The following is a 57,671-nucleotide window of genomic DNA, read 5'->3' on the forward strand; positions in this document are numbered from 1 at the left end:
TACTAAATACTCATGTACTGTGTTTTGGTCCATGATCCAATCCTTGAAGTCATACTCGGTAGAGATACCATAGCAGTTTTTTTCGCTTTTGATTATAGGTATTTAGTTTTAAATTAAAAATTTGCAAGTCTATATCAAATGCAGCCCCAAATTAACGTATTTTTAGTTGAACAATACCCAGTTCGTGGTATGTTTCTGGCAATCAAAAAAATAATAGGAAAACCCCCATGCCAAAGGCGAGTGAAGTTAAAAAAGGAACCGCGATTGAGTTTAATAATCGCGTGTTGGTAGTTAAAGATATTGTACGTTCAGTACCGCAAGGTCGTGCAGGCGGTAGTTTGTACCGTATGCGTTTATACGATGTAGTAACAGGTGCGAAAGTAGACGAAACCTTCAAAGACAGCGACATGCTAACCCTAGCAGATTTAACTCGCCGCGAAGCAATGCTTTCGTACATTGATGGCGATGAATACGTGTTTATGGATAATGAAGACTACACGCCGTATAACTTAAATAAAGAGGCGATAGCAGAAGAAATTCAGTTCGTTAACGAAGAAACGCAAGGCGTACACGTTATTGTAATTGATGGCTCGCCTGTAGGTTTAGATTTGCCATCAAGCGTAGAGCTGGTTGTTGAAGAAACAGACCCTTCAATCAAAGGCGCTTCTGCCAGTGCACGCTCTAAGCCTGCACGCCTGAGCACGGGTTTAACCATTTCGGTGCCTGAGCATATATCTACGGGCGACCGTATCCGTATTAATACGGTTGAGCACAAATTTATGGGTCGCGCTGAAAAGTAACCCAAGCTATACAAAAAAGCTGGCGCTATGCCGGCTTTTTTTATGGCTAAATTTTTAAACTAGGTAATAGTAATCTGCATCAATACTTAATTTATATGCACTGATAGCTAAATGGCGACTCATTGGCTTATTAAGCCTGCTGCTTTAAAAGTGTGTTATTTGCCGTTAAAATGCGCGGCTTTGCTTTTGAGCTCAGTTGGGGTGATGTTTGCTTTTCGTTTTTATTAATGCTCTATGTGCTTTGGCCATTTATGTTCAAGCGCTTAAAAAAGGTATGCCAATTAAACGGTGGATTTTATTAGGGGCGCTAATCGGACCTGGCGCATGGTGCTTATTTGGTTTGCATTACAGGCGTGCTTTTATACGCAACGTAGGAGCTGGTGCGTGTATATGGCGCCCGTAACATTACCTTATTTGCGCTAAATGGTTATTAGCACTAATAAGGCTTGGCGTAGAGTTGCTTTGTTGCTGTTTCAAAAAGGCCGTAAACTCATCTTTTGAAAGCGGTTTTGAATAGAAGTAGCCTTGTACGGTTTCACAATTTAGCGTTTTAAGTATGTCAATTTGGCTTGCTTGCTCCACACCTTCAGCAACCACATGTAAATCGAGGTTTTGCGCAATCGTCACGATAGAGTCAACCATGTTGCGGCCACGTTCGGTTTTCATGTCATCAATAAATGCTTTGTCTACTTTTAAGGTATTCAGCGGAAATTGTTTTAAGTACGCTAAAGATGAATAGCCTGTACCAAAATCGTCCATGGCTAAATGAATACCACGGGCACTTAGCGAGCGCATAATTGCAATGGCTTCTTGTGGGTCGTCCATTACCGTGCCTTCGGTAATTTCCAGCTCTAAAAAGTAAGAAGGTAGCTCGTTTTTTTGCAATATCACGTCAATACGGGTCGTTAAATCTGGCAAGCTAAACTGCTTAGCCGATAAGTTAACTGCAACGCGGCCGCTAAATAGTCCATCGTCTAGCCATTGTTTTACATCGCGACATGCTTTGTTTAAAACCACTTCACCAATTTCTATTATTTGCCCGGTTTCCTCTGCAATAGGAATAAATACACCGGGGCTAATAACGCCTTTTTTAGGGGTTATAAAGCGCACTAATGCTTCCATTCCGGTAAGTTTACCAGTGCGAATATTCATTTTTGGTTGGTAATACACTTCAAAATGGTTTTCTTTTAGACCAAAGCGCATTAGGTTTTCTATTTGTAAGCGTTTAACCGCTTGGCGGTTCATGGTGTCGTTAAAAAACAGGTAACTATTGCCTTTCTTTTTAGCATGATACATGGCGGTATCTGCGTTTTTTAACAGCAGCTCTGGCGTACTGCCATCTTCGGGGAATAACACTATGCCTACGCTTGAGGTAATAGCGAGCTCGTGGCCTGCCATTTTAAATGGGGTCGCAATTGCAGCTAAAAACTGCTTAGCCATGCGAGTAATAACATGAATATCATTAGTATCTGCCATAACTAAGGCAAATTCATCACCCCCTAGGCGGTAAAAAACATCATTCTCTCGGGTTAATTTATTTAATCGCATAGCCAGTTTTGCTAACAGGCTGTCGCCTAGCTGGTGGCCTAATGAATCATTAATCTTTTTAAAATTATCTAAATCAAATACCAAAAGGGCATGGTGGGTATTTTGTTTTACTAGCTTTTGTAGGTCGGTAAAAAATAAATTTCTGTTAGGTAAACTGGTCGTACGGTCTCTATTTGATAAATTATGCAGTTGCGATTGTGCATTTTTACGTTCGGTTAAATCTGAATAAACCACTACATAGTTTGTTATTTGGTGTTGATCGTTTTTTATCTCATCAATAGAAATCTCTATTGGCAGTAACACTCGCTCACTATTGCGCAGTTTTACCTCTTGTTGAATTCGCTCACGCTCTCGTACTATATTTTTAATGTTTTCTGTGTAGCTTTTATCGTAACCAGGTAAGTTGAAAGGCTTTTTGAGATATTGCTCTCTAACGCCACCAAAAAGCGTTAAAAAGCTGGGGTTAATATCAACTAAGTTAAAGTTTTTATCATATATAGCAAGTGCATCAGTGAGTGATTCTACACACTTAGCAAATAAATTGAGACGCTCTTGTGTTGATTTTAACACTGAAATATCGCGCACTGTGCCGGTCATTCTCAGTGGCGCTAAGTTGGCATCTTTTTCTATTATTTTTCCGCGGTCTAATACCCAGTGCCAGTGGCCAAAGGTGTCTTTAATGCGGTAAGTGGCTTCAAAAAAAGCAGACTTTTGAGCAAAGTGTTTTTTTAATAAATGCTCTACTGAGGCAATATCGTGTGGGTGGATCAAGCTTTTATTTGGCGGAAAACCCATTAACGTTGTTGAATCCATCATGTATTTATCGTTAATACGAATAACTTCGCCAGTTTTTATATTCCAATCCCAAAGCGTATCGCCACTGCCTTCAACCGTGCTTTTTAAGCGCTTTTCCGAGAGGCTGTGCTGTAACCGAGAGCGCTTTAATTTATAAATTACAAATAATAGGTATGGCAAAGCCAGCGCAAGTAGGGCACTGGCAATAATTAAAACGGTGTTGGTATTTATATTAAAGGCGTGTTCAAAGGCAACCGCTGCGGGTGCTAGGCTTAGCAGCAACCAGTAAAAACCACATTTTATTGTTGTTATTTTTATCATTTGTTTTATTACTACTAATTAACAAATGATAATTTAAATCATGCCACTTGCAGAGTCAAAGAGATTGCGAGCAAAGCGGCATTTTTTGCGATTTATTTACTTTTGCGCTACTTAATAACTCATACCTTGGCCTATCTTTAGAAAAAGTAGCTATGGCATAGCTTTTCATTTCTTCTAGGCTGAGGGCGTGCAGTGCCTCTAGCAGGCGTTTTTGCATATGAAAGTCATGATCTTTATTGCCTATTGCAAGCCAAAAGCGCTGTGAACGTAACCGTAAGTTTTTATCTTTTTCAGCAATATGAGTTGTCAAACCTTGTTTATGCTGCTGCCATGTTGTTTCATCCAGGGAGTCTAGGTTAGCAATAAACTGGCTTACAAAATGATTATGCCTGTGCAGTAGAGTCTGAGCTTCAAATTTTGGTGATTGAATATAAAAAGCAATACCGGCGCGGGTGTTAAATGGTGCATAGCCAGAGCCAACTAAGTAACCTAGCTGTTGTGTGGTTCTCAGCTCGTTAAAATAGTCTTGGTTAATTATATGGTTAAGTGCCATTAATTTAACTTTTTCATCCACTTCTGCACTTTGTGCTTGGTAGTAAATGACCATGGCGTTATCACTGCATGGCAGTTCAAGTTCGCAGCGAGTCACTTGGTCTATCTCGTGCAGCGGGCGTGTTAAATCCTCAATAGCCGTGGCATTTTTTAAATGCTCAGCCACTTTTTTATGAAATACCTTCGCGTCTGTTTGTTGCCAATTACCGTGTAAAAACGACTCAACATGTAGGGCTTTAAAAAAATCGGCTCTAAATTCGTTAAATTGCTGAAAACATGTATTTTTAAGTGCCGTGGCTAACTCGTCGGGTTGTGGGTTCCATGGCATTATTTTGGCACCTAACACGCTAAATAATTCACTCACGGGTTTATTTTGGTTGCTGTTACGCCAGTGCCTTACCAGTTGCTTTTTGTATTCGGCAAAGCGGCGTGCGCAAATATCAACATTAAACAGCGCATCAAGTAATTGCTCCACCAATTCTAGCTGACTAGTCGATAGCCCAGCTGTGTGCAACGTAAGCCCGCCTTGGTGAGAGGTTAAATGATAACTTAAACCTGCCAATTCTGCGGGGTAAAACTGCTCGCCAACACTGTCCATAAATAAGTCACTAAAAAGGCGCGTTAATGCCATGTGCTTTACATCTTTTACTGCAAAGTGCGAGTCCATTGCTAAATAAAAATGACCTTTGGCCACTCTAAAGGTGTTGTCTTGTTTAAACCAAAAGTCAAACCCTGGCTCTTTAACTAACAGTAAAGGCTTGGTTTGAGGTTTTTCGACTTCGTATAACACCACTTCTTTTGTTAAATAGGGGTTTGCTGTGGGCAGCAGCATAGTGCTCAGCGGTTTATTTATATGCGCAAGCGACTCCAGCCAATGCGGCGAAATTGGCTCAACTTTGTAAGGGGTGTTGTACCACGCGGTGGTGTGCTCTGCCTCTACGCCTGGATGAATAAGTACTAAGCGCATATTATGCGGGGTAAGCCATTGCATCGCCATTTCGTGAGTGGCTTTATTAAAGCCCTCCATTAAGTAATCGCCTTGCACATAGTTAGCTTCGTCGTAGTGCTGCATATTAATGCTTAGGTTACTTACCCAATCTATTAAGCGTGATTTTTCTTGGTTATCAAACGCAATTTGTAACAGGTTTTTTTTATCTTGATATAGGCGCGGTAGTTTGTCGGTGTTATCGTTGATTAGACAAATATATTCAAACACAATTTCTATTATGTCTTCAAAGTATTCAATGCCTTCATCGGTAAGCGCCATGCTAATGTTAAAATCTTTAAAGTTACTGCCATTTATACCGCCGCCGGCAGAAAGTGCGTTAATCCACCCTTGTTCTTTTAAAATAGAGTACAACGAGCCTGCGCCTTCGTAGCCTAGTAAGTGGGCTATAAAGCTGACGGTTTTGTGGCGATAAAAGTCATCGATATTTGGCATAGCAAAACTAATAATGAGTTTTTGCATGTGCTTGTGTGGTTCAATGTGCAGTACTTTGCCAATATCTTGCGCGCGATATAATGGCTCCTCAATAGGGGCTTTAAGCGCACCTTTATGGCCATTAATGCCACTAAAATAGCGATGTGTCCACTGCGCGAGTGTATCAAGCGGTTCGTTGGCACAAATTACCAGTGTCATCCACTGCGCTTGATAGTGCTTATTAAAAAAATCTCTTAACTCCTCACTTATGCAGCGCTCTCTATCGGCGAGGGTATGTAAATTACCCACCGAAAATTTAGCAAAGGGGTGGGCTGGGTTTACGGTTTCTTTATGAGCCTGATAAATACGACGCCCATCATCTTTTATTTTTAATTTAAACTCAGCCTCTATGGCATTACGTTCTTTTTCGGTTTCAGCTGGGTTTAATAATGGGGCAATAAAAAAACGGCTAAATTGCGCAAGTGCTTTTTCAATGGCTTGGTTATTAATATCAAAGTAATAGCACGTGTGCTCAGTGCCGGTCCAGGCGTTGGTGTTCCCGCCCGATTGAGACACAAAATTATTAAAGCTTCCAGAGTCAGGGTATTGGTCGGTACCTAAAAAAAGCATATGCTCTAAAAAGTGTGCAAGGCCTTGCCTGTCAAGGGGGTCATCAAAATGGCCAGCGTTAACCGCCATAGAAGCAGCGGCTTTAGTTGAATCTTTATCTTGCACTAATAATACTTTTAGCCCATTGTCGAGTGTAATGGCGCGGTATGCTCTGTTATCATTGCGGCTGATATTCAAATGATGCTCCTGAAACTAGACGTTTACTTGTTAACAACAGATGATAGCTTCAGGACAGCGAAAAAATAGCGAAAAGATTTACCTGAATATCATGAGAGAATTATTCTTTGGAATAATAGTTAATATAGCGGACAAATGGGCAAACTGGCTACTGTTTTATATTCATTAATCGGTTGATTTTTTATGAAAACAATCTTAATTATGCGCCACGGCGAAGCGACACCGATGCAAGCTAACGACGCAGCAAGAAACCTAACACCGAAAGGCCATGCAGAAGCAGAAAAAATGGGCTTATGGCTACACAAACACTTTTCTGTTGATGCGTTATTGGTAAGTCCTTACTCGCGCGCGCAGCAAACGGCTAAAGAAGTTGAAAAAAACAATGTATTTAAATTTAGTGAAACCTGTAGCGACATAATCCCCGAGGGAAAGCCACAAATAGCAGCTGATTATTTAGAAACACTTATTGCCATGCATCCTCAGTGTAATACCTGGTTAGTGGTCGCCCATATGCCTATTGTGAGCTATATAGTTGATCAGCTCAGCCCGGGTAATATGCCTATTTTTAACACCGCAGCAGTTGCTGTAATTCAGTATGACGAAACATCACAGCGCAGTGAATATGTAAATATTAACGCGCCTGCCAACATATAGAGAAAAGAGATAACAATGAGTATAGAACGCCTTGAAACGGGTGCGCGCATGAGCCGTATAGTTAAACATAATGGAACCGTTTATTTATGCGGACAAGTATGCAGCGATGCAGAGCAAAACATTACAGAGCAAACGCAAACTATGCTCGACAAAGTAGAGGCCTTACTTGAGCAGGCGGGGAGTTCTAAAAAGCATATGCTAAGCGCAACTATTTACGTTAAGAGCATGGAATATTTTGCCGATATGAATGCTGTATGGGATGCGTGGGTGCCAGAAGGTTATGCACCAGCACGCGCCTGTGTTGAAGCTAAAATGGCGCGCGATGCGCTATTGGTCGAAATTTCGGTAGTGGCCGCACTTAAATAAGCGATTTTATAAAAGCACTGCAAGCCAAAACGAAAAGCTTACAACACTAAGCACCGTTGAAAGCACCACTGCACCGGCGAGCGTAACTTGATGCGTATTTAATTGGCTTGCAATTAAATACGCATTAACGCCAACAGGCGAGGCGCTTAGCAATACCAGTACGTTACGAATTTGCGTATCTAGTACAAACACCCACGTAGCTGCTACACACACAGCAGCAGGCAAAATCAGTATTTTTAACAGTGAAGAAATAAGGGCCGGCTGCCAATTTGCTGCCACCTTATAAAATACCAAATTAGCGCCTAACACAAATAAAGCACATGCAATAGCAGGGCTGGCGAGTAGCTCTAAGGCATTGGCTAAATTCGCAAATAATGTAATTCCCGACACATTTAAAAGTAATCCACAGCCAATACTCAACACAATAGGGTTAAGGACCATGTTTTTAGCAAATTTCGCCCACGAGAAGTCAGCTGTGTTTCCTTTCGCGCCTATTAAATAAGTTAGCGCAAAAAGCAGCGTGCTATGAAATGTGATGATCATAAAGGCGATAGCAATCATGTCTTTGCCAAGTGAAGCAATAACAATGGGTATACCCACTAACACCATATTTGAATAGCTACCGGCAAGACCAAACACACTATGCTGTTGATAATTTCCAGCATTGGCTTGTTTAGTTAAATAGTACCTATCAATAAGTATGCCCAAAGCAAATACCGCTAATACAGGAATATAAAAGCTTAAAAATGCTTCGAGGCTAATACTTTGATGCAAATTTATTTGCGACATATTGAGCATTAAAAAGGCGGGTAAGCTCACATAAAAAGTAAATTTACTTAAGCCGGCAATATGCTGCTGATTAAAAAACTTAAAATAACAACAGGTGTAGCCCAGTGCGACAATAAAAATTAAGGGAAAAATAATCGAAAAAATTTGCACGTATTATTCCTTTAATTAGCGTCTAAACTCATCACTTTGTGGTAAATCAATTAAAATCAGCACGGCACCGCGCCCGCCGTATTCTAGCGGTGCTTGATGCATGGCAATTACATCGGGGTGCTGTACCAAATACTGCGGTACTTTGTGTTTTAAAACACGCTCGCCAATGCCATGCACTATGCACGCGCAGTAATAATGCTGTTTTTTGCACTCGTGAATAAGTCCCGCGAGTTCATCTTTTGCACGTTCTTTATTAAGCCCGTGCAGATCGAGTGTTAAATCGGGTGCAAAGTCGCCGCGTCGTAACTGTTTTGCTAAAAAAGAGTCGTGGCCATTTTGCACGTAATTAATGGTGCTATTTGTGTCTATATCGGGAATATATTCGTCAGAGAAGAAAAATTCAGACTCAACCTGCTTTTTTTGCTGGGCAAATTGCTTCGCTTGTGACACCTTAGGTTTTGTATCAAACCTATGGGTATCTTGTTTAAACACCTTAGCGCCTGTAATTGTTTGGCGAAAAAGGTCAATGTCGTCATTGCTTAGGGACGATTGTGATGAGATGTCTTTTTTCATAAATTTTACCTAAACAAAAAAACGTAAAAACGCAGCGCAAAAGGCGGTACAATATAAAGGTGAGGGGCAATTGTAATTTGCTCAGCACAGTTAGGCAATGCAATCGTCGCAAAGACTCAAAACAGTCAGTTAGCTAAAACAGGTAAAAAATATGAGTGATTTACAAATAGAAGAAGCAACACTTGATGAAGCTGTTGCAGAACTGTCAACGTTACATGACTGGTTACGCTGGACTACAAGCCAATTTGCAAGTAGTGGAATATTTTTTGGACATGGCACAGATAACGCGTGGGATGAAGCTGTTAGCTTATTACTGCCTGCACTAAGTTTACCTATTGATGCCCCCAAAGAGTTAATGCATGCGCGGTTAACAAGCACAGAAAAAAACCGCCTAGCAGGGTTAATCGCAGAGCGTATAAATGACTGCACGCCGGTTCCTTATTTAACAAACATTGCTTGGTTTGCGGGCATGCCATTTTATGTTGATGAGCGTGTGCTTATTCCGCGCTCGCCGTTTGCTGAACTTATTGCTAATAAGTTTTCACCGTGGCTTGAGCAGCCGCAAAGCGTTAACCGTATTTTAGATTTATGCACAGGCTCTGCTTGTATTGCTATTGCGCTTGCTCAAGCGTTTGAAGCGGCACAAGTCGATGCGGTTGATATTTCGTATGAAGCGCTTGAAGTAGCAGATATAAACATAAACGACTATATGCTAAGTGACCGCGTACTGCCTATTCAGTCAGATGTATTTAGTGGAGTGCCAGGGCAAAAGTATGACCTAATAGTAGCCAACCCTCCGTATGTTGATGCTGAGGACATGGCTGATTTACCACGAGAATTTCATCATGAGCCTGAGCTTGGTTTAGCATCTGGGCATGATGGCTTAGACGTTACACGTACTATTTTAGAGCATGCTAGCAATCATCTAACTGATAACGGTTTGTTATTTGTAGAAGTTGGTAACTCTATGGTACATATGGATGCTTTATATCCGGGCGCACCATTTGAGTGGGTTGAGTTTGAGCAAGGCGGCTTAGGTGTATTTGTAATAAGCAAAGCGCAGCTTGATACGTATTTTGCAAAATAAATTTTAGGCCGAGCGTATGCTCGGCAACTTTTGTAGTCATTAGGAATGAGGAAAGTTAATGGCAGGTAATAGCATAGGGCAGTTGTTTAAAGTGTCCACCTTTGGTGAGAGCCACGGCGTTGCCCTAGGCGGTGTTGTAGATGGTACTCCCGCAGGCCTTGAGATCACAGAGGCTGACTTACAAATTGATTTAGACCGTCGTAAACCTGGGCAAAGCCGCTATACAACGCAGCGCCGAGAAGACGATCAAATAAAAATTCTTTCAGGCGTTTTTGAAGGTAAAACCACAGGCACAAGTATTGGTTTACTTATCGAAAATACCGATCAACGCTCAAAAGACTACGGTAAAATTAAAGATGTGTTTCGCCCAGGTCATGGCGATTACACTTACTGGCACAAATACGGCCTGCGCGATTATCGCGGCGGTGGTCGCTCTTCTGCGCGTGAAACCGCAATTCGTGTAGCGGCAGGCGCAATTGCTAAAAAATACTTAAAGCAGTTTCACGGTATTGAAGTAAAAGCATGTTTAAGCCAACTTGGGCCAATAAAAGCCGAAAGTTACGACTGGGATGAAGTTGAAAACAACTTATTCTTTTTCCCTGATGCAAGTAAGCTAGAAGCGCTTGATGAGTACATGCGAGACCTTAAAAAGCAAGGTGACTCAGTGGGCGCTAAAGTAAAAGTAGTGGCTAGCAACGTACCGGTAGGATTAGGCGAGCCTGTGTTTGATAGGCTAGATGCTGAGATTGCGCATTCACTAATGAGTATTAATGCCGTTAAAGGTGTAGAAATTGGCGATGGCTTTGATGTGGTAGAGCAAAAAGGCTCAGAGCATCGTGATGAGTTAACCCCAGAAGGCTTTACCTCAAACCACGCGGGTGGCGTACTTGCTGGTATTTCTACAGGGCAAGATATTATTGCCTCTATTGCGCTTAAGCCTACATCAAGTATCACTATTCCAGGTAAAAGCATTAATACTGAAAACGAGGCAGTTGAGATGATCACCAAAGGGCGTCACGATCCGTGCGTTGGTATTCGTGCAATCCCTATTGCTGAGGCAATGATGGCCATTACATTAATGGACCATTTACTGCGTCAACGCGGGCAAAACCCACATGTTAACCACGAACATGGACCAATTAACGGCTCTGTTTAACCGTTAATATTTTAAAAAAGCGCGGAGTACCGCGTTTTTTTGTGCCTGTAATTTGCTTTTAAGCCTTTCAGGGGTTGTTCAAGTTTGCGCTATATACTGTTTTAAGGAGGAGAGTAATCATGAACAATAATAAGCACGATAACACACACCTTGAAACCCAAGCTGCTATAGCAAGGCTAGAGCGCTTTAGTAAGCTTACAGACAGCAGCATTGGTATCCCTTTTACTAAATTTAATATTGGCTTAGAGGCTGTGATTGGTTTAATACCCGTTATAGGGGATGCTGCAGGGCTTATTTTATCAAGCTATGTACTGGTAGAGGCGCAGCGATTAGGCGTAAGTAAACGCATAAAAACGAAGATGATCATTAATATGCTGATTGATTTTGTAGGCGGCTTAGTTCCATTTTTTGGCGATATATTTGATGCTTTTTTTAAAGCCAACACCCGCAATACCCGTTTATTAAAAAAACATTTAAATGCGCAGTTAGCTAATTGATAGTAATACTATTTTTTTTAGAGGCTTTAAATTTAGCATTAAGAATAAAAAACAAAGTGTTGTTGGTTGTTTAATCACCTAGTAAGGTAGGGAAGCCTATTCACTTTGGTATATACAAAATGCAATTATTTATCGGTAATAAAAACTATTCTAGCTGGTCATTACGCGCATGGTATTTAATGAGTAAATTTGATGTCCCGTTTGACGAAACCCAGCTTGTGCTCGACACCAGTGACTTTTACGACGAACTAAAACAACACTTCCACGTTCAAAAAGTGCCAGCGTTAATTGATGGTGATTTGCAAGTGTGGGACTCGCTCGCAATTTGTGAATATATTAACGATGCCCATTTATCGGGAGCAGGGTGGCCTAAATATATTACTCAGCGAGCTACAGCGCGCGCATTAAGCGCTGAAATGCATGCCGGCTTTATGGCACTGAGAAACGAAATGCCGATGAATATAAGAGCCACACGTAAAGTAACGCTTTCAAGTGCTGCACTAAAAGATATTCAACGTATTGATGAGATATTTTCCCAGCAGCAAGATATGTTTCCTAATGAATGGTTTTTTGGCGACTTTAGTATTGCCGATGCGATGTACGCCCCCATTGTACTTCGTTTAAAAACGTATCAGATTACCTTATCCCCAGCGGCGCAGCAGTATTGTGATTTTGTGATGCGTTGCCCTGTTTTGCAAAAGTGGATAACCCAAGCACTTACAGAAACCGATATAGTGCAGTGCGATGAGGCGGGAGTAGAGGTATAACTCGCTCATCACTTTTACTTTAAAGGTAAAAGCCCGTACAATTCGTCTCGTTTTTAGTGCGCTAATTTTGCGCTGTAACCGAGACGAATTAATCAGTTTTTATGCATCACATAGCCGATCTTATATCTATTTTCGATAGTGTTTTTTATCAAAGCCATAACACTCGCTTAGTAAAAGGCGATGATGAGCCTGTTTATCTACCTGCCAATAATACCCATGGTTTTAATCAAATTGTATTTGCACACGGCTTTTACGCCAGTGCCCTACATGAAATAGCGCATTGGTTAGTGGCTGGCAATAAACGCAGAGAGCTTGAAGATTATGGGTATTGGTACTGCCCAGATGGGCGAGATAAACACCAGCAAGCTGAATTTGAAAACGTAGAAATAAAGCCACAAGCCATAGAGTGGCTGCTCAGCACCGCTGCTGGCTTTGATTTTAATGTGTCGGTAGATAACTTGAACGGCGAGCAAACTTGCCGGTTTGACTTTCAGGCGCGAGTACACCAGCAAGTATTAATGTTATTAGAGCAGGGAGTTAACGCACGTACCCATGCATTATTAAAAGCGTTAAGTGATTTTTATAAAACACCGTGGCCGTTAACCGCTCAACAATTTAATTGGCACCACCCTCAGGAGTTACAAAATGCAGTTTAAGTTAGGCTTAATTATTAACCCTGTTGCAGGGCTTGGTGGCAGCGTTGCTTTAAAAGGCAGTGATGGCGAAAACACTGCTGCAAAGGCAATTGAGCTGGGTGCGCAAGCCAAAGCTAACAGCCGCACACAGGCAGCCCTAGAAGTACTTGTACCCTATAAAGAGCAGTTAACAATTTATACTGTAAATGGCGATATGGGCGAAAAAGCAGCACGCGCACTAGGCTTTACTGTTGAGGTAATTTATACCGCCAATACCGTAACAAGCGCCGATGATACTGAGGCTAGCGCAAAGCTACTTAAAAATTTAGGCGTAGATTTAGTCCTGTTTGCTGGTGGCGATGGTACTGCGCGCAATATTTGTCATGCCATAGAAGATACCGTACCAGTGCTGGGTATACCTGCTGGCTGTAAAATTCACTCTGGCGTATATGCAATTACACCTAAAGCAGCAGGGCGCGTAGTAGAAATGCTAGTAAAAGGCGAGCTAGTTACACTTGCAGATGCCGATGTAATGGATATTGATGAAGAGGCGTTTAGGCAAGGCACCGTAAAAGCTAAGCGCTACGGTGAAATGCAAATACCAAGCGAAGTACGTTATGTACAAGCGGTTAAAAATGGTGGTAAAGAAACAGACGAATTAGTACTTGCCGACATTGCAGCGCATGTGGTGAGCGAAATGGATGAAGACACTTATTACATTATGGGTAGTGGCTCAACTGTTGAAGCAATAATGCAAGAAATGGGGCTGGATAATACTTTATTAGGCGTAGATTTAATTAAAGATCAAACCCTAGTTGCGCAAGACTTAACTGCTAAACAGCTACTTGAGTACACGCACGGGCAAGCTACTCAATTAGTGATTACATTAATAGGCGGGCAAGGCCATATTTTTGGTCGAGGGAATCAGCAGCTAAGCCCTGAGCTTATTCGCACCATTGGCAAAGAAAACATTATTGTGGTGGCAACTAAAACCAAATTACACGCGTTGAACGGGCGTCCACTTATTTGTGACACCGGCGACAGCGCTTTAGATGATGAATTAACAGGTTACATTAAAGTAACCACCGGCTATAACGACCATATTATGTATGCTGTCGGTTATGAAAACCAGGAGAAGTAACACAATGAGTTTAGTGAATTATATTGATGCTGCGCAGCAATACTTTGATGATTTAGTAATTAAAGCAACAGATGATGAGCTGTTCGCTGGTGGTTACTTGCGCGGACATTACGACCTTGCAGTAGGCTATGCAGAAGTAGAAGAGCTGACAATCTCTATTGATGAGCTCAACGAAACCGTGGAGCAAAGCTTAGTTAAAGCATACCGCAATGGCGAGCTAAACGAAGAAGATAAAACCTTGGTTGTTAGGCTTTGGGAAGAAGTGAAAGCCCTCGCTTAATCGTTGTTTAGTTCACAATTATAAAAACGCGGCGACGATAACGAAGCCGCGTTTTTTTATGCTCTATTTGTGCCCATAATAGATTTATTGGTTAATTTACTGTTACACATTAATAGTATATTGTTACTTAAACCTATTTTGGGAGCTTTAAATGAACAATAATAATCAAGCTGCGGTACCTACAGGGTTAATCGCGCGTTTTTTAAACTTTGTGGAGCGAGTTGGTAACAAACTTCCCGATCCGGCGATTATTTTCTTATTCGCTATGTTACTTATTTGGTTGTGCTCGTGGTTACTGTCGGGGGTGAGCTTTGACGCGTTAGACCCACGGACAGGTCAAGCCATTGTTGTAAATAACCTATTAGAGGGCGACTCACTTGCCTCGTTTTTATCTTCCATGGTAAAAACCTTTACAGGCTTTGCACCGCTAGGGGTGGTACTGGTTGCCATGTTAGGTGTGGGAGTGGCTGAGCACTCAGGTTATATCAATACAGGCCTTAAGCTAATGCTTAAAGTTACCCCAAGGCAACTGCTAACCCCTTCAGTCATTTTGGTAGCTATTGTAAGCCATACAGCAACCGATGCTGGCTACGTATTAGTGATCCCATTAGCGGGTGTTATTTTCTTTGCAGCAGGGCGACACCCATTAGCGGGTATTGCAGCCGCATTTGCTGGTGTGAGTGGTGGATTTGGCGCTAACTTTATTCCATCAGGAATAGACCCATTACTGCAAAGCTTTACCCAAAGTGCAGCGCAAATTATTAACCCCGATATGTCGATTAACCCCCTTAATAATTGGGCGTTCACTTCTGCTTCGAGTTTATTTATTGTGTTATTAGGCTGGTATATCACTGACAAAATAATAGAGCCTCGGTTAAAAAACACAGCACTTAATGAAGACACCCAAAACTTACCCGCGTTTGATGAAGCTAAAAGTGATGAAAAACGTGCTTTTTTTATAGCCAGTAGCGTAATGATTGCAGGACTTGCTTTACTTGCGTTTGTATCCGCTCCTGCCGATTCTGCAATGCGCAGTGCCGATGGCTCACTAACTAATTTTAGATCGCCCCTGATGCAATCTATCGTGCCTTTAATTTTTTTATTATTTTGGATACCCGGAGCCGTGTATGGTTTTACCGTTGGTACCTTTAAAACCTCAAAAGATATGATAGATGCGATGAGTACCGCGATGAGTGGCATGGCCTATTACATTGTAATGGCGTTCTTTTGTGCGTTATTTATTGCTGCGTTTTCTAAGTCTAACTTAGGGGCATTAATGGCCATTGAAGGGGCGCAGCTTTTAAAAGCAATGGAGTTGCCCAGTGCGGTAACAGTTGTGGGTATTATATTTTTAACCGGCTTTGTAAACTTGTTCGTAGGCTCAAGCTCTGCAAAATGGGCATTACTGGGGCCTATTTTTGTACCAATGTTAATGCAACTAGGTATATCACCCGATTTAACCCAAGCGGCTTACAGAATCGGAGACTCTAGCTCAAACATTATTACCCCACTTATGCCGTATTTCCCATTGGTTGTGGTGTACTGCCAAAAGTACGTAAAAGATACCGGTATAGGCACGCTCATCGCGCTTATGATCCCTTACTCAATCGCGTTTATGATTGGCTGGAGTATTTTCTTGCTAGGGTATTGGGCACTCGGTATTCCGTTAGGGTTAGATGCGAGTTACGTTTATCCGGCGTTACCTTAACTTAAACCTTAATTTATGAACCTCACTCACTTGAGTGAGGTTTTTATATAAAATTGCTGCAATGTAAAAAGTAGTGTTAATTACCTTTCTAATTCTCTCACTATATAGCCAAACAAACTGGCCTCACCAACAATATACACATAATCGTTTTTGTTATTCATTATTGTAGACTTATCGTCGTACCATCTAAAATCGTGCGTTTTGTTAGTTGTAGGGTCTTTAAAGTATAAACGAGTACAACTATCTTCATAATCAGACCCACATTCTTGTACATCAGTGAGGATATATTCCTTATACCAATAATCGCCTTGCGTGTAGTAAGCCCATAACTCAATGGGGGCAGAGAGTAAAAAATAGAGAGTTGCATAGATTAACAAAGGGAGTAATGGGTAGATGAAGATTAATGATAACTTCATTTTTGTATCTGAAAAGCTATCTTTAAGGTGCTCTCTATAGTCACTGCAACGTCTATATTTTTTGATTACAAGTACATGGAGATAGATAAATGATGCCCCGCAAAAAATAGGAAGCGCTATATAAAAAATAGCCTCATAAATTTTATTTTCGATAAATGGCGGGTCGGTAAAATCCATTAACATAAGCATGCCAATGCTCAGTATTGGAAAGCTTATTATTGCTGCAAAGAGCAAGTTGTCATAATATTTTTTCAATTTTAATTCATCCGTGAATTATAGTTTTTTCTTAGTTTACAGAATTTTTATTTTTTACAAAAGCAGTGGCTTTAAAACAAAAAAACCTTGGCACTTTCGTGGCAAGGTTTTTTATAACGTAAGCTATAAAGCTTAGTTAGATGTGAAGCTCACAGGGCGACGTTCTTTACGAGGACCGCCACGTTTATCACCGCGTTGGTTGTCTTTGTTAAAGCTACGCTTTTTATCACCACTTGGGCGCTCAGCGCGTTCACCACGTGGCTCAGCTGGGCCTTGATCTTGTGTTAGTGTCATACCCATTGGGCGTTTACAAATAAACACTTTTTGGAAGTGATCAAGTACATCTTTAGGCATGTTTTGCGGTAATTGTACCGTACTGTGACTGTCGTGTAGACGAATGTCACCAATAAACTTGCTTGAGATATCAGCTTCGTTAGCAATCGCGCCAACAATGTTTTTAACCTGTACACCGTGCTCACGACCCACTTCGATACGGTAAGTATCCATAGGGCCTGCATCGCGGCTGTTACGCTCGCGAGGTTTACGCTCAGGGCGGTCACCACGTTCGTTACGACGACGGTCATTACGATCGCCACGCTCGTTACGTGTATTACGCTCGTTGCGAGGTTGAATCTTAACTTCTTCAACTTTAATTGGCGATTGTTGCTGTGCTAAACACAGTAATGCACCCGCTAGGTCTTCTAAAGATAAGTCTAGTTTTTGTGCCATGTTAGCAGCAACTTCATTGAAGAACGTAATGTCTTTGTTTTCAAGAGCAAGCGTAAGCTTTTCTTTTAACGCATTAATTCGTTTTTCTTCAACTACTTTAGCTGTAGGTAGCTCAACTTGTGCAATTTCAGACTTAGTATGACGAATGATATTTTTAAGTAAATAACGTTCGTTATGCTTAACAAATAAAATTGCTTTACCAGTACGTCCAGCACGACCTGTACGGCCGATACGGTGAACGTAGGCTTCTGAGTCTTGTGGAATATCGTAGTTGATAACTAAGCTTAAACGGTCTACATCAAGACCACGTGCTGCTACGTCTGTTGCAATAACAACGTTTAGCATACCGCTTTTTAAGCGATCTACCGTGCGCTCACGTGCTTGCTGGTTCATGTCACCATTAAGTGGCGCAGCAGAGAAACCTTCGCGCTCTAGTAACTCAGCAAGTTGCACTGTGTCGTTACGTGTACGTACGAAAACAATAGCACCTTCGTATTGCTCTGCTTCTAAGAAACGAACAATGGCTTTGTTTTTATGTACGTGTGCATTCCAAAACACTTGCTCAACAGATGATACAGTTGAGTTACGCGCAGAAATATGAACCTGTTCAGGGTTATTCATATATTTGCTGCTGATGTTTTGAATTTGCTTAGGCATGGTCGCAGAGAAAAGACATGTTTGCTTTTCGCGCGGTGTTTTTTCCATGATGTTTTCAACATCATCGATAAAGCCCATACGTAACATTTCATCGGCTTCATCAAGTACAAGTGCTTGTAAAGCATCAAACTTGATAGTGCCACGGTTTATGTGATCGATTAATCGACCCGGAGTAGCAACAATAATTTGTGCGCCACGACGAAGTGCGCTTAATTGAATGCTGTAGCTTTGGCCACCGTACAGTGCTAATACTTCAACACCACGAGTACCTTTTGCATATTGTTCAAATGCCTCAGCAACTTGGATCGCAAGCTCACGTGTTGGTGTGAGTACAAGGATCTGTGGCTGTTTCACAGACGGGTCAATATTGTTTAGTAACGGCAGTGCAAATGCTGCAGTTTTACCTGTACCCGTTTGTGCTAGTCCCAGTACGTCCTTTCTTTCTAGCAATAACGGTATACATTGAGCTTGGATTTCAGATGGTGTCTTGTAACCCAACTCTTCAACTGCCTTTAAAATTGCAGGAGAAAGATTTAGAGATTCAAACGTGACTGGTTCTGACATTAATACGCCTCAACGAATTTAAAGAGGCGCGCATTGTATAGGAAATACGAGGCAATTGCTTGTATAAATTACAACTAATTTGTATGTGGTTGATGTTGGTTGAAATTTAACCAGTTTAAGTTTTTGATTTTTTAAACTGGTTAACAAGCTATATACAAAGCGTTATTTATATAGGCCTAGATTTTCTTTTGCGTAGGCTTCAAATTCAGTAAATCCACCAATGTGGGTTTGATCTACAAAAATTTGTGGCACAGTTGGGCATGGTTTTCCTGCAGACTTTTCTAAATCCGCTTTGCTAATGCCTTCTTTGATAATATCGATGTAACGAAACTTAAAATCATCACGCTCATTTGATAGTTGCTCGGCAACATCTTTAGCACGTACACAAAATGGGCAGCCTTCGCGGCCAAAAATTACTGTAAGCATAATACTCTCCTCAATTTAGTTGGGTTCATATTAAACGATTAATTAATAATTTAAAGCGCAAAAAATCGATTGGTTAATTCTGTTTTACTGTTAACTCGCTTAATTACTCATTTGCCATGCATTTTGAATTGCAATTTGCAAAAGCGCATTTATGTAAAGGATGTGTAATTTTTAAATCTAATAAATTCATCGTATTAGTAAAGGCGCTGCAAGTGGCATGTAAATTGATATTTAACTACAGAGCCATTCTTATTAGGAACGATGATGAGTAATAACAGCCATGTTTTAGAAATTATTCAAGGGGTAATTGCCCGCTTTTGCAAAGCAGACAACACAAATGTGGCAATTACACTCATCAACAAATTACAGTGTAATTATATTTGTTTACAGGTGTCTCCTGAGCAAATGATTATCCAGTGTGAAGCGTTTATTTTACCTTCGCTAAAAGCCGCTAAAAGCCATTTTTTGCTAACAGTAGAGGCCAATTTACAGGGCATTAATTTAAATTACTGGGTAGATTCGAATCCTGAAATGCACACCATTGATATACACGGTTTACTTGCAACCCGTGAGCCAATTTCATCGGTAGATACAAACAAAGAGTTTATTAGCGCAGCCAATAATAAAGACGACTTAGAGCAAAGCATTCATTATCTAGTTAATTTTAGTGCGCAAAACTATGGTTTAAAACTCGCCGACAGCAACCACACCAACGCTTTAAAAATTGAAGATGCGCGTCACCTATCTGCAGAGCAACTTGCGAGTGATTTTTTAAATAATGGGGCGTCTCAGAGTATAAAAATTTGCGCATTCGATGCGCTCAGTGAGCTGCAAAGCCATCACGCTATTTCTCAACCTGTATTGGCGTGGCCGTTTTTTGATACTGACTTAGTTAATGCGGTTAATAATTTAAATACCCACAGCAAATTATCTGTATTGGTTGCTGATGACAGCTTGCCAAGCCAAGTTGCGACCAAAGTCATGCTTGAAATGCTTGGCTGCGCAGTAACCTGTGCAGAAAATGGCTCAAGTGCCTTACTTATTGCCCAGCAAGAACCTTTCGATTTACTGCTGTTAGACGAGCGTATGCCAGGTATGTTTGGCAGTGATGTGGCTCAGCAGCTCATTAAACAAAACACCCCAAACGATAACACGCCAAAAGTTATTTTAACGGGCATTACTGAGGAGCAACAAATTGCTCAGTTGTTCGAAAAAGGGGTGACGCACTATCTTCAAAAACCGGTAACAAAAGCTGTATTAGAAGAGTTTATTAAGCCTTGGCAAGCTGCCTAAAGGCCCGTTTAGGAGGACGTTATGAACGATTTATCAAAAACAGCTTTGCTGCTCATTGGTTTTCAAAATGATTACTTTTCGCCTGATGGCATTTTATACCAAGTGGTTGAAGAGTCATCAAGAGTAACCGGCGTGGTAAATAACACGTTAGCGCTGCTAGACAAATACATAGATAAATTTGCATTAGTGCTCAGTACGCCTATTCACTTTACACAAGATTATAGCGAGCTTAAAAACCCAATTGGTATTTTAAAAGTGATTGCCGAAGTAGGGGCTTTTAAAGCCGACTCTTATGGTGCTCAAGGCATTAAAGAGTTTGATAAATATGGCAAACGTATTATGCAAATACCCGGTAAACGCGGGTTAAATGCGTTTACTCATACAGAGCTTGCAAATGTGCTTAACAAAAATGGCATCACTAACATTGTTTTAGCAGGCACGGTGACCTCTATTTGCATTGACTCTACCGCGCGTTCTGCGGTAGAGCTTGGCTTTAATGTGACGGTACTTAATGACTGTACATCAAGCAGAACGCCGTTTGAGCAATCATTTTACTGTGAAGAGGTTTTTCCGCTTTATGCCAAGGTGTGCAGCCATACAGAATTAGTAAATGAATGAGGCGCATATGGAAGAAAAAGACGAGCTACAAGTACAAGTTCATTACGCGCTAATAGAGCAGCTTTCTGCAAACACCCGCAGGCAGACTAAGTTACTTGCCTTACTTGATGAGTGTGTATTTGAATGTGATAAACATTTAGTGTTTAGCTACGTGAACGAAGCATGGCTTAATAAGTTGGGTTTTACGCCGGCCATGCTCATAGGTAAAAAAATCACATCACTGTTAGAGACCAAAGATTCGTTAAAGCTGTCAGCGTATATTGAGTCTATTTTTGAAGGCGTTTTTAGTGCCAGTATAGAGCTGCAAGTAAAAAATAATGACGGCCTTACTAACTGGTTTGAAATGCGCTTGGCCTGCGACGATAGCGGCGGGTTTATTGGCTCGTTACACGACATTCAACGACATAAAGATTACCAATACTTACTCACCCAGCAACAAGAGTACGCTAAGCGACTTTCGTTAGTGGCAAGCCACACCAATAATTTAGTTATAATTACCGACCGATTTGGCAAAATAGAATGGGTTAATAAAAGCTTTGAAACGCTTACAAGTTATAAATGTGAAGAAGTCATCGGGCTTAGCCCCGGTAAACTGTTGCAAGGGCCTAAAACCAGCCTAGAGTCGCGCCAGTTAATGGCTAAAGCGATTAAAAATGCCGAGCCTTTTCAAATAGAAACCATTAATTATGATAAAAATAAAAACGAATACTGGGTTGCTATTGATGCCACCCCCGTAAAAGATGATGACGGTAATGTTAAGCATTTTATAGCCATAGAAACCAACATTACCCAGCGTGTAAAAGCTGAACAAGCCATGGCAGAAATAGAATATAACTACCACTCTGTGGTCGATAACATCCCTGATATTGTATTGAGGTTAGATGCGCAGGGCGGGTTATTGTTTATGAACAAAGCATGGCAAGATTTTTTCCAAACAGACATAAATAAACACCTTGGCTTACCCATTGCTAATTTTGTAATGAGCGAGGATGTGGAAAAGCTAAACACAGCACTTACAGGCTACAGTAGTGGCAACCGAGAAGTTAAACGTTTGGATATTAGGTTAACCAACGCGCTTAATGAGCCAAATTGGGTTGAAATGACCCTCACACCCATTACCTCATTTAATGGCACACACTTAACATCTATAGCGGCGACCGTGGTTGATATTCAAGAACGTGTGATAGCTGAACAAATACTCTTAGATGCTAAGCACCAGGCTGAATCGTTGGCTGAGTCTAAAAGTCGCTTTATGGCCAATATAAGCCATGAAATACGCACACCTTTAAATGCAGTGATTGGCTGTGCAGATATCTTACACGACACTGGGCTTACAACAGATCAAAAACGTTACACCCAAATGATTAAAACAAGTTCAGATGCATTATTGAGTATTTTAGATGACGTGCTGACCTACTCACGCTTTGAAGCGCAAGCAATCTCAATAGATAATCAGCCATTTAGCCTCGATATTTGCTTAGAAGAGGCTATTGATATTGTAAGTGAAAGCGCCGTGCAAAAAGGCCTCGAACTTATTTTTGATCTGCACCCTGATGTTCCTGCGCAGGTGGTGGGCGATCATGGTCGTATTAGGCAAATTGCAATAAATTTACTCTCCAATGCCATTAAGTTTACTCAAAAGGGTTCACTTATAGTGACAGCACAGTGTGTTGAGTTTGAAAATAATAAATTTACGTTGCAGCTTAGCTTTAAAGATACAGGAATAGGCATTGCGCAAAACAAGCTCGAGAGTATGTTTAAGCCGTTTATACAATCGGATAACTCTATCACTCGGGAATATGGCGGCAGTGGCTTAGGTTTAGCCATATGTAAGCAAATATGTGATGCTGCAGGGGGCAGCATTACTGTTAACTCGCAGTTTGGTAAAGGGAGTGAATTTATTGTGAATTACCCTTTATTAATAGATACAAGCGAGCAGGTGCAAAGAGAAGGCTTTTCTGCCAGAGCCAAAAAGCCCTATGTGTGTGTGATAAGTAAAAACTTGCCATTAAACAAGGCGGTAGAGCATATGCTTACTCGCCATTCGATAGATTTTTCACGCCTTGAAAACATCGAAAAGCTAGACAGTATCGATACGCCCGACGCTATTGTTACCACTAATAAAGCCGATTTAGACGCAGCGCAACAATTTTTAAAAAGTTACAAGAGCCTAAATACACCGTGTTTATTACTCATAGACCTACTGGGTAAAAACCAAAAAACAGAGGCGCCGAGCTCTGGTATGTTGATGTTTAATGGGCCTTTTAAGCCTTCGCATTTACCCAGAGCGATTGCTGCGCTTGAGGAAGAGCTTTTTCATCTTGATATTATTTTTACTAATAAAAAAGAAACCACACTAAACACAGCCACTATTAATGCTCAGCCATTTAAAGGTACGCACGTACTCGTGGTTGAAGACAATAAAAATAACCAAATTGTGATTCAGCAATTTTTAGAGCAGCAAGGGTGCTTAGTTAAAATAGCCAGTAATGGGCAAGAGGCGATTGAAAAAGTTAAAACGCAAACAATAGATTTAATATTTATGGATATTCAAATGCCAATTTTAGACGGTATTTCTGCCACTAAAAAAATCAGAGAGTTAGCTATTGTCACCCCTATTATAGCGTTAACAGCGAATGCGATTCATGGAGATAAAGAGCGTTTTATTAAAGCAGGAATGAATGACTATTTAGCTAAACCAATTATTAGCGAAAAACTCAATTTGCTCTTAAATCAATACTTACCAAAACTTAATGACGCTAAACACTCTAAGTTAGAGCGCATTAACGAAATTTGGTCGTTATTAAAGTAACAAGCAATGCAACCGTGCTTTTAGGTAAATAGTTATAGATGGCCTTAAGGTATTTGTGATTAAAGTTTTTAGTTGTTAATTAAATAAACATAAATAGTGGGTTTAGCAAAAATTTAACCTCAAAAGGTTAAAATTGACTGTTTTCTCAAAAAAGCGGTGGCGATTGATTATTGCGTAGTCAATTACTTTTACTGCCTAAAAAGCCTTAATGTATTAAAAAATTATTAAATAGCACTAAAATACTAGTTCTTTTTGATTTTAAATTTTTTTCGGGTTGGTTCTTAATGATTATTTTTAAATTGGTTTGCATTTTGCAAATCAAAATGAAATTGAATCTCATAATGCAAATATCCGCTCAGCTATTTTTTATTATCCCTATCAAAGTAATTCATTTACCCATTGATTTATAAAGACTTAAATTTTTTATCATCATTAAATTTATTATGGCATGGCTTTCGCAACATAAACACCAAGTAGAGCGAAGTTATCATTGATATAAATTTGCTAAGTAGTTAAATAAATTTTAAGGGTGTCCATTATGCAAACTAATACTAAAGTTAAACAGCAACCAAAAAAAATGTCTTTTGTTCTTACTCCAGAGTTAATGGTGCTGTCTATTATTATTGTTGCAGCTGTTATTGTTGGTGCAACAGCACTGCGAGGCACCGTTACTATTGAACCTGTTAATAAAGGTAATACCGAGATGTTCACCAATAAATTTAGTAATAGTGATTTAGATAATGCCACTATTGAAAGCAACACATTAAACTACGCTCAAAACATAGATGAGCAACCTGCCCAATCAGGCACACAAGGTTTAAACAACTAAACAATACTTCTCCTTTAGTATTTATTTCGGCTGACTCTAAGCAATTAGGTCAGCCTTTTTATTTTTAAAGCCACTTTATACCCAAACCATCGCTTACTCCTGCTCCCACTTTAAATCAGCTTGCGTGTCAGTGTGATTTGCAAAATGCAAATATACCTATCAATAATTTTAGACTAACAGCCCGCTTTTAACTAATTGAATTTTATGTGTTTATTTTTTATTTTGACGGGTCGTTTTGGTCTGCAATTTGCAATTTATGTAACAAGCTTACGGTGAGCCCTTATTTGTGGAGAAATTTATGAATGCTTTTAAAAGTTTAGAGCCTATCAATACGGTCAACATTGCACGCTGGCATGAACTTGAGCAAATTATGGCTCATGCAATGAAAAACCATTGTTTTAATATGGTGTACCAGCCGCTTGTATCTTTAACAAGTGGGCAATTAGTTGGCTTTGAATCATTAGTGCGCTGCGAATCTTCACGCTATGGTGTTGTTGGCCCAGATGAATTTATTCCGCATGTAGAACAGTCAGGTATGATTTTAGATTTAGGTGATTGGATTTTTAAGCAAACCCTAAGCGATTTAAGCCAAATGAGAAAAATAGGTATGAATGATATAACTATTTCATTGAATATTTCGCCGGTACAAATTATTGAAGGGGATGTGTTTTCTAAAGTAATGAGCTTACTTGATAAGTATAAAATAGACCCCGCAGCTATAAAAGTAGAATTAACAGAAACAGCATTAATAAAAAGTCCGCAGCGTATTGCTAAAACATTTGAGCATTTTCATAAAGAAGGGGTAAAAATTTGGCTAGACGATTTTGGAACGGGCTATGCCTCTTTAGGCCTTTTAAGGCAGTTTAATATTGATGGGCTAAAAATAGATCGCAGCTTTATAAGTGGCATTACAACGAACAATGAAGACTTTACCCTGTGTAGCGCAATTATTGCTATGGCGCAAAGACTCGGGTTAGAAACCATTGCTGAGGGGATTGAACAGCGCGAGCAATTACAAATATTAGAGCAGCTAGGGTGTGATGTAGCACAAGGTTACTTACTCGGAAGACCAAGCAGTTTAGCTAATAATACGGCGACATGGGTAAAAATGTACACTTAACTTAATGTTTAGATTTGCAAAATGCGAAAAACGACTTACTCTAAATGTATAAAGCTTCGTATCACAATAATAAATAAAGGCCTAATATGCCAATACCTGAAGAATATATTGATAACACCATCACTCAAGCTCATGTGCTAGCGCAATTAGAGCAAGATGTTGGCTCACTCACTTTAGTAAGGCTGGTAAACTTATTTATTAATGAATTAGAAGAAATGCGAGTTCGTCTTAAAAATGCAATTGATGAGCAAGATGAAGATAATATTAAAGATATAATGCACGTACTTAAAAATTCTGCGGCGCTATATGGCGCATTAACTTTGGCAGCCCTTGCCAGTCAATTACATGATTACCCCCCCGTTACCATTGATGAAAATATTCACGCTGCTCAGATCGTTCAACATAATCTAGAAAAAACCCACGCTGCATACCAAGTTATTGCTAATAATATTACTTAAAAGGCTCTGCCATGAACGATTCTCAAAAAAAATCACTGGTTTATATAGTAGAAGACAGCATTGCAAGCGGGGCTCTTTATGCGAGTCAATTAGAGCAAGCAGGGCACGAATGTAAACACTTTACCGATGGCTACTCTGCCTTGGTAGGTATAAAAGAGATGATGCCTGATGTCATTGTCCAAGATGTTTGTTTGCCCGATATTAGTGGCTTAGAAGTGCTGCAGTTTGTTAAAAAGCAAGAAAAGCCCGCTAACGTAGTCATGATCACCTCAAATAGCTCTATTGATGTTGCAGTAGAGGCAATGCGTTTAGGTGGTTTTGATTTTTTAGAAAAACCGTTTTCAGGCCAGCGCTTAGTGAGCGCCGTAGATAGCGCGCTTTCGCAAAAAGCACCTCCTGCAGTTAAAATTCAAGAACAAAAAGCGCAAAACACTTCCGGGTTTATTGGTGAATCGTTAGCAATGCAAACGGTGTTTAGGCTTTTAGATAGTGCAGCGCGAAGCAAAGCATGTGTTTTTATTACCGGTGAGAGTGGCACAGGTAAAGAGGTGTGCGCGCAAACTTTGCACGACACTAGCCCACGAAGTGAAGGGCCATTTATTGCAATTAACTGTGCTGCTATTCCAGGAGAGTTATTTGAGTCAGAGTTTTTTGGCCATGTAAAAGGGGCCTTTAGCGGAGCGCTAAGTGACAGGAAAGGGGCTGTAGAAGTTGCAAACGGTGGTACTTTATTTTTAGATGAGCTGTGTGAAATGGAGCTCAACCTACAGGCTAAGTTATTGCGTTTTTTACAAACGGGTGCGTTTAATCGGGTAGGTAGTAGCGAGGTTTTACACAGTAATGTAAGGCTAGTGTGTGCAACAAATAGAAGCCCTGTAGTTGAAGTTGCCGAAGGGCGTTTTAGAGAAGATTTATACTATAGGCTTAATGTTATTCCTGTAAAGTTACCTCCACTACGCGAGCGAGCTGGCGATATAATGTTGCTTGCAAAGCATATTTTAAAGCAAAAAAGTGAAAGTAACGCTAAGTTATTCCATCGCTTTTCAAAAGAAGTTGAAAACCTTTTTTGCAACTACGATTGGCCCGGTAATATCCGCGAGCTGCAAAATGTTATCGAAAATATCGTTGTTATCAACGAGGGTGACGTAGTTGAGTTAGATATGTTGCCAAGCTCATTTGGTGTTAATTCTGCTATTCCAATCAAAAATACCAGCTCGTCTCAATCCGCAGAGCAAATACAAACTAACTCGCTTATGGGCGTACACGACATAGAGCCCCTTTGGCAAGTTGAAAAAAGGGCAATAGAGTCGGCAATAGCCGTATGCGATGATAACATTCCACTTGCTGCGGCCTATTTAGGCGTAAGCGCCTCGACTATTTACAGAAAAATAAAAGGCTGGAGTTAGCTTTACGCTTCTTACTCACATCTTCTTGGTGTTTATACTGTGCTAATGCTACTTAAAAAGAGCAAGATGCCTGTTTTATCTAACATTTTATTATTCTGCTTACAGCTTATAATTCTCCTAATCACATTAAACAAGGCTACTTAATAAAAGCGAGTCGCCTGCCATTTCGTTCTCAGTTACATTTTCATGGTTGAAATAAACAAAGATACCCTAAGCTCTATTACTACACCCCAAGTTTAATAGTAAAAGGAGATCACAATGAGTAACGTTAATTTACAGCCAGCGAGTGTAATGCAGCCTTTAGTGGTAAGCGATTTAGATAACAATGACGTGAATTTAGTTGACCGCGTAAGCGACAAACCTTGGAAAATGATAGTGGTGTACAGAGGCCAGCATTGCCCTAAATGTACCGAGCAACTCAACGAGCTTGCAACAATGCATGACGATTTTGCCAGCGCAGGTGTAGAAGTTGTAGCAGTAAGTGGCGATAGCGAAGAGCAGCTTAAAAAGCATCTTGAAAAAATAGACGTAAATTTCCCTCTTTATTACAATTTAACCATTGAGCAAATGACTGATTTAGGCTTATACATTAGTGAACCGCGCAGTGATGCTGAAACAGATCACCCATTTGCTGAGCCTTGTATTATTGTTTTGAACGAAGACAATCAAGTACAGATGCTTGATAAATCAAATAGCCCATTTGTTCGCCCAAGCCTTAAGCAGCTGCTAGGCGGTATTAAATTTTCACGCGAAAACGACTATCCAATTCGCGGTACTTTTATTAAGTAACATGTATTGAGTAATTTGATGAATATACGAAGAGGGCACATTTTTGTGCCCTTTTTTATTTTTTTTCACTTTTTTTAATTTAATTACTTGAAAACTATTTTACTGCCCATAAATAGTTTAGTGAGGACGCCTGATGGGTCCCAAAAAATACAGAAGTTATTGAAATTTATATTATTAATTTAATTATGTTGTACTTGTTCAAACGAAAAGTAACAACATTATATCGCTTAAATATGAGGATATTATTATGCGTACAGTAGACTTATCACCACTTTATCGTTCATTCATCGGCTTTGACCATTTAGCATCTTTAATGGATGCGGCAGCTCGTACAGACAAGCAGCCTAGCTTTCCTCCTTATAATATCGAAGCACTAGATAAAGACAAATACAGAATCACTATGGCCGTTGCTGGTTTTAGTGAAAATGAACTGACCATTGAGTCAGAGAACAACACTTTAAAAGTTGCAGGCACTAAACCAAACAAAGATGAAAATGAAGAGCGCAAGTTTATTCATCAAGGTATTGCGGAACGTAACTTTGAGCGTAAGTTTCAACTTGGGGATCATGTAAAAGTACTCGGTGCCGATTTAGCCAACGGTCTGCTTAGCATTGACCTGGAGCGCGAAATCCCAGAAGCACTTAAACCTCGTAAAATTGAAATTGGCGGTGGAAACCTAATCGAAGGTAAATAATCGCTAATAAACATTTTCCCTGATTGTAGCCGCCTCAACTGAGGCGGCTTTTTCGTTTTTATAACTCGTTTATATGCGTTAAATAATAATTTGCTTGGGCTAAGGTCTGCTGTTGAAGTTGGGGCGTTTGTTTATCCCAGTTTCTATAAACCATGCCAATGCGTGGGTTTTTTTCAAGTAATGCGCGGTGTTTATCCATAAATTGCCAATATAAGCTGTTGTAAGGACACGCCTTCTCACCTACTTTTTGCTTAACATCATAATGACAGTTTTTGCAGTAATCGCTCATTTTATTGATGTAATTACCACTGGCTGCATAGGGTTTAGTGGCGATAATAGCATCATCTGCAAATTGGCTCATGCCACGGGTGTTAGGCATTTCAACCCATTCAATGGCATCAATATAAACCCCTAAATACCACTGGTCGACTTCATTAGGGTCGATACCTGTTAATAAGCAAAAATTACCAATGATCATTAATCTTTGAATATGATGAGCGTATGCGGTGTCTAAGCTCTGCGTTAATGCGTGGCTTAAACAGTTCATTTTTACATTACCCTGCCAAAAGTACTCCGGTAACGACTGGTTAGCCTGTAATTGGTTTTTTTGTGCATAGTCGGGCATGTTTACCCAATATATACAGCGAACATATTCACGCCAACCTAAAATTTGCCTAACAAAGCCCTCAACTTGAGAAATCGAAATTGTGTCGGGGTGAGCATTAAATTCGTCAATTACACGCCTAATAACGTACAGCGGGTGGATTAACTTGGCGTTTAAAGCAAATGATAAACGGCTGTGGTACAAGCTGGCGTTATTTGTAACTTGGTCGGTCATTGCATCTTGAAACTGGCCGAAATTTTTTAGCAGGTGGGTACAAAAATATTCTAAACACGTTTTAGCTTGTTTGCGAGTGAGCGGCCACGGCAGCTGCTGAGGATTTATTTCACCAAAGTAATTTACGTTATGTTTTTTAAGTCTGCGAATGATAGAGCTTACATCGTTATTAAATAATTTTGGCGGGGGGATAGCGTTTAAATCTGCTTTTTTAAATTTGTTTCTGTTATTACTATCAAAGTTCCATTGACCTCCTTGCGGGCTACTCCCATCCATAAGAATAGTGTATTGCTTGCGCATAGCACGATAAAAGTGCTCCATAGTCACATGTTTGTTTTTTTCAAACCGCTCGTTAATACGTTCAAATGGCAGCATAAAATGCTCGGTGTCATAGGCTTTAACAAGAATATCAGACTCTTTCTTAAATTTACTTAACTGTGCTTTGAGGCGAAATTCATCAGGGTATTGATAATGTATTTCACTGCAACGATACTGCTTGGCTATGCGCGTGAGTAAATCAGGCAAGGTTTTGTCTTGGTGGGTATCATCAAGGGTAAGGTGCAGTGTGCTGTAATCCGCGCTTTGTAAAGCTGTAGCAAAACGCTCCATCGCATAAAAAAAAGCACATAACTTTTGCACATGGTGCTTAACGTAATTGGTTTCTTGTTGTAACTCGGCAATTAAATAAAGCGTATCAGGTTCTTTTTCTTTAAACCACGAATGCGAAGCATTAAGTTGATCACCTAAAATTAGGCGCAACACTTTATAATGAGCCATAAACCACCTAAATTTAGTTGTACGTAAAAAGCGACAACGTGGATCTAGGTAGTTTGCTCATACGTGCATAAAAGCTGAGTCTTGTGTTACTTAAAGCTTACTTGAGCGAAGTTGAGTGATTTTTTGCTCAAGCGAAATAACATTTGTTTTGTTAAACAAAGTTGTATTAGCAAAACTTTCAAAATAACGAAGCGCTTTTTGCCAAGCAAATTGTGTTTGTGCGGTGAATAAACGCCCTAAGTGCTCGTTTAAGGTATCGTAAAAGGCATCGCATAGTAGCGATATTTCTTTTGGCGTAACGCCCATCTTTTTTAAGTATTGCAAGTGAAAGGTTAAAAATGGGGCAACAGAAGATGGGTTATCTAAATGCCTAACTATACGTTCTAAAACACAATATAAAATATAACTTTTTTCGTTAAAATAAGCGGCACTTGGGTACTGCATTGTTATATTTGACTCTTCAAGCTTTGCATGAAAGCGCGCGGTAAACGCATGAAAGTTTGGCTTAACTATATGCAAACTTTTAATTAACTGTGGCTGATAAGTATTCATTAGCAATCTCATTAAATTTTGTAATTTTTATTTTTATCCACATCGGTGAGCTTTTAGTATAGTGCGTTGCTCAAATATCGCACGTAATCTAAACGTAAAAAGCACAAAATTGTATCAGTTTTATGAATTTTAGATATTTTATTTATGAATATACGGCTTTTTACGCACATATTAGTGACGTTACGATTACCATTTTAACGTCTGCATAATCATAGTACATACTGGTGAAGCTTAAAATGGGGGTTCACTGATTTTATCAAACTTATTAGTTATTATGGTTGCTAATTACCCCGTATATCCTTATAATAGCCGCCATTGTTTAGCGGTTGATTAACCACTAACAGCGATATTGAATTTTAGGTTTAATATCTATTGGCGCGGGATGGAGCAGCCTGGTAGCTCGTCGGGCTCATAACCCGAAGGTCGTCGGTTCAAATCCGGCTCCCGCAACCAATTTTTATAGTAGGTATATCCTTACTAATTCTATATCGCGCATTCTAAGTAATGCGCGTTTTGCGTTTAAGCTAATGTAGTTTAATTTGGTCAGTGTAATGACCCGCAGCCAAGCTTGGCCTGAGGCCACACAGTTTTATGCTTTATTGGTGTGACGCCCCGCTTGGTTCGGGGCGTTGTTGTATCTGCACCATTGATTTATGGCTTTGTCATTAAATCAAAACTTAAACTCAGTATTTTAGGGCTATAAGCCCTTTTTTTGTTTGTATGGAGGATTTTCGTGACAAAACTTGAGCAAGATTTATTAACCATGCTTACGCCTGCAGTAGAAATGTTAGGCTTTGAATTACATGGTCTTGAGTTTGTACAAGCAGGCCGCCATTCTACCTTAAGGGTTTATATTGACCATGAGGATGGAATATCTGTTGATAATTGTGCGGATGCGAGTCGCCAAATTAGTGCGATTTTAGACGTCGAAGACCCAATTACAAACGAATATGATTTGGAAGTATCGTCTCCTGGTGTTGATCGTCCATTATTCAAACAAGATCATTACGAGAAGGCGCAAGGAGAGGAAGTACGCGTGCGTACTAAGCTTCCACAAGACGGTCGCCGTAATTTTAAAGGCGACTTAGTAGCAGTTAGCAGTGATATGATCACACTTAAAAGCGATGGCGAAGAGCACTTAATCATGCTTAGCAATATCGAACGTGCGAACATCATCGCAAAGTTTTAATTCGAGTGCGAAGGAATAGGGCAAGCGAGGCATTACCCATGGCAAAAGAGATATTATTGGTTGCTGAAGCCGTTTCCAATGAGAAAGCGGTTCCAAAAGAAAAGATTTTTGAAGCGTTAGAGTTCGCTCTAGCAACAGCGACAAAGAAAAAACACGATGGCGAAATTGAAGTACGTGTATCAATCGACCGTAAAACCGGTGATTACGACACGTTCCGTCGTTGGCAGATTGCAGAAGTTCAAGAAGATGGTTCTTTAGAAAACCCTTACAGCGAAATCACATTAGAAGCAGCTCAAGTTGAAGAACCTGACTTGCAACTGGGTGATTATGTTGAAGAACAGATTGAATCTATCAAATTCGACCGCATAACTACACAAATGGCAAAGCAAGTTATCGTACAAAAAGTACGTGAAGCTGAGCGCGCTTTAGTTGTAGAAGCTTATAAAGATCAAGAAGGCGAGCTAGTAACAGGTGTCGTTAAAAAAGCAACACGTGATGCAATCGTACTTGATTTAGGTAACAACGCAGAAGCGGTTATTTACCGTGACGATATGCTGCCACGTGAAAACTTCCGTCCAGGAGATCGTATCCGTGGTCTTCTTTACGAAGTTAAACCTGAAGCTCGCGGCGCACAGTTATTTGTAACGCGTTCAAAACCAGAAATGCTGATGGAATTATTCCGCATTGAGGTGCCAGAGATTGGCGAAGAAATGATTGAGCTTCGTGCTGCAGCACGCGATCCGGGTTCACGCGCTAAAATCGCCGTTAAATCTAACGACAAGCGTATTGACCCAGTAGGTGCGTGTGTTGGTATGCGTGGTGCACGAGTTCAAGCTGTATCATCAGAACTTGGTGGCGAGCGTGTTGATATCGTACTTTACGATGACAACCCAGCGCAGTTTGTTATTAACGCAATGGCACCGGCTGAAGTAGCTTCAATCGTAATGGATGAAGACACTCATTCAATGGATATCGCTGTAGAAGCTGATAACCTAGCACAAGCAATTGGTCGCAATGGTCAAAATGTTCGTTTAGCAAGCCAATTAACTGGCTGGGAACTAAACGTAATGACTGTTGAAGACATGCGCGCTAAAAACGAAGCAGAGTCAGATAAGTTAATTAACTTATTTACTGAAAACTTAGATATTGATGATGAATTTGCATCATTACTTATCAACGAAGGTTTCTCAACACTTGAAGAAGTAGCGTATGTGCCGGCTTCTGAGTTTTTAGAAATCGACGGCCTAGATGAAGAAACGGTTGATTTACTGCGCTCACGTGCAAAAGATGCATTAACCACTAAAGCGCTTAAAACGGAAGAAAGCTTAGAAGGTGTAGAGCCTGCTGAAGACTTACTTGCGCTTGAAGGCTTAGAGCGTCATCTAGCATTTGTTATGGCAAGCAAGGGTGTAATTACACTTGAAGACTTAGCTGAGCAAGGTATTGATGAATTGGTAGATATTACAGAGCTAACACCTGAAAAAGCAGGTGAGCTAATTATGGCTGCACGTAATATTTGTTGGTTCGCAGACGAGTAATTTATTAACGGAGGTATTACACACTATGGCAGAAGTAAATGTTGAAAAACTAGCCGGCGATATAGGTACAACTGTTGATAAATTGCTTCAGCAATTTTCACAAGCGGGTATCACTAAAAAAGCAGGTGATAATGTAACTGAAGCTGAAAAAGCACAGTTACTTGATCACTTAAGCAAATCGCACGGTGGTACTGGTTCAGATGGCCCAGCACGTATGACTTTACAACGTAAGAGCAAAAGCACATTAAGTGTAACGGGCTCTACGGGTAAGGCAAAAGCTGTTCAAGTTGAAGTTCGCAAAACACGTACTTACGTGAAAAAGAGCGCAATGGAGCAAGAGCAAGAACAGCAACGTCTAGCCGCTGAAGAAAAAGCGCGTATCGAAGAGCAGCAAAAAGCTGCACAAGAAGCCGCTGAATTAAAAGCGAAACAAGAGGCAGAACGTAAAGCAAAAGAAGACGCTGATCGTAAAGCCAAAGAAGAAGCTAAACGCAAAGCAGATGCAGAGCGTAAAGCTAAACAACAGCAGATGACCCCAGAGCAAAGTGCTAAGTCTGAGAAAGATCGCATCGAAGCTGAGCGTCTGCAGAAAGAAGCAGAAGAGGCCGCATTGAAGAAAGCTGAAGAAGAAGCGAAACGTCAAGCAGAAGAGGCAAGAAAGCTAGCTGAAGAAAATGAAGCTCGCTGGAAAAAAGAAGAAGAAGAACGTAAGAAACGCGAAGAAACCGCGGATCACCATCTTACGACTTCTACTTATGCACGTGAGGCAGAAGATGTTGCTGATGCACGTGATGAGCAAGGTTCACGCCGCGCGAAGAAAAAGAAAAAAGCCCCAGCAAAAGATAAATTTGCAGGCGCTAAAGGCCGTAAAGGCAAGCTAAAAGCACCTACATCATTGCAACATGGTTTCCAAAAACCTACTGCCGATGTTAAAAATGAAGTGCGTATTAGCGAAACAATTACAGTAGCTGAGCTTGCATCGCGCATGGCTGTTAAAGGCGCTGAAGTTGTTAAAACAATGATGAAAATGGGTGACATGGTTACCATTAACCAAGTGATTGACCAAGAAACAGCACAACTTGTTGCTGAAGAAATGGGTCACAAAGTTATCATCGTTAAAGAAAACGAATTAGAGCAAACAGTACTAAATGACCGTCATGAAGATGGTAAGTCTGAGCCGCGTGCGCCAGTAGTAACTGTAATGGGTCACGTTGACCATGGTAAAACATCAACGCTTGATTACATTCGTTCAGCTAAAGTTGCATCAGGCGAAGCCGGTGGTATTACACAGCACATTGGTGCATACCACGTTGAAACTAACGGCAACATGATCACTTTCTTAGATACACCAGGTCACGCCGCGTTTACATCAATGCGTGCACGTGGTGCTAAAGCGACAGATATCGTAATCCTAGTGGTTGCAGCAGACGATGGTGTAATGCCACAAACTAAAGAAGCGGTACAGCATGCTCGCGCAGCTGGCGTTCCTTTAATCATTGCTGTAAACAAAATGGATAAAGAAGGCGCAGATCCAGATCGCGTTAAAAACGAGCTAGCTCAGTTAGACGTTATCCCTGAAGATTGGGGCGGCGATACGCAGTACGTTCATATCTCAGCTAAAACAGGCTTAGGTATTGATGACTTACTTGAAGCTGTTCTTATGCAATCTGAGCTTTTAGAGCTTCGTGCTCCATCAGAAGGCATGGCAGCAGGTGTTGTAATTGAATCTCGTCTTGATAAAGGACGTGGTCCGGTTGCTTCTATCTTAGTTCAATCAGGTACCCTTAACCAAGGTGATATCGTACTGTGTGGTCTTGAATACGGCCGTGTTCGTGCAATGAAAGACGAAAACGGTAAAGACATTAAATCAGCGGGTCCTTCTATTCCGGTTGAGATTTTAGGTCTATCTGGTATTCCGGCGGCAGGTGATGAAGCGACTGTTGTTAAAGATGAGCGTAAAGCGCGTGAAGTTGCTTTATACCGTCAAGGTAAATTCCGCGACGTTAAATTGGCTCGTCAGCAAAAAGCGAAGCTTGAAAACATGTTTACTAACATGGCTGAAGGCGATGTATCAGAAGTTAACGTGGTACTTAAAGCCGACGTTCAAGGTTCAATCGAAGCAATTTCAGACTCACTAACTAAACTTTCTACTGATGAAGTAAAAGTGAAGATTGTTGGTTCTGGCGTAGGTGGTATCACCGAAACTGATGCAACACTTGCTGCTGCATCTAACGCAATCGTAGTTGGCTTCAACGTTCGTGCCGATGCATCTGCACGTAAAGTGATTGATACTGAAAACTTAGATCTTCGCTACTACAGCGTAATCTACGCGCTAATCGAAGAAGTTAAGCAAGCCATGTCTGGTATGCTTGCTCCTGAGTTTAAGCAAGAGATTATTGGTCTTGCTGAAGTACGTGACGTGTTTAAGTCTCCAAAAATTGGCGCAATTGCTGGTTGTATGGTTACTGAAGGTACTATTAAACGCAGCGCACCTATTCGTGTACTACGTGATAACGTGGTTATTTACGAAGGTGAGCTTGAGTCACTACGTCGCTTTAAAGATGACGTTCAAGATGTTCGTAACGGCATGGAATGTGGTATCGGCGTTAAGAACTACAACGATGTTCGTGTTGGTGACCAAATCGAAGTATTCGAAACAGTTGAAGTACAACGTACACTTTAATTGCTCGTAAACTAAGATTGTAAATGGGGGCTTTGCCCCCATTTCTGTATCCATTATTTAATTAACTTATTATTTTAATTCAGTAAGTTATGATTTTAGGAAAACAATCATGAGAGAATTTTCTCGCACTGATCGTGTTGCTCAGCAAATTCAAAAAGAAATTGCTGTAATTTTACAACGCGAAATTAAAGATCCGCGCTTAGGCATGGTGACAGTGTCTGCGGTAGAAGTATCGCGCGATTTATCTTACGCAAAAGTTTTTATTACGGTGTTTAATACCGAAGATGAAAACAAAGCAAAAGAAAGCGCAAAAATACTTAACGAAGCAACGGGCTATATCCGCTCGTTACTAGGTAAGCGTATTCGTGCTCGTATAATGCCTGAGCTTAAATTTGTAGTAGATAACTCACTAATGGAAGGGATGCGTATCTCTAACTTAGTGGACTCGGTTATTCGCGAAGATAACGCTAAACATGTTGATGATGAAACTGATAGCGAAGAAGGCACTAAAGACTAATGGCAAGACGCAGTAAAGGCCGTCCGATTGATGGTATTTTGTTGTTAAACAAACCTCAAGGCATTTCATCGAACAAAGCCCTACAGCAAGCTAAAGGTATTTATTTTGCCCAAAAAGCTGGCCATACCGGTGCGCTAGATCCACTGGCCACTGGCATGTTACCTATTTGCTTTGGTGAAGCGACCAAGTTTACCCAATTTTTGCTCGATACAGATAAAACCTATGTGGTAAGAGCAAAGCTAGGTGAGCGTACAACTACCTCTGATTCAGATGGCGAAGTGGTTGAAACCCGTGATGTAAACGTTACCACTGAACAGTTAGCTGCAGAAATTGAAAAGTTTTTAGGCGAGTCAGATCAGTATCCATCAATGTACTCAGCGCTTAAATATGAAGGTAAGCCTTTATATAAATACGCGCGTGAAGGCATTGAAGTACCGCGTAAATGCCGAAAAATAAACGTGTTTAGCTTAACGCTTGATGAGTTTGATGAAGCAAATAACGAAGTACAAATGACCGCCCATGTATCTAAAGGGACCTACATTCGTACTATTGTTGATGATTTAGGTGAAAACCTAGGCTGTGGCGCACATGTTATTATGCTGCATCGCTCAGCGGTTGGCCATTACCCTAAAGATAAAATGGTATCGCTTGAGCACCTTGAAACCTTATTAGCCAAGGCCAAAGAAGAAGAGGTTGCCCCTTCTACATACCTTGATGAATTACTATTGCCAATGGATAGTGCATTGGTTGATTTACCCGTTGTAGAAATTAGCAAAGAGCAGGGTGTTTCGTTTAGCCATGGACAAGCAGTCGTACTAGGCACTGATTTACCCGAAGGGGCAATTAAAGTTCTTGCTGATGGTGTATTTATTGGCACCGGTGAGCGCAACCCTGACGGGCATTTAAAATCAAAGCGTGGCTTGTCTAATCAGCAACCCGAGTAAACTTTAACTTGTAGTTATTCTCATAGTTGGTAGAATACGCCCGCTTAATCGTTTTGGCTGAATTAGTGATCGGCTAAAGCACCTATTAAATTTAACTTTTGGAGTTATTATGTCACTAAGCAATCAAGAAAAAATCGATATCATTGCTAAATTTGCACGTGCTGAAGGCGACACTGGTTCACCTGAAGTACAAGTAGCTTTACTTACTTTTGATATCAACAAGCTTCAAGGTCACTTTGCTGACCACAAGCATGACTTCCACTCACGTCGTGGTCTGCTTCGTAAAGTAAGTACTCGCCGTAAATTGCTTGATTACCTTAAAGGTAAAGATATCTCGCGTTATACTGCGTTAATCCAAGAGCTTGGCCTACGTCGCTAAGAACTTGATTACGAGAAAAGGAGCTTTATAGCTCCTTTTTTTGTGCCTAAATTTAACGCTTCACACCCCATCGTTAATTTAACCTCCCTTTAATATAAATAACACAACCTTGTGCTAGCACTTAATAAATAAGGCTAGGCAACGCTTGCAACCACTGCGTTAAAATTATCTTTAAGAACAATTTAATAGCGAATTATTCACCTAGCTATCTAAAGGTTTTTAATAGCTAAAAATTACACGCTTAATTAAGCGCCTTTCTATAAAACAATTAAAAAATAATGTGGCAAAAGCGATTACGTTTTATCTTTGGGTAGGCTCGCAATTTTACGTCGCTTTGGTATATACTATGCGCGTAGATAAATAGGTTATCTGCAGTCATTAAAAATTTTGCCAATTGTAGTACTTAATTGATTTCCAACTGAATACAATTATGTACTGTAATTGGCCCTTTTAATGACACTTATTAATGAAATATAAAAACATTTAAGGAATATTTTAAGTGCAAGCAATTATTAAAGAATTTCAACTAGGTCAACACACAGTTACCCTAGAAACAGGTGCAATCGCACGTCAAGCAGACGGCGCAGTATTAGCAAGCATCGGTGACACGTCAGTATTAGTTACTGTCGTTGGTAAGCGTGAAGCTCAACCTGGTCAAGACTTTTTCCCACTAACAGTTAACTACCAAGAGCGTATGTACGCTGCTGGTCGTATCCCGGGTGGTTTCTTAAAGCGTGAAGGTCGTCCTAACGATGGCGAAACACTTATTGCACGTCTTATTGACCGTCCAATTCGTCCACTTTTCCCAAATGGTTTCGTAAACGAAGTACAAGTTATTGCAACCGTTGTATCTGTAAACCCTGAAATCCAACCAGATATGGTTGCGATGATTGGTACATCAGCAGCACTTGCTATCTCTGGTATCCCATTTAGCGGCCCAATTGGTGCGTCACGCGTTGGTTACATCAACGGTGAGTACGTACTTAACCCAACACTAAAAGAGCTTGAAGAAAGCCAACTTGATTTAGTTGTAGCGGGTACTGATAACGCAGTACTAATGGTTGAATCAGAAGCTGACGTACTAGCTGAAGACGTAATGCTAGGTGCGGTTGTATACGGCCATGAGCAATCTCAAGCTATTATCAACGCAATTAACGAATTTAAAGCAGAAGCGGGCAAGCCTACATGGGATTGGTCTGCACCTGAGAAAAACGTATCGCTTGAAGAAAAAGTAGCTGAACTTGCTGCTGATAAAGTAGGTGAAGCTTACCGTATTACCGATAAAGTAGCGCGTAAAGAAGCATTAACTGCAGCAAAAGACGCTGTAATTGAAGCGCTTACAAGCGAGCTTGCTGAAGATGAAACACTTGATAAGCAAGAAGTAGGTAAAGTATTTGGTTCTTTAGAGAAGAAAATTGTACGTGGCCGCATCACTGCTGGTGAAAAACGTATCGATGGTCGCGAACCAGACATGATCCGTGCATTAGACGTAATGACAGGCGTATTACCACGTACTCACGGTTCTGCAATCTTTACACGTGGTGAAACTCAAGCATTAGTTACAGCTACACTTGGTACAGAACGTGATTCACAGTTAATCGATGATTTAACGGGTACTCACAAAAACCACTTTATGCTTAACTACAACTTCCCTCCATTTTGTGTAGGTGAAACTGGTTTTGTAGGTTCTCCTAAGCGTCGTGAAATTGGTCACGGTAACCTAGCTAAGCGTGGTATTTCTGCTGTAATGCCTACACTTACTGAGTTCCCTTACTCAATTCGTGTTGTATCTGAAATCACTGAATCTAACGGTTCGTCTTCAATGGCATCTGTTTGTGGTACGTCACTAGCTCTTATGAACGCGGGTGTACCAATTAAAGCATCTGTTGCGGGTATCGCGATGGGTCTTGTGAAAGAAGATGAGAAGTTTGTTGTTCTTTCAGATATCTTAGGTGATGAAGATCACTTAGGTGACATGGACTTTAAAGTAGCAGGTACTACTAACGGTATCACTGCACTACAAATGGATATCAAGATTGAAGGTATCACTCAAGAAATCATGCAAATTGCGCTTAAACAAGCAAAAGCTGCACGTTTACACATTTTAGGTGTGATGGATGAAGCGATTTCTGCTCCTTCTGAAGAATTATCAATGTTTGCTCCTCGCATCTACACTATGCAAATTCCTGCTAAGAAGATTGCTGAAGTAATTGGTAAAGGTGGCGCTACAATCCGTCAACTTACTGAAGAGACAGGCACAACAATTGAAATTGAAGACGACGGTACAATTAAGATTGCTGCAACAGACGGTGAAAGCGCGCAAAACGCAATTACACGTATTGAGCAATTAACAGCAGAACTAGAAGTAGGTACTATCTACACTGGTAAAGTTGTACGTATTGTTGACTTTGGTGCGTTTGTAAACATTCTTCCTGGTAAAGATGGCCTAGTGCATATTTCTCAAATCAGCACAGAGCGTGTTAACAACGTAACTGACCACTTAAGTGAAGGTCAAGAAGTTAAAGTTAAAGTACTAGAAGTAGACCGCCAAGGCCGTGTACGTCTAAGCATTAAAGAAGCAATGGAATCAGCAGCACCTGCAGCTGATGAGTCGAAAGACGCATAATTGCTAAACTTTAACCCGTTAATATACGCGGGATAATAAAAAAGGGGCTGTTTAGCCCCTTTTTTTATGCTTTAATGAAACCTTATTAGACAAGGTCTGTCTTATTTTTATTGCGATATATCTTGGTATTAAGGATTTTAATGATACTCAAACATTTAGCTTTGGCATCTTTTGCTATTTTGTCTTTAAGCGCTTGCCAAACCACGACTGAATCAAAACCTACGCCGATTGTTAATGTGCCTTTTACTGCACCCCTTGCATCTGACTTTAGAAGTGAAATTGCGATTGCACGTTACTCTGAGCTATTAAATAGAGCCGATTTAAGTATCGAGCAACAAGCTAAGCTTTATTATGACCGTGGGGTATTATTTGATAGCTTAGGAATGACCACGTTATCGCGCATTGATTTTAACCGCGCTATAAAACTAAAGCCTGATTTAGCTGAGGTGTATAACTTTTTAGGTATTCAGCACACTTTAATGCAGCAATACGAAAAAGCGTATGAGTTTTTTGACTCAGCCCTTGAGCTTAATGAAGAGCATGAATACGCTTATTTAAACCGTGGTATTGCACTGTATTATGGTGAAAGAGCAAACCTGGCGCAAAGTGACTTTGATGAGTTTTTAGCGCGTTCACCAAACGATCCTTACCGTGTGTTATGGCTTTACCTTGCACAGTCGCAAGAGGATAAACAACAAGCATTAGCGGCTCTTAAAACAAATGCTGCAGCCCTTGATGAATCGCAATGGGCGTATCAGTTAATTTCGCTTTATACCGGCGATATGAGTGAGCATACGTTTTTATCGGGTATTAGCGAGGGCGTTAAATCAGAGCAAGAATACGCACAGCGCTTGTGCGAGGCGTACTTTTACTTAGCCAAAATGCACCAAGCAGCCGGTGAGCAGTTTTTAGCTGCTGATTACTTTAGGTTGGCATTATCCACTAATGTGCATGAGTTTATTGAATACAAATATGCACGTTTAGAGCTTGAGCTTATGGCTGGTGCAGACGCTAGTTAAATACCTGTGTTATCTGATTGGTTTGCTATTTAGCCTGCTTATTGCAGGCTCTAGCAACCAGTTAAGCAGCATTAGCTTTTGGCATGTACTTCACGCTCAGGCTAATCCTCTGCAAAGTTATTGGCAATTTCCCCGTTACTTTTCAAATAATATAGCGCATCTTCCCGAGCTGACATTAGGCTTTTTAGCGCGTAAAAATATCCCATCAGCCCAGTACAATTATTCTTTAAAGCTGATTAATGCAAGCAAAAACGAACAAGCAAAGTTATTTTGGCTACAAAGTATTGAGCATGTTGGGCATAACAAGCGCCAACAACTCGCGCATGCTCTTTTAAAGCAAGGTCGCTGGAATGACCTTCAACTATTGTTAACCCAAAACTTACTGCCTAAAGGCGCGGCATTTAACCATTTAGCGCTGCACAAAGGGATTAACTATGAGCAAGTTTCGCCTTCCTTTTTACATCAACTTGGTTTTGCAGCGTTAAATACACGCCCGCCGATTAACAATAGCTGTAGTTACAATGTGCTGCTATTAGGTGTAAATAGAGAAGCCTTGTTTAAGTTATCAAGTTTTGCCGCGCAGTATAATAAAAAACCTGAGCCGCAAAGCGGGGCGTATTGCTTAAGTAAACCGGTTTACGCTGGGGGCGCAATTGACTGTGCTAACACCTCGGGCATGGCTAATTGCCTATGGCAAAACGCGCACTTAAAAGCGCAGTTTACTAACGGCTATGACTACACTGTAATTATGGGTACGAGCGGCAGCGCCAATGTAACAGGTAAAAAAATGCAGCTAAGTACCCAAGCAAACTATAATGTATTTTTGCATGAGCTAATGCACTTTAGTGGTTTTGAAGATGAATATACGCTGCCTATTTCTAAACAGCGCTGGTTGTGTAAACGCCAAGGATACGTGGCCCCAAATTTATATATTTCGCAAGGTGAGGCTGCGCCAAATGGATGGCACAAAAGCTTAAGTTGCCAGCAAGGCGGCGTGGCATATAAGCCAACTAAGCAATGGTCAATTATGCAGTATCAACAACTAGGTTTATCAAAGCGGTACAGGGCTTTGTGGGTTGATCAAATCAATGCTGCTAAAACCGCTCAGCTTGATTAAATTTAAATCGATTAGGCTTGCTATCTATAGACAAAATGGCCGTTTATAAGTATAACTGTACGTATTAATGTCGTTTAAAAACAGACAGTAAAAGCATCTTTTCGTGATGTATAAAACGTAAGGATAAACTTATGATTATAAAAGGCCCTACATTATGACTTTGCTCTGGATACCTTTGTTATCCTTAATTGGCAGTGTTATTTCTTCATGCACCGGCAAACTATCCCGTACGCAAGCTGCAGCTGTCACTGTACTTGCCCCTTTAGCAGCATTAGGTATTACGCTATACCACACCCCCGCTATTTTAGCAGGTGAAACGATTCGTTATGCTGTAACGTGGATCCCCGCTGTTGGACTGGACTTATCATTTCGTCTTGATGGCTTGAGCTTACTGTTTATGTTTATGATTTTAGGCATAGGCATACTGGTAATTACCTACGCACGTTATTATCTGAGTAAAAACGACTCCTTAGCTAAGCTGTATAGTTACTTATTGTTGTTTATGACCGCAATGCTGGGCATTGTTATGTCTAACAATGTTATTCAGCTTTGGCTGTTTTGGGAACTGACCAGCATTAGCTCGTTTTTATTAATTAGCTATTGGTGGCATAAAACAGAAGCACGAAAGGGCGCTCGCATGGCGCTAGCTGTTACTGGTGCCGGTGGCTTAGCATTGCTGGCAGGTTTAATGTTAGTGGCCGATATAGTTGGCAGTTACGACCTAGATGTAATTTTAGCTAGCAAGGCAATTGTTCAATCACATGATTTATACGAAATAGCACTGGTATTAGTTTTGCTAGGTGCATTTACTAAATCGGCACAGTTTCCATTTCATTTTTGGCTACCTCACGCTATGGCAGCCCCAACCCCTGTTAGCGCGTATTTACACTCTGCGACTATGGTAAAAGCAGGTATATTTTTATTAGCGCGTTTTCACCCAGTACTTTCAGGTACAGATACTTGGTTTTTACTGGTTGGTTTAACCGGTTTAACAACGCTTTTATTTGGCGCTTATATCGCCTTATTTAAACACGATTTAAAGGGCCTGTTAGCGTACTCAACCATTAGCCATTTAGGGTTAATTACCCTGTTATTGGGCCTAGATACTGAGCTCTCTACTGTGGCGGCAATATTCCATATTATTAATCATGCCACGTTTAAAGCCTCGCTATTTATGGCAGCAGGTATAATTGACCATGAAACCGGCACTCGTGATATGCGTAAGCTTAATGGTATGTGGCGGTATTTACCGTATACGGCCACACTTGCCATGGTTGCGGCTGCTTCAATGGCGGGTGTACCATTGCTTAACGGCTTTTTATCTAAAGAAATGTTTTTTGCCGAAACCTTACATCAGCAAGTGCTTGGTTCTATGTCGTGGTTAATCCCGGTGTTAGCCACTATTGCAGGGGCGTTATCGGTGGCTTATTCGTCGCGTTTTATTCACGATGTATTTTTTAATGGCGAACCAATTGATTTACCACGTCAGCCGCATGAGGCTCCGCGTTACATGCGACTACCCATTGAAGTACTGGTTGTGCTGTGTGTGCTAGTTGGTTTGTTCCCGCATTTTTCAGTCGATGGCATTTTATCTGCTGCGTCTTTGGCTGTACTTGGTCAAAAGGTACCAGAGTACGAACTGGCTATATGGCATGGTTTTAACTTACCGCTATTAATGAGCGCCATGGCGGTAGTGGGTGGTTTGTTTATTTATATAAATCGTAAATACCTATTTCAATTTCAAGCATCATTACCGCCACTTAATGCTAAAAAAACCTTTGAGCTAATTGTGCTTAAAGTTATTAATTGGTGCCAAAGCAGGGTAAACACTATCGAAAATGGCTCATTACAACGCTACATTTTTGTAATGCTGGCGGTGGTATTGTTATGTGCCGGTTGGCCATTATTTGAAATGCAACAATTAGCGGGCAGTATGCCGCGTATTCCGGTTGATGTGCATAACGCAATAGGTGCAGGCCTACTGATTATAGGTGCTTTTGCTACCGTTATTTGGCATCGCTCACGCGTAGTTGCGTTACTAATGATTTCTATTGTAGGACTCATGGTGTCGGTGGCGTTTACGCGTTTTTCTGCGCCCGACTTAGCGCTTACGCAATTAACGGTAGAAGTAGCAACCGTTATTTTATTAATGTTGGCGTTGTTTTTCTTACCACAACATACGCCTAAAGAGTCTAGCTCGTTACGAGTGCTCAGAGATTTAGGTATAGCCTCAACATTAGGTGTTGTGGTGGCAAGTATATGTTATGCATTACTTACACGCCCACTCGAATCGATCTCAGATTTTTTCATAGCCAATGCCAAAACAGGAGGTGGCGGTACCAATGTAGTAAACGTTATTTTGGTTGATTTTAGGGGCTTTGACACCCTAGGCGAAATAACCGTATTGGGTATTGCAGCGTTGGGTATATTTAAAGTGCTTTCTCGTATTCCATTGTTCATGCCAGCAAGTGATGGTGAAGGGCGCCCATGGGCACGCGAACGCCACCCTATACTACTTGCCAGTATTTCGCATAGCTTATTACCGCTTGCATTATTAGTATCGGCTTATATTTTCTTACGTGGTCATAACTTACCTGGCGGTGGCTTTATTGCAGGGTTGGTAACATCAATTGCCTTTATATTGCAGTACATGGCTCATGGCTCAGCTTGGATAAGCGAGCGCTTTGCAGTCAACTACCGGAAAATTATTGCATCAGGTATCGGTATTGCCTTGTTTACTGGAGTCGGTAGCTGGTTCTTTGAGCGGCCGTTTTTAACTACGTGGTTTGATTATTTCGATATCCCATTTATTGGCAAAACAGAACTTGCAAGCGCAATTGTGTTTGATTTAGGCGTTTATTTAACAGTGGTTGGAGCCACGTTAATGATATTAGCAAGCCTTGGCAACATGACAGCAGATACCCAGAAAAAAGAGGTAAATATTTAATGGAGCTATTGTACGCATCTTGCGTTGGTGTATTAGTTAGTTGTGGTGTGTTTTTACTGCTAAGAGCCCGTACGTTTCCGGTAGTGCTTGGCCTTACTATGATTTCCTATGCCGTTAACTTATTTTTGTTTTCTGCGGGTCGCTTAACCATAAATAAAGCGGTTGTGCTTGGTACAGGGGCTGAATATGCCGACCCTTTACCTCAAGCACTAGTACTTACTGCAATAGTGATAGGGTTTGCAATGACTGCGTTTGTGGTTATTTTAGCTATACGTGGTAGAGCCGATTTAGGGAGCGATCATGTTGATGGGCAAATCATCAAAAGCGCAGCCGATAGCAAGGAGCAAAAATGATTCAACATTTAACCTCTTTGCCTATTTTATTACCTATGTTGGCAGCGGTAATATTGCTTTTGCCACCCTGTGGTAAAAGTTTACGTATTCGCCGTATTGCCTCATCAATTATGGCGGTGATCACATTTGTTGTTAGTGCATTGCTGTTAATCCATATATGTAACAGTGGTATCAATGTATACGCTATTGGTAATTGGTCTGCTCCTTTTGGCATAGTGCTTGTTGCCGATATGCTTTCTACTTTATTGGTTGCACTCACATCCTTTTTAGGAATGGGAGTCATTTTATATGGCTGTGCCGGCGATGATGCAAAAGGAAACTTTTTTCATCCATTAGTTCATTTTTTAATATTAGGTGTTAATGGGGCATTTTTAACGGGTGACTTATTTAATGTATTTGTGTTTTTTGAGGTGTTGTTGATTGCCTCATACTCACTACTTATGCATGCCGGTGATAAACAAAATACCCGTGCAGCGCTCCAATACGTCATATTAAATTTGGTTGGCTCGAGCGTATTTTTAATTGGTCTAGGTATTTTATACGGCGTACTGGGTACATTAAACATCGCTGATATGACGCAAAAAGTAGCCCTGTTAACGGGCGATGATGTCTATTTGGCGAAGGCCGGCGGCTTACTGCTGTTAGTTGTATTTGCTTTAAAAGCCGCATTGCTCCCTTTGCACTTGTGGCTACCAAATACTTATGCCAGTGCAAAGCCTGTGGTTGCCGCTTTATTTGCTATTATGACCAAGGTGGGTGTATACGCCATGCTGCGCGTTTATACCGTTATTTTTGGTGAGCAAGCCGGTGAGCTTGAACATATGGCGCAATCGTGGTTATGGGGCTTAGCCATTGCTACTATAGTGGTTGGTGCAATTGGCGTAATGGCTGCGCAAGATTTACGTAAGTTAACGGCAAATTTAGTTGTTGTATCAGTGGGCACGTTAGTCGCTCTAATTGCACTGCAAAACGTAACTGCAACAGCTGCACTGCTTTATTATTTAGTACACTCCACATTAGTCAGCGCTGCACTATTTTTATTAGCTGATTTAATTGCCACACAAAGGGGCAAAGTAGGGGATAGACTGGTTGCCGGACGAGCCGTAAACCAACCTTACTTATTAGGAGCATGCTTTGTAATTGCTGCATTAACCGTAGTAGGTATGCCGCCGCTATCAGGGTTTGTTGGAAAAGTTTGGATCCTCAAAACAACCTTAAATAGCGAGCAAGCCTTACTATTTTGGCCTGTCTATTTAATTGCTAGTTTTGGTTTATTAGTTGCACTTTCTCGTGCTGGTACAAGTATGTTTTGGGAAAGAAAAGGCAATAAAACAGAAAGCGCCGAGGGCGAAAATGCTCACCCATTACAAGTGATGATAATTGTAGGGCTACTTGCGTGCTCACCTTTGTTAGTTGTTTTTGGCGGACCAATAAGTGAATACATGGTTAGTGCTGCTACGCAATTGCATGACATAAGTGGTGGCATTAATGCAGTTATGAAGGGAGGTGAGTAATGAGGTTACAAGCCCGTTATCGTTGGTTGCCAACGCCGTTTCGTAGTTTGTTTTTATTTTTAATTTGGTTGTTGCTTAATAATAGTGTATCCGCAGGGCATATAGTATTAGCTACTTTTTTTGCGATATTTATACCGCTATTAAGTGTTTCATTACGTGATCCGCAACCCTTAATACTAAAACCAGGTTTGGCACTAAAACAATTGCTCATTGTACTTTACGATATAGTGGTTGCTAATTTGCAGGTAGCCTTATTAATCATTGGCCCAGCTAAAAAGTTACGTCCTGCTTTTGTTAAAGTGCCTATAGATTTAATACACGATATGCCCATTACTATTCTTGCCAGTTGTGTATCTCTTACACCTGGTACAGTAAGTGCTGAGGTATATCCTATTCCTGAGTCACTAGATGAAGGCGAAAAGCCTAAACAGCGCTATTTACTTATACATGTACTTGATTTAAAAGATGAAGAGGCACTTATTAAACAAATTAAACAGCGCTACGAAGCTCCCCTAAAGGAGATATTTCAATGTTAGATACTGTATTACTTATTGTATTTGCCATGATTGGTTTATCGTTACTGTTAAACCTATGGCGATTAATTATTGGCCCCTCAGTGCCTGATAGAGTTTTAGCCCTAGATACTATGTACATTAATGTTATCGCGTTAATTATTTTATACAGCATTAGTATGGGCACTGGTTTGTACTTTGAAGCCGCGTTATTAATCGCGATGCTTGGCTTTATAAGTACTGTTGCAGTGTGTAAGTATTTACTACGCGGCGACTTAATTGAATAGGATATTAAAATGATAAGCGAATGGGTTGTATCAATATTACTACTTTTTGGTGGGCTATTTATTTTAATAGGGTCGCTGGGCTTAATTAAATTACCTGATTTTTACATGCGCTTACACGGCCCTACTAAAGCAACAACACTGGGTATGGCCAGCATATTAATTGCTGCAATGGTGTTTTTTGCAACGTCGGTGCACACCATAAGCGTAAAAGAGATTTTAATTACCGTGTTTTTATTAATCACTGCCCCTATTAGTGGGTATATGTTAATAAAATCAGCGATTCATCATAAGCTTAAAGCAAAAGAAGGCACAAAAGGGCTCGATAACGTAGAAGACGATTAGCCCCAGTGCACTGATAAAAAGGCCAAATAAACATGTTTTATTTGGCCTTTTTAGTATGGGTTTACACATTTACAAACTATTTTATACCCGTTCGCATAATTAAGTGATTTATTCTGAGGCTGGTAAAACGTGTTGATAATTTAGTAAAAAAATTAGCTATTTAGTTGTTCTGAATGAGCATTTTTTAACGTAAGTAGCGACCCGTTTAGCCCCGCAAAATGAGTAAGTATTATTGCGGATTGATATTAATCATGTGAGTATGGTCTTACTTTTTATATTTAAGGATATGACAATGGCTAAGGCACTATTACTTTCGTTACTTATATTTTCTGGCAGCGTATTGGCTGACGAGGCAACTAAGCAGCAAAAAATAGATGAGCTGATAAACGTGATGAACATGGATGCTATGGTTGACTCTATGTACGGGCAAGTTGAAGGCATGATGAAAAACATGTCAGCACAAATGGGTGTTAAGCCCTCTGAGCAAGCTATTTTTGATAAATACTACGCAGATATGACCAACGTACTTAAAACCGAAATGAGCTGGAAAAAAATGCAGCCGATGATGGTTAACGTTTACGACAAACATTTTAACGAGCAAGAAATTGCCGACATGTTGGCGTTTTATAAAACTGAAACAGGGCAAAAAATTCTCCAAAAAATGCCCGTGGTAATGCAAGAGTCTATGCAAATGTCGCAAGGCCTAGTGCAAGATGCAATGCCAAAAATTCAGCAAATAGCCGGTGAGCTAAGTGAAGAGCTAAAAGCCTCTCGCCAACAAGAAAATTAATCTCTCTGCCTCCTTTTAAGCGCGCTCATTAGCGCGCTTTTATTTTATCAGCTCCAGTAAATTTAAATTATGCTTTAATGCTCCCCTCTATTGACCTGTGTGTCACACATAGGTTTACAATTGAGCTCTAAAATCTAAGGGGGCTAAATTATGTATGTTAAGCAATTAGCGACGTTAATGGGTGTAACGCCTGATACAGTTCGTCATTACACACGAATAGGCCTTTTATCGCCCATACGTAGCCAAAGTAATGGCTATCAACAATATACAAAAGCAGACCGCCAACGTTTACAGTTTATTATAAGCGCCCGAAAGCTCGGGTTTTCCCTAAAAGATATACAGCATATCATTGGCGAGTCAGAACAAGGGCATTGCCCATGCCCACTTACACGGCAAATTATTGCAAAACGTTTAGAAGAAACCGAAGCCTTGTTTCAAGAAACCCTTAAATTACGAGTGCGTATGCAAGCGGCGTTAAAACAGTGGGAAACATCGACAGACGGCGCTGTTGCAAGTGATGTGTGTAGCTTAATAGAGACGTTTGTTGACCCACTTGTTGAGCCAAATAAAAGCGGAGATGTGCAATGAGTAGCAGTAAAACAACAGAGCAAAACTTTATTATTGAAGGTGCTAATTGTGGCAGTTGTGTAGCCAAAATAGAAAAAGCCCTCAATAGTGTGCAAGGCGCAAACAATGTCGAAATGAACTTTGCAGATCGCACGGTACGAGTAGAGGGCAGCGCGCAGCAAAGCACATTAATTAGCGCCGTTGAAAATATAGGTTACGGCGCAAAACCTATGGATAACACATCAGAGCAAGATGCGCTTGATGAAAAAGCCAAGTCAGACGAGGCACATTACAAAAAGCTAATGCGCAACATGATGCTGGCTTTAGGAGTGGGCGTACCGCTTATGATTTATGGGCTTATTTTTGATATGAGCGTGACAACCACTAACCAGCGAATTGCATGGGGTGTGGTCGGTATTATCACGTTTGTCGTTATGGCTGTAGCAGGTAAGCAATTTTATAAAGGTGCTTGGCAGTCATTTAAAAATCATGGGGCTAACATGGATACGCTTATTGCTTTGGGAACGGGCACTGCGTGGTTATATTCAATGTTTGTTGTACTTGCGCCTAGCTTACTACCTGAGGTTGCAAGGCACGTTTATTTTGAAGCTTCTTCAATGATAATCGGGTTAATTAGTTTAGGCTTGGCTTTTGAAGTGAAAGCGCGTGGGCGTACTTCGCAGGCTATTAAGCGTTTAATTGGCTTACAGGCAAAAACAGCCCGTGTAATACGCGATGGCGCAGAGCAAGATATAGACATTAGTGATGTGCAAAAGGGCGATCATGTAAGGGTACGCCCAGGCGAAAAAATCCCGGTAGATGGTGATGTGCTCGAAGGTAGCAGCAGATTAGATGAATCTATGCTCACGGGTGAGCCTATGCCAGTGAGTAAACAAGCTGGCGATAAAGTGGTTGCTGGCAGCATTAATAAAAGTGGTACATTATTATTTGAAGCCACACATATAGGCCAAGAAACAACCCTTGCCAATATCATTAATATGGTAAAACGCGCGCAAAACTCTAAGCCTTCAATAGGGCGGTTAGCCGATGTTATATCGGGCATTTTTGTGCCCACAGTAATGATAATTGCGATACTAGCAGCCCTTGCATGGTTGAATTTTGGCCCAGCCCCTTCAATTGCTTATGCGGTGGTAGCGTTAACCACCGTGCTGATTATTGCATGTCCGTGTGCGCTGGGTTTAGCAACGCCTATGTCGGTAATGGTGGGAGTAGGTAAAGCCGCCGAGTTTGGCATATTAATTCGCAATGGCGAGTCACTGCAAACGACCTCTAAAATTACTACCATGATTTTAGATAAAACCGGCACTATCACCCAAGGTGCACCACAGGTAACAGATGTTGTAACGTTTAATAAAGCAGATGAAAATAACGTAATGCAATTAGTTGCAAGCCTAGAGAGTAGCTCTGAGCACCCACTTGCGGAGGCGATTACACAGTACGCTAAAAAGCAAAACGTAACCCTGAGTAAAGTTACCGACTTTGATGCGATTACCGGTAAAGGTGTAAGTGGAACGGTGAATGGGCAAACACTGTTATTTGGCAATAAAGCGCTTATGGATAAATACGAGATTGCAGTCGATAACGCCACAGAGCAAGCACACACCTTTGCAAATGATGCAAAAACCCCGATGTACTTTGCCTGTAATAATCAACTAATGGCCTTAATTGCGGTAGCGGACCCGCTAAAAGAAGACTCAGTACAGGCAATCAAGCGCTTGCAAAATGAAGGTATTCATCTAGTAATGCTCACTGGTGATAATAAAGCGACCGCACACGCTGTGGCTAAAAAAGTCGGTATTGATGATTTTATCGCAGAAGTGTTGCCAGAGGATAAAGTAAACGAAGTCACTAAACGTCAGCAGCAAGGCGAAATTGTAGGTATGACGGGTGATGGGATCAATGATGCCCCCGCGCTTGCTAAAGCAGATGTCGGTTTTGCAATTGGCACAGGTACAGATGTAGCCATAGAAAGCGCTGATATTACCTTAATGCGTGGCTCGCTGCATGGCCTTGCCGATGCTATTGCCATTAGCAGCGCAACAATTAAAAACATTAAACAAAACTTGTTTGGTGCCTTTATTTATAATGTTGCGGGCATTCCTATTGCAGCTGGTGTGCTGTATCCGTTTATTGGTGTACTACTAAACCCAGTAGTGGCGGGCGCAGCTATGGCGCTTTCATCACTGACAGTCGTCACCAATGCTAATCGCTTACGTTTTTATAAACCCAATAAGCGCTAAGGAGTCGATAATGTTAATGATAAATTTACTTGGTGCAGTATTAATAGTGGCCATTATTTATTGGTTTTGGCTTTATAAGCCAAAGCAAATACACAGTAATGATAATACGCAAACTATAGTGGTAGATAACGGCGTTTATCAACCAAGTCATATAAAGGTGGCGGCCAATAAAAAAGTAACACTTACATTTGATAGAAAAGACAGTGCACCGTGCGCCGAAACTATGGTGTTCCCGCAGCTTGATGTAAGTGAAAGCCTTGCAATGGGAGATAATAAAATCACTTTGCCTGCACTTAAAGCAGGTGAGTACGACTTTCATTGCCAAATGAAAATGTATAAAGGTAAGTTAATCGCTGAGTAACCAGTGAGTTGGTGAAATAACATTAATACGGCCTAACTTTATGTTGAGCTAAACAACGGGTTATGTCGTATTAGTGTTAATTAAGCACACTAGATTATTTAATGAATAACTTAAACCCTAAAAAATTACTAAACAGTAAGTGGACCGCCACTCCAGCTATCAACAAAGAAAAACACTTTATCATTGTAGAAGTAGAATACGATGAAGAGGGTAATGTAATTGAATGCATTACCGAGTCGGTATTTTCTAAAAATCAGTACTCAATACGCTGGCGAGATTTAAAAGACACACAAAAATGGCGTCAAGGCTGGAAGTAGTTAAATTGTTTTTATACCTTAAAAACGCCAATTTGTTATGCCCAACTAAATGCAATGCGCACCCTTTTTAAACCCCTGCCTTTTACTAAATTCGCCATTTGGCAACAAATGCCTGTTTTTTACAGGCTTGCCATGCTTTTAAAAAATAAATGCTAAAAATTTTATAAATATCATTATATTTCAATTGGTTATGTTTTAGGTTTTATGACGTTTAATTGTTTTAATTAAGTTGTTCAGCTTTAGTTTATTCTAAAACTTCCCCACATTATTTTTTTAGTGAGCTTTTAGCTCATGTGTGGCTTTTTTATAAATCATAAGTTGTTGATTCTAATGGTTTATTTTAAGTGGCTCATCTAGCTGTTGCTAAAAAGCAACAAAAATACCCCTCGAATTTAACCTTTTCATATACTTATCGTATAACTCATTGTTTATTAGGTAAAAATAAAACATGGCACTGAAGTTGTAATAGTTAAGCTGTATTAAGCAAAACGTGGGTAACGCCAATTGGCTACTCCCCTAACCCTATGAAGGATTTCATTATGAAAAAGGCACAATCAACATTGGTATTAATGGCTTTAGCCTCTTCATCAGCGGCTTTTGCAGTAACAGATTTTGACACACTCGATAAAGATGGCAGTGGCACATTAAGCCCGTTAGAAGCATCTGCTGATGCTGAATTAATGAGTCAGTTTACAAAACTTGATACTGACAAAAACAACGAGCTATCTAAGAGTGAGTTCGACAAAGCATAAGTGAGTGCTTTGAGTAGTTAACGCCCAGTGGCACGTTAATTCTGTGTTGCCAAAGACAACCTAAGTAGGCAAGGGAGCTTACCATAAAGAATAACAAGGACAGTGTAATACACAGGGCATTTTATTATAAACGCATAGCGAAGGAATCGATATGTAAAAGCGATACCCAACTTTGCTTGCAATAGCGCTGGTATTTTCTGGCACATTTGCAAAGTTTGATACCAACACAAACGGTAAACTTTTTAAAGCAGAGGTTTTACAAGCGTAGACGATTAATGCGCTGTGGTGTAAGCATAATTCTGAGTTGCCAAAGACAACCTAAATAGGCAAGGGAGCCTATTAAAAAGAATAACAAGGAAGTGAATTGTAACCACCTCAGTGCAAATTTATACAGGTAATGCATATTATTGAAGGATTACATTATGACTAAGCTGAAAACAACACTTGTACTTATCACCTTGGTGTCATCATCGGTGGTATTGGCAAATACAGAGTTTAAAACACCTATGCAAGGCGAAGGTGGTTTAACAAACCAAAGTGATCAATCAGCAGAACAAATAATGCAGCAATTAAATATGCAAAGCCGAAATGGCCTAACCGAAAACGATTTTTTTGAATACAAATAACCGATTCTCCCTTTATGGATCTCAGAAAAGGATTTCTTCCCCTTTGCCAAGCACTTAGCCTAAGGAAATGATTATGAAAAAATTTATCGCACTTCTAGCCCTTGCCTCTTCATCAGCGGCGTTTGCCGCGGTCGACTTTAACAGTTTTGATGCCAATGGTGATGGCGTAATTAGCAAAACAGAAGCACAAGCCAACGCACAGTTAGCACGGTTGTTTGATAAGCTCGATACAGATAAAAATGGTGAGCTTTCACAGCAAGAGTTTTCTAAAGTACAATAATTTTATGGCGTAGTTTTACGCGCTTAAAATTTATCAGGTCATACTCACAAAGCAGTTAAGTAACATTTACTTAGCTGCTTTTTTTGTGCATGGCGCAGGCATAACGGCTTTTTCACCAAATAGGTGCAAATGAGCACAAGTTAAAATCTTAACCTTATGAATGTAAACATTTTTTATACTTGGTTTTAAACTTGCTTAGTTAACGCTATAGCAACTGAGTGAGTACACAATTATGGCGCGAATGAGTTATATAAGTAGTGTTGAGCGCTACCATGAGTATGAGCAAGTAATACACAGCTTGCTTGACTCTATTTTAATGAGTATTGAAGATGGGCTTAACAAAAATCGAGATACACGTTTTTTAGTAAAGCAATATCCCTTTTTAGAGCTGCAATATTGTTTAAACGAATCTGGGCTTCAGCAAGGCAATAACGTTTGCTTTAAGCGTGCCTATAAAAAATTAGCCGAGCAAGGTAATCAGCAAGATTTAAGTGAGCGCCCTTACTTTTTACAATCTAAACAAACCGATTCGGTGTGCTTTACCGATCCGTATATTTCTATCGCAACTAATCATTTATGTATTTCGGCTATTAAAGAGCTAAAAAAGCCAATTAACCAGCAGCATTATTTAGTGTTAGACGTATGCTTAACCCAGTTAATTGAGTTTGTAATGGGAGACAGCGCGCGTGCCGGTATTTCGCCTTATTTTAAAGCGGGTTATGGGGTGATTGTGGCGTGTTTATTTACTTTGGTACTCTTTTTACTGAGCATAGTATTTAACGATATATATGCATTATTAACCCACTTTGACTCAGCGTCTGATCCCCTCGAGCCCTTTAGCATTATTATATATATTACTTTAGCATTGGCCGTGTTTGATTTAGGAAAGACCATTCTCGAAGAAGAGATCTTAATGCATAAGGATATATTTAGACACTCTTCTACACGGCGCACAATTACCCGGTTTATATCTACCGTGCTAATTGCAATATCTATTGAGGCGCTATTAACCATGTTTAAGGCAGCGTTGGGGCAGGCTGAATACTTATTACCGGCCATTGCGATGATGCTTGCGGTGGTAGGGCTTTTAATAGCCTTGGCTATTTATGTGTATTTAGGAGCAAAAGCCGAAACCTTACTAATGCGGGCGCGCTCAAAATTAAAATCCTCCAAGTAGGAGGATTTTAATGCGATTGGTATGATTATTATTTAGCTTTAAACTTTACCTGCTAATGCGGCTTATCTTGCTCGCGCTTTGCTTTAAAGTCTGAGTCACTCGTCCATGTAGGCCAATCGCCATTGTTAGCAAGCTTTGTGGCTATATCAACAATAAGCTCTATGTCTTGCTTTACGCCACCTAATGACCACTGCGGCGAGTAATCGTCGGCTTCTTTATGGTATTTATGCGCAATGTAATCAGGGTCGGTATCGCCAAGGCTCATAAATAATAAACTCGGCACACCTTGCTTAGCTAAAGAAAAATGATCTGATCTAAAAAACAAACCGTTTTGCGGGCGAGGGTCCATTTTAACAACGCGACCTTGCGCTTTTGCCGCGTTTGCTAGGTAGTTTTCTAGGGTGGATAAATCGTTACCGTATTGCAAAATGTAATCGGTGCCATCTAGCACGTTCATTCCGTCAATATTTAATAGCCCGACCATTTGTTTAGTGGGCACAACGCCACCGGTTGCAAACTCTTGCGAGCCAATGAGACCAGTCTCTTCTGCGGTAAAATTAGCAAATAAAATAGAGCGTTTAAACGGTGTTTGCTGGTGGATTTGATTCATAATGCGGGCAATTTCAAGTGTGGCCGCTGTGCCAGAGGCATTATCCACTGCACCGTTATAAATTTTAGGGCCGCTGTCGGTTTGCTTGGTACCAAAATGATCCCAATGAGCACCTATTACCACGTACTCATTAGGGGCGTCGCTTCCTGTAATTTGCGCAACTACGTTATGTGATTTGGCATGCGATACTTCGTTTTTAAATGAAAGGTTGGCTGTTAAATTAAGCGCTGTGGCTTTAAAGTCATCACTTAAAGCCTTTTGTTTTAAATTTTGATAGTTAAGCTGTGCGGCATTAAAAATTTGCTCAGTAGTATTAAGTGTTAGCCAGCCCATAACTGGGAGCTTAGAAGCGTTTAGGTTATTGTCCATCAGGGTGTATTTAGTTCCTGTGTTTGAGCTTTCAACCACGCCCCAAGGGTAAGCCGCAGGGGCAGTTTCGTGCACAATAAATACCGCTTTGGCACCTTGGCGTGCGGCTTCTTCGTATTTGTAAGTCCAGCGGCCGTAGTAGGTCATAGCATTACCTGTAAATAACGCATCGTTTTGTGTAGCAAAGCCAGGGTCGTTTACCAATACAATAACGGTTTTACCTTCAACATTAATGTTTTCGTAATCGCTCCAGTTGTATTCGGGGGCATTAATACCGTAACCCACAAATACAATGTCAGAGTTTCGTACATCTAT

Annotated in this window: 56 protein-coding genes and 1 tRNA gene (2 of these 57 only partly in view); 46 read left to right on the plus strand and 11 right to left on the minus strand. The window is 40.6% G+C overall.

What is annotated here, in order from left to right; genetic code table 11:
• A protein-coding gene (locus PSH54_RS06355; RefSeq protein WP_004587303.1) for an MmcQ/YjbR family DNA-binding protein crosses the window boundary here: on the minus strand, positions 1 to 33 show its 5' portion. It extends 354 nt beyond the left edge of the window; only the first 33 of its 387 coding nucleotides appear in the window; it begins with the start codon at positions 31 to 33; the stop codon falls past the left edge of the window.
• Between the two features lie 194 nt (positions 34 to 227).
• On the opposite strand from PSH54_RS06355, the gene efpL reads away from it, so the two are divergent.
• Both efpL and PSH54_RS06365 read left to right on the plus strand, forming a co-directional pair.
• Positions 228 to 800 carry an elongation factor P-like protein EfpL gene (gene efpL / locus PSH54_RS06360; RefSeq protein WP_004587302.1) on the plus strand — a complete coding sequence of 191 codons (573 nt, stop codon included), beginning with the start codon at positions 228 to 230 and terminating at the stop codon, positions 798 to 800.
• A gap of 223 nt (positions 801 to 1,023) precedes the next feature.
• Positions 1,024 to 1,203, plus strand: coding sequence for a hypothetical protein (locus PSH54_RS06365; RefSeq protein ID WP_374274991.1), 180 nt, complete (start codon positions 1,024 to 1,026; stop codon positions 1,201 to 1,203).
• 2 nt (positions 1,204 to 1,205) lie between these two features.
• Here PSH54_RS06365 and PSH54_RS06370 read toward each other — a convergent pair whose 3' ends face one another.
• Positions 1,206 to 3,464 (minus strand): sensor domain-containing protein, encoded by a 2,259-nt coding sequence (locus PSH54_RS06370; RefSeq protein ID WP_248531115.1) that lies wholly within the window; start codon positions 3,462 to 3,464, stop codon positions 1,206 to 1,208.
• Positions 3,465 to 3,519: 55 nt separating this feature from the next.
• Complete coding sequence (locus PSH54_RS06375; RefSeq protein ID WP_248462511.1) at positions 3,520 to 6,243, minus strand: insulinase family protein; 2,724 nt, start codon at positions 6,241 to 6,243, stop codon at positions 3,520 to 3,522.
• A gap of 183 nt (positions 6,244 to 6,426) precedes the next feature.
• Here PSH54_RS06375 and sixA point away from each other — a divergent pair, with 183 nt between their 5' ends.
• Together sixA and PSH54_RS06385 are read left to right on the plus strand one after the other, a co-directional pair.
• Positions 6,427 to 6,897, plus strand: coding sequence for a phosphohistidine phosphatase SixA (sixA, locus tag PSH54_RS06380; RefSeq protein ID WP_004587298.1), 471 nt, complete (start codon positions 6,427 to 6,429; stop codon positions 6,895 to 6,897).
• Between the two features lie 15 nt (positions 6,898 to 6,912).
• A complete protein-coding gene (locus PSH54_RS06385) occupies positions 6,913 to 7,263 on the plus strand; it encodes a RidA family protein (protein ID WP_004587297.1) in 351 nt (116 codons plus the stop codon).
• A 6-nt stretch (positions 7,264 to 7,269) separates the two neighbouring features.
• Here PSH54_RS06385 and PSH54_RS06390 read toward each other — a convergent pair whose 3' ends face one another.
• Together PSH54_RS06390 and smrB are read right to left on the minus strand one after the other, a co-directional pair.
• Positions 7,270 to 8,202 carry an AEC family transporter gene (locus tag PSH54_RS06390; RefSeq protein WP_055253036.1) on the minus strand — a complete coding sequence of 311 codons (933 nt, stop codon included), beginning with the start codon at positions 8,200 to 8,202 and terminating at the stop codon, positions 7,270 to 7,272.
• A gap of 15 nt (positions 8,203 to 8,217) precedes the next feature.
• Positions 8,218 to 8,775, minus strand: a complete 558-nt coding sequence (smrB, locus tag PSH54_RS06395) for an endonuclease SmrB (protein WP_024031888.1) — start codon at positions 8,773 to 8,775, stop codon at positions 8,218 to 8,220.
• A gap of 151 nt (positions 8,776 to 8,926) precedes the next feature.
• Here smrB and prmB point away from each other — a divergent pair, with 151 nt between their 5' ends.
• The 8 genes from prmB (at position 8,927) to PSH54_RS06435 (ending at position 16,046) form a co-directional block, all read left to right on the plus strand.
• Positions 8,927 to 9,862 (plus strand): 50S ribosomal protein L3 N(5)-glutamine methyltransferase, encoded by a 936-nt coding sequence (prmB, locus tag PSH54_RS06400; RefSeq protein WP_138577466.1) that lies wholly within the window; start codon positions 8,927 to 8,929, stop codon positions 9,860 to 9,862.
• Positions 9,863 to 9,920: 58 nt separating this feature from the next.
• A complete protein-coding gene (gene aroC / locus PSH54_RS06405; protein ID WP_024031890.1) occupies positions 9,921 to 11,018 on the plus strand; it encodes a chorismate synthase in 1,098 nt (365 codons plus the stop codon).
• A gap of 119 nt (positions 11,019 to 11,137) precedes the next feature.
• Positions 11,138 to 11,515, plus strand: coding sequence for a DUF4112 domain-containing protein (locus PSH54_RS06410; protein WP_273605734.1), 378 nt, complete (start codon positions 11,138 to 11,140; stop codon positions 11,513 to 11,515).
• A gap of 119 nt (positions 11,516 to 11,634) precedes the next feature.
• Positions 11,635 to 12,282, plus strand: a complete 648-nt coding sequence (locus PSH54_RS06415) for a glutathione S-transferase family protein (RefSeq protein WP_054982195.1) — start codon at positions 11,635 to 11,637, stop codon at positions 12,280 to 12,282.
• A gap of 101 nt (positions 12,283 to 12,383) precedes the next feature.
• On the plus strand, positions 12,384 to 12,938 hold the full coding sequence (locus PSH54_RS06420; RefSeq protein ID WP_055253038.1) for an elongation factor P hydroxylase: 555 nt from the start codon (positions 12,384 to 12,386) through the stop codon (positions 12,936 to 12,938).
• Entirely contained in the window at positions 12,928 to 14,058 is a 1,131-nt protein-coding gene (locus PSH54_RS06425; protein ID WP_273602915.1) for an ATP-NAD kinase family protein, read from the plus strand. Before PSH54_RS06420 ends, PSH54_RS06425 begins: the two co-directional genes overlap by 11 nt.
• A 4-nt stretch (positions 14,059 to 14,062) precedes the next feature.
• The gene (locus tag PSH54_RS06430; RefSeq protein ID WP_004587288.1) at positions 14,063 to 14,338 is read left to right on the plus strand and encodes a YfcL family protein; all 276 of its coding nucleotides are present in this window, start codon (positions 14,063 to 14,065) and stop codon (positions 14,336 to 14,338) included.
• A 151-nt stretch (positions 14,339 to 14,489) separates the two neighbouring features.
• Complete coding sequence (locus PSH54_RS06435) at positions 14,490 to 16,046, plus strand: AbgT family transporter (RefSeq protein WP_121637194.1); 1,557 nt, start codon at positions 14,490 to 14,492, stop codon at positions 16,044 to 16,046.
• An 80-nt stretch (positions 16,047 to 16,126) separates the two neighbouring features.
• Here the strand turns inward: PSH54_RS06435 and PSH54_RS06440 are convergent, their stop codons facing one another.
• From PSH54_RS06440 to PSH54_RS06450, 3 genes are all read right to left on the minus strand, one after another.
• Positions 16,127 to 16,462 carry a hypothetical protein gene (locus PSH54_RS06440; RefSeq protein ID WP_248531111.1) on the minus strand — a complete coding sequence of 112 codons (336 nt, stop codon included), beginning with the start codon at positions 16,460 to 16,462 and terminating at the stop codon, positions 16,127 to 16,129.
• A 387-nt stretch (positions 16,463 to 16,849) separates the two neighbouring features.
• On the minus strand, positions 16,850 to 18,667 hold the full coding sequence (locus PSH54_RS06445; protein ID WP_273605735.1) for a DEAD/DEAH box helicase: 1,818 nt from the start codon (positions 18,665 to 18,667) through the stop codon (positions 16,850 to 16,852).
• A 162-nt stretch (positions 18,668 to 18,829) separates the two neighbouring features.
• Positions 18,830 to 19,093 (minus strand): GrxA family glutaredoxin, encoded by a 264-nt coding sequence (locus PSH54_RS06450; RefSeq protein ID WP_004587283.1) that lies wholly within the window; start codon positions 19,091 to 19,093, stop codon positions 18,830 to 18,832.
• 261 nt (positions 19,094 to 19,354) lie between these two features.
• On the opposite strand from PSH54_RS06450, the gene PSH54_RS06455 reads away from it, so the two are divergent.
• The 9 genes from PSH54_RS06455 (at position 19,355) to PSH54_RS06495 (ending at position 29,112) form a co-directional block, all read left to right on the plus strand.
• Positions 19,355 to 20,386 carry a response regulator gene (locus PSH54_RS06455; RefSeq protein ID WP_273605736.1) on the plus strand — a complete coding sequence of 344 codons (1,032 nt, stop codon included), beginning with the start codon at positions 19,355 to 19,357 and terminating at the stop codon, positions 20,384 to 20,386.
• Positions 20,387 to 20,407: 21 nt separating this feature from the next.
• A complete protein-coding gene (locus PSH54_RS06460) occupies positions 20,408 to 21,004 on the plus strand; it encodes an isochorismatase family cysteine hydrolase (protein ID WP_004585874.1) in 597 nt (198 codons plus the stop codon).
• A complete protein-coding gene (locus tag PSH54_RS06465; RefSeq protein WP_273605737.1) occupies positions 20,997 to 23,816 on the plus strand; it encodes a PAS domain-containing protein in 2,820 nt (939 codons plus the stop codon). Before PSH54_RS06460 ends, PSH54_RS06465 begins: the two co-directional genes overlap by 8 nt.
• A gap of 538 nt (positions 23,817 to 24,354) precedes the next feature.
• A complete protein-coding gene (locus PSH54_RS06470) occupies positions 24,355 to 24,645 on the plus strand; it encodes a hypothetical protein (protein WP_054982201.1) in 291 nt (96 codons plus the stop codon).
• 298 nt (positions 24,646 to 24,943) lie between these two features.
• Positions 24,944 to 25,765 (plus strand): putative bifunctional diguanylate cyclase/phosphodiesterase, encoded by an 822-nt coding sequence (locus PSH54_RS06475; RefSeq protein WP_223230600.1) that lies wholly within the window; start codon positions 24,944 to 24,946, stop codon positions 25,763 to 25,765.
• 86 nt (positions 25,766 to 25,851) lie between these two features.
• Positions 25,852 to 26,223 (plus strand): Hpt domain-containing protein, encoded by a 372-nt coding sequence (locus PSH54_RS06480; RefSeq protein ID WP_024033793.1) that lies wholly within the window; start codon positions 25,852 to 25,854, stop codon positions 26,221 to 26,223.
• An 11-nt stretch (positions 26,224 to 26,234) separates the two neighbouring features.
• Positions 26,235 to 27,629 (plus strand): sigma-54-dependent transcriptional regulator, encoded by a 1,395-nt coding sequence (locus PSH54_RS06485; RefSeq protein WP_064386793.1) that lies wholly within the window; start codon positions 26,235 to 26,237, stop codon positions 27,627 to 27,629.
• Between the two features lie 258 nt (positions 27,630 to 27,887).
• Positions 27,888 to 28,418, plus strand: coding sequence for a peroxiredoxin-like family protein (locus PSH54_RS06490; protein ID WP_064386792.1), 531 nt, complete (start codon positions 27,888 to 27,890; stop codon positions 28,416 to 28,418).
• Between the two features lie 247 nt (positions 28,419 to 28,665).
• Positions 28,666 to 29,112, plus strand: coding sequence for an Hsp20 family protein (locus PSH54_RS06495; protein ID WP_004585880.1), 447 nt, complete (start codon positions 28,666 to 28,668; stop codon positions 29,110 to 29,112).
• 58 nt (positions 29,113 to 29,170) lie between these two features.
• On the opposite strand, the gene PSH54_RS06500 is transcribed toward PSH54_RS06495, so the two are convergent.
• Together PSH54_RS06500 and PSH54_RS06505 are read right to left on the minus strand one after the other, a co-directional pair.
• Positions 29,171 to 30,727 carry a cryptochrome/photolyase family protein gene (locus tag PSH54_RS06500; RefSeq protein ID WP_273605738.1) on the minus strand — a complete coding sequence of 519 codons (1,557 nt, stop codon included), beginning with the start codon at positions 30,725 to 30,727 and terminating at the stop codon, positions 29,171 to 29,173.
• A 90-nt stretch (positions 30,728 to 30,817) separates the two neighbouring features.
• Positions 30,818 to 31,279: a globin gene (locus PSH54_RS06505; RefSeq protein WP_121637199.1), complete on the minus strand. Its 462-nt coding sequence runs from the start codon at positions 31,277 to 31,279 to the stop codon at positions 30,818 to 30,820.
• A gap of 376 nt (positions 31,280 to 31,655) precedes the next feature.
• Here PSH54_RS06505 and PSH54_RS06510 point away from each other — a divergent pair.
• From PSH54_RS06510 to PSH54_RS06630, 25 genes are all read left to right on the plus strand, one after another.
• Positions 31,656 to 31,732, plus strand: a tRNA-Met gene (locus tag PSH54_RS06510).
• 280 nt (positions 31,733 to 32,012) lie between these two features.
• Positions 32,013 to 32,468: a ribosome maturation factor RimP gene (rimP, locus tag PSH54_RS06515; RefSeq protein ID WP_004585883.1), complete on the plus strand. Its 456-nt coding sequence runs from the start codon at positions 32,013 to 32,015 to the stop codon at positions 32,466 to 32,468.
• A 38-nt stretch (positions 32,469 to 32,506) separates the two neighbouring features.
• The gene (gene nusA / locus PSH54_RS06520) at positions 32,507 to 34,006 is read left to right on the plus strand and encodes a transcription termination factor NusA (protein WP_004585884.1); all 1,500 of its coding nucleotides are present in this window, start codon (positions 32,507 to 32,509) and stop codon (positions 34,004 to 34,006) included.
• A 25-nt stretch (positions 34,007 to 34,031) separates the two neighbouring features.
• The gene (infB, locus tag PSH54_RS06525; RefSeq protein ID WP_004585885.1) at positions 34,032 to 36,689 is read left to right on the plus strand and encodes a translation initiation factor IF-2; all 2,658 of its coding nucleotides are present in this window, start codon (positions 34,032 to 34,034) and stop codon (positions 36,687 to 36,689) included.
• 109 nt (positions 36,690 to 36,798) lie between these two features.
• On the plus strand, positions 36,799 to 37,206 hold the full coding sequence (gene rbfA, locus PSH54_RS06530; RefSeq protein WP_004585886.1) for a 30S ribosome-binding factor RbfA: 408 nt from the start codon (positions 36,799 to 36,801) through the stop codon (positions 37,204 to 37,206).
• Positions 37,206 to 38,150: a tRNA pseudouridine(55) synthase TruB gene (gene truB, locus PSH54_RS06535; RefSeq protein WP_054982205.1), complete on the plus strand. Its 945-nt coding sequence runs from the start codon at positions 37,206 to 37,208 to the stop codon at positions 38,148 to 38,150. The genes rbfA and truB overlap by 1 nt, the downstream gene beginning before the upstream one ends.
• Positions 38,151 to 38,259: 109 nt before the next feature.
• Positions 38,260 to 38,529, plus strand: coding sequence for a 30S ribosomal protein S15 (rpsO, locus tag PSH54_RS06540; protein WP_004585888.1), 270 nt, complete (start codon positions 38,260 to 38,262; stop codon positions 38,527 to 38,529).
• A 499-nt stretch (positions 38,530 to 39,028) separates the two neighbouring features.
• Positions 39,029 to 41,155, plus strand: a complete 2,127-nt coding sequence (gene pnp / locus PSH54_RS06545) for a polyribonucleotide nucleotidyltransferase (protein WP_004585889.1) — start codon at positions 39,029 to 39,031, stop codon at positions 41,153 to 41,155.
• A gap of 140 nt (positions 41,156 to 41,295) precedes the next feature.
• Positions 41,296 to 42,174 (plus strand): lipoprotein NlpI, encoded by an 879-nt coding sequence (gene nlpI, locus PSH54_RS06550; protein ID WP_273605739.1) that lies wholly within the window; start codon positions 41,296 to 41,298, stop codon positions 42,172 to 42,174.
• Positions 42,158 to 43,291: a hypothetical protein gene (locus tag PSH54_RS06555; RefSeq protein WP_273605740.1), complete on the plus strand. Its 1,134-nt coding sequence runs from the start codon at positions 42,158 to 42,160 to the stop codon at positions 43,289 to 43,291. The genes nlpI and PSH54_RS06555 overlap by 17 nt, the downstream gene beginning before the upstream one ends.
• A gap of 154 nt (positions 43,292 to 43,445) precedes the next feature.
• Positions 43,446 to 46,238, plus strand: a complete 2,793-nt coding sequence (locus PSH54_RS06560) for a monovalent cation/H+ antiporter subunit A (protein ID WP_055253048.1) — start codon at positions 43,446 to 43,448, stop codon at positions 46,236 to 46,238.
• Positions 46,238 to 46,591, plus strand: a complete 354-nt coding sequence (locus PSH54_RS06565) for a Na+/H+ antiporter subunit C (protein ID WP_004585893.1) — start codon at positions 46,238 to 46,240, stop codon at positions 46,589 to 46,591. The genes PSH54_RS06560 and PSH54_RS06565 overlap by 1 nt, the downstream gene beginning before the upstream one ends.
• The gene (locus PSH54_RS06570) at positions 46,588 to 48,105 is read left to right on the plus strand and encodes a monovalent cation/H+ antiporter subunit D (protein WP_273605741.1); all 1,518 of its coding nucleotides are present in this window, start codon (positions 46,588 to 46,590) and stop codon (positions 48,103 to 48,105) included. Before PSH54_RS06565 ends, PSH54_RS06570 begins: the two co-directional genes overlap by 4 nt.
• Positions 48,105 to 48,641: a Na+/H+ antiporter subunit E gene (locus PSH54_RS06575; RefSeq protein ID WP_029772199.1), complete on the plus strand. Its 537-nt coding sequence runs from the start codon at positions 48,105 to 48,107 to the stop codon at positions 48,639 to 48,641. Before PSH54_RS06570 ends, PSH54_RS06575 begins: the two co-directional genes overlap by 1 nt.
• Positions 48,635 to 48,904, plus strand: coding sequence for a K+/H+ antiporter subunit F (locus PSH54_RS06580; RefSeq protein WP_004585896.1), 270 nt, complete (start codon positions 48,635 to 48,637; stop codon positions 48,902 to 48,904). The genes PSH54_RS06575 and PSH54_RS06580 overlap by 7 nt, the downstream gene beginning before the upstream one ends.
• Positions 48,905 to 48,913: 9 nt before the next feature.
• Positions 48,914 to 49,246 carry a Na+/H+ antiporter subunit G gene (locus tag PSH54_RS06585; protein ID WP_004585897.1) on the plus strand — a complete coding sequence of 111 codons (333 nt, stop codon included), beginning with the start codon at positions 48,914 to 48,916 and terminating at the stop codon, positions 49,244 to 49,246.
• Positions 49,247 to 49,538: 292 nt separating this feature from the next.
• Positions 49,539 to 50,036, plus strand: a complete 498-nt coding sequence (locus PSH54_RS06590) for a DUF2059 domain-containing protein (protein ID WP_055253051.1) — start codon at positions 49,539 to 49,541, stop codon at positions 50,034 to 50,036.
• Positions 50,037 to 50,186: 150 nt separating this feature from the next.
• Entirely contained in the window at positions 50,187 to 50,624 is a 438-nt protein-coding gene (locus tag PSH54_RS06595; protein ID WP_273605742.1) for a MerR family transcriptional regulator, read from the plus strand.
• Positions 50,621 to 52,864, plus strand: coding sequence for a heavy metal translocating P-type ATPase (locus tag PSH54_RS06600; protein WP_273605743.1), 2,244 nt, complete (start codon positions 50,621 to 50,623; stop codon positions 52,862 to 52,864). The genes PSH54_RS06595 and PSH54_RS06600 overlap by 4 nt, the downstream gene beginning before the upstream one ends.
• Before the next feature lie 10 nt (positions 52,865 to 52,874).
• Positions 52,875 to 53,225, plus strand: coding sequence for a cupredoxin domain-containing protein (locus PSH54_RS06605; protein WP_024033779.1), 351 nt, complete (start codon positions 52,875 to 52,877; stop codon positions 53,223 to 53,225).
• 101 nt (positions 53,226 to 53,326) lie between these two features.
• Positions 53,327 to 53,542: a TIGR02450 family Trp-rich protein gene (locus PSH54_RS06610; protein ID WP_024033778.1), complete on the plus strand. Its 216-nt coding sequence runs from the start codon at positions 53,327 to 53,329 to the stop codon at positions 53,540 to 53,542.
• 539 nt (positions 53,543 to 54,081) lie between these two features.
• Positions 54,082 to 54,294 (plus strand): calmodulin-like protein, encoded by a 213-nt coding sequence (locus PSH54_RS06615; RefSeq protein WP_004585903.1) that lies wholly within the window; start codon positions 54,082 to 54,084, stop codon positions 54,292 to 54,294.
• A gap of 422 nt (positions 54,295 to 54,716) precedes the next feature.
• Positions 54,717 to 54,920 (plus strand): hypothetical protein, encoded by a 204-nt coding sequence (locus tag PSH54_RS06620; protein WP_024033777.1) that lies wholly within the window; start codon positions 54,717 to 54,719, stop codon positions 54,918 to 54,920.
• A gap of 73 nt (positions 54,921 to 54,993) precedes the next feature.
• A complete protein-coding gene (locus tag PSH54_RS06625; RefSeq protein ID WP_029772194.1) occupies positions 54,994 to 55,200 on the plus strand; it encodes an EF-hand domain-containing protein in 207 nt (68 codons plus the stop codon).
• Between the two features lie 232 nt (positions 55,201 to 55,432).
• Positions 55,433 to 56,377, plus strand: coding sequence for an EAL-associated domain-containing protein (locus tag PSH54_RS06630; protein WP_054982213.1), 945 nt, complete (start codon positions 55,433 to 55,435; stop codon positions 56,375 to 56,377).
• A 52-nt stretch (positions 56,378 to 56,429) separates the two neighbouring features.
• Here PSH54_RS06630 and PSH54_RS06635 read toward each other — a convergent pair whose 3' ends face one another.
• On the minus strand, positions 56,430 to 57,671 hold the 3' portion of the coding sequence (locus PSH54_RS06635) for a M28 family metallopeptidase (protein ID WP_273605744.1). It continues 381 nt past the right edge of the window; 1,242 of the gene's 1,623 nt are visible here — the last part of the coding sequence; its start codon lies beyond the right edge, outside the window; it ends in the stop codon at positions 56,430 to 56,432.

It is taken from the genome of Pseudoalteromonas sp. Angola-30 (assembly GCF_028599215.1).
In the GTDB taxonomy this organism is placed as follows: domain Bacteria; phylum Pseudomonadota; class Gammaproteobacteria; order Enterobacterales; family Alteromonadaceae; genus Pseudoalteromonas; species Pseudoalteromonas atlantica.

Coding starts and splice junctions, on each gene's coding strand:
- efpL (WP_004587302.1), top strand. CDS start 228: ATGCCAAAGGCGAGTGAAGTTAAAAAAGGAACCGCGATTGAGTTTAAT.
- PSH54_RS06370 (WP_248531115.1), bottom strand. CDS start 3,464: ATGATAAAAATAACAACAATAAAATGTGGTTTTTACTGGTTGCTGCTA.
- sixA (WP_004587298.1), top strand. CDS start 6,427: ATGAAAACAATCTTAATTATGCGCCACGGCGAAGCGACACCGATGCAA.
- PSH54_RS06385 (WP_004587297.1), top strand. CDS start 6,913: ATGAGTATAGAACGCCTTGAAACGGGTGCGCGCATGAGCCGTATAGTT.
- smrB (WP_024031888.1), bottom strand. CDS start 8,775: ATGAAAAAAGACATCTCATCACAATCGTCCCTAAGCAATGACGACATT.
- prmB (WP_138577466.1), top strand. CDS start 8,927: ATGAGTGATTTACAAATAGAAGAAGCAACACTTGATGAAGCTGTTGCA.
- aroC (WP_024031890.1), top strand. CDS start 9,921: ATGGCAGGTAATAGCATAGGGCAGTTGTTTAAAGTGTCCACCTTTGGT.
- PSH54_RS06410 (WP_273605734.1), top strand. CDS start 11,138: ATGAACAATAATAAGCACGATAACACACACCTTGAAACCCAAGCTGCT.
- PSH54_RS06415 (WP_054982195.1), top strand. CDS start 11,635: ATGCAATTATTTATCGGTAATAAAAACTATTCTAGCTGGTCATTACGC.
- PSH54_RS06420 (WP_055253038.1), top strand. CDS start 12,384: ATGCATCACATAGCCGATCTTATATCTATTTTCGATAGTGTTTTTTAT.
- PSH54_RS06425 (WP_273602915.1), top strand. CDS start 12,928: ATGCAGTTTAAGTTAGGCTTAATTATTAACCCTGTTGCAGGGCTTGGT.
- PSH54_RS06430 (WP_004587288.1), top strand. CDS start 14,063: ATGAGTTTAGTGAATTATATTGATGCTGCGCAGCAATACTTTGATGAT.
- PSH54_RS06435 (WP_121637194.1), top strand. CDS start 14,490: ATGAACAATAATAATCAAGCTGCGGTACCTACAGGGTTAATCGCGCGT.
- PSH54_RS06440 (WP_248531111.1), bottom strand. CDS start 16,462: ATGAAGTTATCATTAATCTTCATCTACCCATTACTCCCTTTGTTAATC.
- PSH54_RS06445 (WP_273605735.1), bottom strand. CDS start 18,667: ATGTCAGAACCAGTCACGTTTGAATCTCTAAATCTTTCTCCTGCAATT.
- PSH54_RS06450 (WP_004587283.1), bottom strand. CDS start 19,093: ATGCTTACAGTAATTTTTGGCCGCGAAGGCTGCCCATTTTGTGTACGT.
- PSH54_RS06455 (WP_273605736.1), top strand. CDS start 19,355: ATGATGAGTAATAACAGCCATGTTTTAGAAATTATTCAAGGGGTAATT.
- PSH54_RS06460 (WP_004585874.1), top strand. CDS start 20,408: ATGAACGATTTATCAAAAACAGCTTTGCTGCTCATTGGTTTTCAAAAT.
- PSH54_RS06465 (WP_273605737.1), top strand. CDS start 20,997: ATGAATGAGGCGCATATGGAAGAAAAAGACGAGCTACAAGTACAAGTT.
- PSH54_RS06470 (WP_054982201.1), top strand. CDS start 24,355: ATGCAAACTAATACTAAAGTTAAACAGCAACCAAAAAAAATGTCTTTT.
- PSH54_RS06475 (WP_223230600.1), top strand. CDS start 24,944: ATGAATGCTTTTAAAAGTTTAGAGCCTATCAATACGGTCAACATTGCA.
- PSH54_RS06480 (WP_024033793.1), top strand. CDS start 25,852: ATGCCAATACCTGAAGAATATATTGATAACACCATCACTCAAGCTCAT.
- PSH54_RS06485 (WP_064386793.1), top strand. CDS start 26,235: ATGAACGATTCTCAAAAAAAATCACTGGTTTATATAGTAGAAGACAGC.
- PSH54_RS06490 (WP_064386792.1), top strand. CDS start 27,888: ATGAGTAACGTTAATTTACAGCCAGCGAGTGTAATGCAGCCTTTAGTG.
- PSH54_RS06495 (WP_004585880.1), top strand. CDS start 28,666: ATGCGTACAGTAGACTTATCACCACTTTATCGTTCATTCATCGGCTTT.
- PSH54_RS06500 (WP_273605738.1), bottom strand. CDS start 30,727: ATGGCTCATTATAAAGTGTTGCGCCTAATTTTAGGTGATCAACTTAAT.
- PSH54_RS06505 (WP_121637199.1), bottom strand. CDS start 31,279: ATGAATACTTATCAGCCACAGTTAATTAAAAGTTTGCATATAGTTAAG.
- nusA (WP_004585884.1), top strand. CDS start 32,507: ATGGCAAAAGAGATATTATTGGTTGCTGAAGCCGTTTCCAATGAGAAA.
- infB (WP_004585885.1), top strand. CDS start 34,032: ATGGCAGAAGTAAATGTTGAAAAACTAGCCGGCGATATAGGTACAACT.
- rbfA (WP_004585886.1), top strand. CDS start 36,799: ATGAGAGAATTTTCTCGCACTGATCGTGTTGCTCAGCAAATTCAAAAA.
- truB (WP_054982205.1), top strand. CDS start 37,206: ATGGCAAGACGCAGTAAAGGCCGTCCGATTGATGGTATTTTGTTGTTA.
- rpsO (WP_004585888.1), top strand. CDS start 38,260: ATGTCACTAAGCAATCAAGAAAAAATCGATATCATTGCTAAATTTGCA.
- nlpI (WP_273605739.1), top strand. CDS start 41,296: ATGATACTCAAACATTTAGCTTTGGCATCTTTTGCTATTTTGTCTTTA.
- PSH54_RS06560 (WP_055253048.1), top strand. CDS start 43,446: ATGACTTTGCTCTGGATACCTTTGTTATCCTTAATTGGCAGTGTTATT.
- PSH54_RS06565 (WP_004585893.1), top strand. CDS start 46,238: ATGGAGCTATTGTACGCATCTTGCGTTGGTGTATTAGTTAGTTGTGGT.
- PSH54_RS06570 (WP_273605741.1), top strand. CDS start 46,588: ATGATTCAACATTTAACCTCTTTGCCTATTTTATTACCTATGTTGGCA.
- PSH54_RS06575 (WP_029772199.1), top strand. CDS start 48,105: ATGAGGTTACAAGCCCGTTATCGTTGGTTGCCAACGCCGTTTCGTAGT.
- PSH54_RS06580 (WP_004585896.1), top strand. CDS start 48,635: ATGTTAGATACTGTATTACTTATTGTATTTGCCATGATTGGTTTATCG.
- PSH54_RS06585 (WP_004585897.1), top strand. CDS start 48,914: ATGATAAGCGAATGGGTTGTATCAATATTACTACTTTTTGGTGGGCTA.
- PSH54_RS06590 (WP_055253051.1), top strand. CDS start 49,539: ATGGCTAAGGCACTATTACTTTCGTTACTTATATTTTCTGGCAGCGTA.
- PSH54_RS06595 (WP_273605742.1), top strand. CDS start 50,187: ATGTATGTTAAGCAATTAGCGACGTTAATGGGTGTAACGCCTGATACA.
- PSH54_RS06600 (WP_273605743.1), top strand. CDS start 50,621: ATGAGTAGCAGTAAAACAACAGAGCAAAACTTTATTATTGAAGGTGCT.
- PSH54_RS06605 (WP_024033779.1), top strand. CDS start 52,875: ATGTTAATGATAAATTTACTTGGTGCAGTATTAATAGTGGCCATTATT.
- PSH54_RS06610 (WP_024033778.1), top strand. CDS start 53,327: ATGAATAACTTAAACCCTAAAAAATTACTAAACAGTAAGTGGACCGCC.
- PSH54_RS06615 (WP_004585903.1), top strand. CDS start 54,082: ATGAAAAAGGCACAATCAACATTGGTATTAATGGCTTTAGCCTCTTCA.
- PSH54_RS06620 (WP_024033777.1), top strand. CDS start 54,717: ATGACTAAGCTGAAAACAACACTTGTACTTATCACCTTGGTGTCATCA.
- PSH54_RS06625 (WP_029772194.1), top strand. CDS start 54,994: ATGAAAAAATTTATCGCACTTCTAGCCCTTGCCTCTTCATCAGCGGCG.
- PSH54_RS06630 (WP_054982213.1), top strand. CDS start 55,433: ATGGCGCGAATGAGTTATATAAGTAGTGTTGAGCGCTACCATGAGTAT.